Raw genomic sequence first — 53,067 nt, forward strand, 5'->3', positions numbered from 1 at the left:
CCCCCTAAATAATTCCGTTCTCTTACTAATCATAGCATAAACATTATTAACATTACAAGTAATATATTTATTGTTAACTTAACTATTTATACTAATAATAATGCTATTGTTTTCGTTAGTATAAATGTTATTGTTAACTTTAATATAATTACTTATATTAACAACATTAACGCGCCCCGCCGGGTACCCGGTGCCCCGCAGGGGCCGAGGGTCAGGAACGTAGAGCCTCTTGCTTCGGCCTGCCTTGCAGGACGGAGTTAGAGGCTCTAGTTATCGACCCGCAGCGGGTGGCGGTTAAGGCGCCCAAAATAAAAAAATAAACCGCTCCAGCAAAAAAGTGGAGCGGGGGAGAGGGGGCAAACTACCTTTCAGCCCTCAAACGTAAAAGCTCTTCAAATATCTTGTTTTTTTCCGTCTCAAGTTCATGGATCCTGGCCTTCAGAGCATCCATTTCCGCATCCATTTTTCTTTTCTGCTCATCCGCAGCCGCTGTCAAAGCCCTTTCCAGCTGAAACTTCTCCTTGTCATGCTCAAGCTTCAGCTTCTCAATTTCAGCCTGGTAAGCCAAAACCCTGGCTGCCAGCGTCTCATTTTCCTGCAACAACCTGGTTTTTTCCTCGCCCAGCTGTTCCAGCTCCTGCAGGCGTTGTCGAAGAACGTTATTTTCTTCATCCAGCCGGGCATTGGCCTTCTCAATCAGCTCAATTGTGCGCCTGGCTTCATTGGCCGTCCGCTCATATTCCTCAGCTTTGTTCCTTTGCTCATAGTACAAACTGCGCAAAGACTGTAACTCTTGTTTCAACAAATCAATTTCTTCATTCTTCTGGCGTTGCAGCATCTGTATTGACCGCTGAGCTTCCTCCCGGCAGTCACCCAGTTCATTCACCACCGCAACAAATATCTCTTCCACTCGTTTCAAATGCCTGGTCAGATCCTGAATCTCCTTGGCCTTATTAACCCCGGCCACTGCGTTATTAGCTTTATACAGGTCAATCATGGCCGCAAATAAATCCTTCTGAGACAGTCCGGCACTCTCAGCCAGCCTTTTAAACTCTTCCGCCGTTGCCTCCGTAGTGCTGACCGCAAACTTCTTGGTCCGATCATCTTCCGGCAAAAAACCCCGTTCCTCACTCATCGTTTACCCAGCTCCCTCCTAATCTGAATAGGTTAACCATGGTTTACCGGTTCACTTAATCTAATAATACCCTATTTTCCTTATTTCTAAAACAATTTTTCATAGTTTACTTATGTATATAATGGTAAACCAATAGGGGAGTGGGGGCAGCTCTAACTTCTGGCCTCAGCCTCCATTTTCTCAATCACTTGCTTAATAAGCAGATAGCTTGTAAAAATATTTTCCCTTTCTTCCTGGTCCAGCTTTCCTTTCAACCTGCTGTAAAGCCTGCGCCTTAGCCGCTTCAAATCCTTCAGCTGGCGTTCCTCCTCGGTCTCGCCGCTAAAATAACCCTTGATTTCCTGATACAACTGTTCCACCAACCCGTCATTCAGCTCCAGCTCCACATATTCCCCTTTATCATTCCTGCCCTTAATACAAAAACCTCCATCTGCAGCGATACATCTTTCCAGTTCCACCAGCCTCACCTCAACAACCTCCCATCTAAATCAATGATCACCGTATAAAGCCCGTTCCTGAACTTCCTTTTGGTGTCCGCCCATCTATCCAATCTGCCTTTGTATCTGATGAAATAGGAGGCACAATATAACAACCTCAAAAATAAACCCCTTTCTACCGGATCCAGACCAAGTTTCCTGGCATACTCCGGCCTGATCAACAGGGAGGTAACCCTGAGCCTTTTCTGCCGCAAAACCCCGTTTCGTCTCATTTCAGAGACTTTCTGCAAAAACAAACGAAAATCCTTTGCCGGAACATAATTGCCTCGTATCTTTTCAACCCTCAAATGAACCGCTAATTCCTTATCGCTGACCATCTCCAGGTAAAAATACCGTGTAACCGGCCGCAAAACAAACCTCCCATATATAAACCATCCCGCCGGCAACAAAACAAGTGCAACCAGGGGAGTAATGCCATTAAGAATAGCAATAACGCCCACTGCCAAAACCCCGGACCCAACCAGCAACAACAACTTTCTGTAAGTCACAGCCATCCCTCTACTTTGATAATAATACAATAATAATAATAATAATATTGTTATTACTATTATTTTTGCTATTGTTTTTATTTTTGTTAATAATATTACTTAATGTATTCGCATTATTAAACAATTCCTGATTGATAACATTCTTGAATTTGCTTTAATATTCCTTCAAGCAATACACTTTCCACTTTCCGGGCTATATATTTTAATTCGAGGTGAATTTTTTAAGAATTGGGGAAAATTTTGAAAAACGATAAGAAAATTTATAGAAATTACCCAAAACCCGCTTATGTCTTGGATTTACAGGTTGACATTGTACCGGACAATCTTTTATAATTGTTTCTGGAAGTAGAAGGTTCGGACTTCAACTTCTAGAGATTAATGAAGGGCATCGCTCGGAGATGCTTCTTATTAAGGAAATTACGCAATCGAATATTCGGAATTCGATTGCTTAGAGAATTATAAAAAGCGCTAGCATTGGGAGCTAGCGCTTTTAGTCATTATTAGGAGGAGAAAAACGTGAAGAGAATTATGGTTTTTATTGATGGAAACAATTTTGAAAGTGCTGTTACAAGTCTTTTTAATGGTATTCAACAGAGAATTGACTATGGAAAGTTGGCGAATTATATTGCTAACATAAGAAATGGTCAATTGCAAAGATTATATTACTATACAGCAATAAGCAGCCACGACAAAGCTAAAGCAGCTACCACAAAAAAATTTATCGATACATTAAACAAACATGTTCCATATTGTATTGCGAAAGCCGGTTATCTTAAATATGTTGGGCAGAACACAAATGGAAAGGATATTTATATTGAAAAAGGTACTGACGTAAATATAGCTGTTGATTTAGTTTCTTTAGCTTATCATAATGCTTACGATGAGGCAGTCCTGTTAAGTGCAGATACTGACTACGAACCAGCAATTCGTTTAGTACGGCAATTGGGTAAAAATATAGTAGTTGGAATCGTGGATCAACAAAAGGCCGGTTATTTAAAAGATCTATGTGATGATCATTTCGTTCTAAAACAAAGTGACTTTAGTCAAGTTCAACGAGAATAAACGGGCTGCTGATGTCCGGATCACCTAGCAGCCCGTTCTCTATGGCTGTATAGTCCCAACCTATACAGCCTCATATCCATACTATGCCCCAATTTTAGAATCATTACACCTATTTCTCGTCAAAAAGGACTGCCAGGCACCTGCCTAGCAGTCCGCCTCGTGCCCCAAAATATAGTCAACCGCCTTCTGAGCGGAAGCCGCCGCCTGCACAATCAGCCTTTTATCATTCTTGAGTTTTCTTAACCAACTGGCAATATAGCTGGCTGAATTATCAATAGTGCTGTTATCTATCCTGGCCATTGCGCATAACATCGCCGCCCCTAATTCAGCTATTAATTCTTCCTTGCTGTAAGTTTCCGAAGCGAAGGCCGCAATCTCAGCAAAACCAGGGCGATTCAGCCTTTTTAAATGCCCGGTGCTGTGGACCAGCTCATGAAACAACGTGCAGTAATATTCTTCAGCTTTTCTGTAATCCTGTAACGGCGGCACTTTTATGCTATCACTATGCGGGTTATAGCTGGCCTGGCCCGACTGATACTCAATCCTGGGCGCATCCTTATAACCAGCCAGAATTTTTTCCGCTTCTTCTATAGGGTCATGCTCAAAAATTTCATCCTTGCGTCTGCTCTCCAAACCTTCACACTGCCGGTTAATCTCATACACCTTGTAATAGCGGAGGAGAGGGACCCTGTCAATCTCGCCGGTTTCCCCATCTTCCTTCTCAAGCCACTTCCAGAACACCACAATCTGAAATTTCTTTGCTTCTTCCGGCCTGACTTTGCCGCCTGCCTCCATGATTTGATTCCAGGTAGCATATTCTCCCGGCTCCAGCAAAAAGCAGTTAATTCCCCGGTAAGGTTTTTGGGTTTTCCAGTTCACAGCTATGGCATTGCGCCACGGCTGTCGCCAGGGGACCGTACCCTGTTCCAGCTTCTTAATGATCCGCTCCGTTACAATCTCGTACACCTTGCTCATAACATCAGCCTCCATTCCAGCCATCCCGGAACCGGAGGTCGCCCGCCGGAGGCGCCTTTGGCTTCCCCTTGATCCCGAGCGGCTATAATTTTTGTCGGCCGGCGGTACCGGTGCCTTGGGTACATCCCGTGTACCGTCGGCCGCAAGGCCTGATGCAGCCGCTCGGGTCAAGGGGTCAAGCCCCGAAGCAAAAAATCCCCCGTAGAGGGGGATTTTTTGCGGAGCCCCTGGCGGCCCGATAGGGCCGGGGCTTGATTAAGACTGACCCGGACGGCGAACGGTGCCGGTTACATCCGGCACGGTTCGCTGATAAAAGGGAGCAAGACTATTTCGCCGACAGGCGGAATTGTCTTGCGGCGGGAATGCCCGGGAGAGTGTTCAAAACTAAATAACCTTAAGCTATTTAAATAAACTATATAACTTATTGATCTACAGCATCTATTTAAATAAAGCGTTTATGCCTTTTTGCATTTATCTAATAATCAATATGCGTTTTTGCATAATTTAATATTGATTATTTGGTTTATTATGTTAAAATATGAAATAGATAGCTTGTATAAAAGGAGTTGATATTATGACACTTGATTTTAATCTTTTCGAATTCAACCTTAAGGATTTTCGGCAAAACAAATTAAAAATGACACAAGAAGAATTAGCTAATCATCTTGGCGTACGACAGGATTATATTTCAAGACTAGAACAATCTTCGGATCAAATTCCTCTCAATCTATTAGCTAAAATTGCTAAACTTGCAGGAACAACTATCGATGAACTAGTCAGTTATAAACGCCCCACTCCAAGACCATTGAATCCAGTAAATACATGGAAGAATTGTGATCTTACAAAACGCACAATTATAGACTATATTAATAAGCACTGCAATCACTTGGAAAAAATTTATAACAAACATATAAGCGATCTAAAAGAAAAAGTAGAAATTATGCTTTCAAAACCAAAGGTTGCAATTGTAGGTCATTCTGATGTGGGCAAAAGTAGGTTAATAAACACATTAATTGGATCAGAAAAAATGCCCGCACAATGGACACCTACAACTTCGATTGCTGTTTATATAAAACATATCAATGATAGGCCTCAATATATTAAAGAAGAAGTCTGGGTTTTTAAAGCTCCTCCAGAGGGCGAATTAGGTTGGGATGAAAGAAGATTATATGATGAAAATTATTGCAATTCTTGGAAACTAGCAAGCGGAAGCGCCGATATCCTTAAAGAATACGGAACAAGACAAGGTAAATTTTTTGAAAAGGAACAAGCAGGGGCTGCCGTAATTTTTGTTGATAGTGAGATCTTAAATAATTGTGATATTATTGACCTTCCAGGTTTCGGAGTAGGCGATCGGCCCGAAGATGATGTGTTAGCTTTAAAAGCAAAGGATGTTGCAGATATTTTAATTTTCATGTCACATGCTGGCCAATTCATGCAAAACACTAGTATTGAATATCTCAAACAAACTATTTACCCTTTAACAGTAATTGAAAACAAAAGTGCAAATAACCTTAAACCGTTAGCAAATCTATTTATCCTTGCATCCCATGCTCATACTGTTAATTATGAAGAGTTACCAAACATACTTGATAGCGGATGTAAAAGATTTCTTACAGTATTACCAGAATCTTTTTGGGATGATAGAAAAGAAGTATCAGGATATGATTATAACTTTAATGATATAAGAGGTCGCTTTTTTACTTATACTACCGACAATGAACTTTTGAGAAAAGATTTCGAAGATGAATTTAAATCCCTAATAGAAACGCTGCCACTCATAATTTATGAAAAATCCATTAATTTCATAAAACAGTATATCAAAAATACTGGAAGTAATATTGATAAAGAAATAGAAGAATACAAAAATATTATCAACAAGCGCAATGAATATGAAGCATTATTAAAAAAAATAAAAAATAATGAACCTAATAGAGAATTAGACAATCAAAGAAAAAGGCAAGAAATGATTGATTATATCAATAGTTTATCCACTTCTTCTGTTAAATCTTTTGAAGAAAAATACAACCAAATTATGTCCGTAGATAATATTGTATCAATAATCGAGAAAAAAAGATTTAAGAAAAATAAAAATGATTTTCAGTTACTTGTAAGCCACATTATTTCGTTATTAGAAAATGAAATGAATAAAATAATTAAAAGGAATAATGTTGACATTAAAAATAAGATCGATATGTATCTTGAAGAATTCGGAAAAGACTACTCTGTTGATTTAAATTTCTCAACTAATTTTTCATTTGATGCAAAAAGAGCCTTTACTGCTGGTTTAGCAGGTGTGGCAACTCTCGGTGGACTAGCATTTTGGGCCTCTGCAATGGGAAATTTAGGCGGTTATATTCTGGTTGCTAAAGGAGTTAGCCTTTTATCAGCAATCGGAATATCAGTCTCAGGTGGTACAGCAGGTGCAATAACGGCCGTATCATCAATTGGCGGACCAGCTGTATTAGCCATAGCTTTAGCTATTCTCGCAGCAGTTTCAGTATATTCACTTCTATCATTAAACTGGGAAAAGAGGTTGGCTAAACATATCATTAATGAATTTGACAAAAGGAAGGTTTTGTATACATTTGTTTCTGTCATAAAAAAATATTGGGAAGATACTATAAAAGCTTTTAATCGTGCAACTGATAACTTGGAACATGAATGGAAAAAATATTTGGCTAATCTTGAAGAAATGGTAAACTCAAATGATATTGATGATATAAATCGCAAGATTGAAGCTGCTGAGGAGTTTAAAAATTTTATTTTAGGCATCCCTCTATCAAAAGATGGCTATAATTTAATTTAAATAAGAGGGATGCCTAAAATCACAAAATCAAGAAAGGGGTATAAAAAATGGGCATTATAAACGTTCCTTTTGAAATACCAAGCTGGGTTGAAAAAGGATTAAATGATGGGACTCTAATAAGAATAGGTGGGTTAGTGAGAAATGTTAATGGTGAGATTATATATCATCTAAAAGAAGCAAACAAAGCAACAGCCAAATCTATTAATCCAAAAAAAACTGTAGCAGCACTTGTTATTGCTGGCAGTGCTATTGCTGTTACTGCTATCGTATATAGTCGTAAGTTTAAAAAACTCAAAAAATTGGAAGAAGAAATTAATAATTTGTTTGAAACTTATATAAATAATGTAAAACAAAACAATTTAAATGTTAATAAAATAGAACAACTAGAACAAAAATGTGATGAAATATTGAGTTTAATAAATGAAATTAATTCTAATAATATAAAAATCAATCAACAAGATTTTGAAAAAATAAATACTATTATCGATTTGATAAGAAATTATATTGAACAATTAAATGAGGCTAATAATACAAACAAGCTGATCCCAACCCCTATAAATAATGCATCAATAAAAGATAATATAATCGTTTTTAGAAAATATTTAAGCATTCAAAAAGAGATATTTAAACAAAAAGGATCTTAAGTACAAGAACACATCTTATCAAATATATTAAGATATAAAAAGTAACCGCTTACAAAAACGGTGCCGGCAACATTCGGCATCGTTTTTTATAAGCCTTAGAATTTGGTTATTGTTAACAGGAGAATGTTTAGGGTTTTGTGCAAATGGTTAATAATACCATAAAGATGAGGCATTGAAATCACTTTTTGCAGACACAATCCAACAAATGCTTGAAGCCGAATTGGAGCAACACTTAGGTTATGAGAAACATTCTCCTGCTAGGATTAATTCCGGAAACAGTCGTAATGGTTATAGCAAAAGACCCTTAAAACCAGAATGGGAAACACAGAAATTTTAGTCCCCAGAGACCGTAACGGGGAGTTTGTACCCCAAGTTATCGGCAAGTATCAAACTACTGCAAATGAGATCGAATCACAGGTTATTGCAATGTACGCAAGCGGTACCGGTACCTTGGGTACATCCCGTGTACCGTCAGCCGCAAGGCCTGATGCAGCCGCTCGGGTCAAGGGGACAAGCCCCGAAGCAAAAAATCCCCCGTAGAGGGGGATTTTTTGCGAAGCCCCTGGCGGCCCGATAGGGCCGGGGCTTGATTAAGACTGACCCGGACGGCGAACGGTGCCGGTTACATCCGGCACGGTTCGCTGATAAAAGGGGAGCAAGACTATTTCGCCCGCTTTCCCTGGATTTTACTTGCCGGGCGGAATTGTCTTGCGGCGGGAATGCTTTTAAATCCTTAAACCAAAAAAACAATGCGAAAGGATATTGTTTATATGTGTAGAATATGGTTATTAATGGTTGTTTAATCCAAAAAATGTTTCATTAGGAGGTGTACTATGAAAAATCTTAAGCAAACCCGCAGGTATTTTGCCGCCTTTTTAATGGTCTTGTTTATGTTAATTCCAATTCTTAATGGATGCAGTACACAGTCAAATCAGCCAGTATCTTCGCCCCAGCAAAAAGCAACATATCAGTTTGTAGGATCAGTAAAAAGCAATAAATACCATTATCCAACTTGTGAATGGGCACTAAAAATTAAACCAGATAATGAGATTTGGTTCACAGACCCTAAAGATGCCCAAAGCAAAGGATATGTACCCTGCAAAGTCTGTGATCCTCCATATTAATATTTAAGGGATGGGATAAGTTATGTATAAGAAATTAATTGCAATAGCTGTAATTTGTTGCACTCTACTTATCAATATCGGTTGCAGCAATACTTCTCAAACAGAAGAAAAATCTTCTAATCAAATAAAGCAGCAAATTCAAACAGAGCCACAGGTAAAAAAAGAACAGCCACCTACAAACCAAAACCCTATAAATGCAAAAAAACAAAACAGCTTTGCTGCTCCAGTTAAGGTGTTATCAGTAATTGACGGCGATACAATACAAGTCAATTTAAACGGTGTTGAAGAAAAGGTAAGGCTTATCGGAGTAAATACTCCAGAAACTCATCATCCCAGCAAGCCGGTAGAACCTTATGGACCAGAAGCAGAAAAGTTTACCCGCTCTCAACTGACTGGAAAGCAGGTTTACCTGGAAAAAGATGTCCAGGAAAGGGACAAATACGGTCGTTTATTGGCATATGTCTGGCTGGAAAAACCGGTAAACAAGTCTGAAAAAGAGATACGCGCTAAGTTATTTAATGCAAAGCTGTTAATTGACGGATATGCTCAAGTAATGACTATTCCGCCTAATGTTAAATACTCTGACCTTTTTGTAAAACTGCAGCGTGAAGCCCGTGAAAACAATAGAGGTCTATGGGGAATAGAAATAAATAATTCAAGCTCGGCTGCCCAAAAAATTGCGGAAGATTATTTTGTAGGCTCAATTAAGAGCAATAAATATCATTACCCCGATTGCCGCTGGGCTAAAAAGATATTGCCTGGCAATTTAATTAAATTTGATAGCCCAAAAGATGCAAGAAAAAAAGGTTATGAGCCGTGTGGTGTATGTAACCCGCCTTTAGATTAGAAAAAATAAGTGAGGTTTATGAGATGAAAAAGCCTTGGATTATTCCAGCATTAATATCTTTGCTCTTATTATTAGCATGGCCTTTTCGATGGGAAAAGGGGCCTACTCAAACAACACCTCAATATGCGATAGTTTATCTAAAAGATCGGTGGACCGGGCAAGAATGGATAAAAATATATAGCCCAACAAAAAAAATTCGCGAAATCCCTAATATAGAAAAAAAAGAAGTTGAGGCTAGAGTAAATGAAATTTTATTAAAAAGCCCAGATATGGCGAATATCCGAAGCAAGATTGAGCAGATGAGTAAAGACCCAAGGTACACACCTGGACCAAGTAAATTTTCTTTAAGTCTTTTATGGAGCTTATCAGAGTACGGTTTCGATACATCAAAATATTATAATCAAGCTAAAGAAAAAGCATTAAACGAAATAATTAACGAAACTATGTTATATCGCAATATAGCTACATGGGTTTGGAGCAGTTTATTGTTAATATCTCTAATAACTTTATTTTATATAAAATTTAAAGAGACCAGAAAAAAGGGTTATGAGCCGTGCGGTGTATGTAACCCGCCTTTAGACTAACCCCCCGCAAAGGGGGATTTTTTGTGCCCTGCGGCCCGATAGGGCCGGGGCTTGATTAAGACTGACCCGGACGGCAAAAGGTGCCGGATAAACTGGCACCTTTTGCTGAAAAGAGAACAAGAACGGTCTAAGTTATAATGGAGTCTGCCGATATTGAACATAATACTATTTCCTCTACTTCTCATTTTTCATTTACCGTCCTTATTATCTTGTCTTTTTTTCTCCATAATAAATATCTATCGTTTCCCCATCATCACCAGGAGAAGGAAGACCTTAGGATGATAAACTTAGAACCCCCTCGACTGATATTTTCTTTATGTTTAAACTATCAAGACCATTTATATATACATATAAAAACTAATAACAGAGTACCTTTTTAATTATCTACTGAAAAACTATGAATTTGTTGGCCTTTCTTTCTTACGATAACCAAAACAGCAACAATTACAATCAGGATAACAGCAGCAACGGCGATCCCTGTATTTCTTGTATTAAGTACTTTGGCTTCCAGAATTATTTCGTTATTTTTTCCTGGTATAAGGTTCCACACATAAGTTCTACCATCGTCAATTACCATGGAAGCATTGTGGTATTCGGCTTTTACCGGCAAAGTCATAGCTAAATCAAATTTGATCTGGTTTAACATAGCCCGTTGCATGGCCTTTTCTTCTTCCGTTGCGTTCTGATCAACAGCTAATGATGTCATATCCATAAATGTCTTAATATTGTATGTATCAAAAAACAATCCCTTTTTTATGCTAAAATTACCTTTATCTGCTCTGATTTTGTTGTTTAGTAAAGCCCCCTGGTCAAAGCTATCCTTAATATTCTCAAAATGTTTCTTAGCTTGAAAGCCCATTAGTTCGCCTTCATTAAATCTGGATACCGTATAACCTTCCTTTTCAGCATTTTTTATCATTTCATCAAAGGGATCACCCCCTTCTCCTGCTAGTGCAACAAGCGTCGAATTCATACCCATTCTAATTGCTACATCTCCACTTCCATCTTCGTTAACCGTAATATGGATTTTACCTTGTACACATCCAGACAGAGCCAAAACCAGGGTAATCAAAAAAAATGCTATAATGCTTTTTTTCATTAATATAACCTCCCTCAATAAGATTTAAATTTCTCCTTTTTTCTCGCTTAATCTCAGAATTTCACTTTAACAATAATTTAGCTGATTATAACGGCAGTGCATAATTTGGGATGAATATGGGTAACTACAACCAGACCGCTTATTTTTTACAATACCTGGTCGGTAGGATTCCATATATTCTCCAGTGGCAACTTTCCCATGTCTACATGGTCTTAGCCCGAGCTGCATGTCTTCTAATCTTTAAATTATTTTTTATTCGACATAATGGTTCTATTTCCCTTTTTTATGCAAAAATAACCAAAGTTAATTTTTAGGCTTGGGCTTATATTCGTTAGGCACGTTTTCCTTTGCTTAAGGTTAAACCTTAATCCCAGGCAATCTTTTCAACTGCTGCTAACAAATCAGCTTCCCCTGGCTGGGTATAGATTATCGTAGACTTTAGATTAGGCATTCCTCCAGAAGTAAAATGGCCGGCTAATATGGCCACCTGATCCAGGGGAACACCTGCATCTATCAGGTTTTTACAAAATGTATGTCTTAACCTGTGGCAGGTTAAATCCTGAATTCTGGCCTTATAACCAAGGTCCGCAATTACATGCTGAATAGCCCGGGTGCTTAATTTCTCCGATCTTTGACTGACAAAGAACCACTTGCTCTCTGAGTCCCTTACTTTCAAGTACGCCAACATTGCCTCCCGCAAATCTTTATTCAATGGAATTACACGGCCTTTATCAAATTTGCTGTATTGTACCTCTATGGTGCCTTTTCTTTCAGAGATAGAAACATCGCTTAAGCGCAGATCACTTACTTCCTGCACCCGCAAACCGGCATGAAGCATGACCATAACTAAGGCATAATTTCTGGGTGAATCTTTTTCAGCAACCCGGATAAGCCGGTATTGTTCTTTGCGGTCCAGCCATTTAGGCAGTCCTCGTTGCACCGGCACAAAACCTATCCTCTCCCCTGGATTGCTTTCTATATAACCCTGAGCTACAGCCCACTTGCAGAAATTCTTCAGGGAAGCCACCGCTTTGTTAACTGTGGTGGGCTTTTTTGTTTGCATCAGGTGTTCCCGGTACTGTTTTAAATCAATTGGGGTTATTTCCTGGGGGTGAAATTTGCGTTCAGCATTCTCTTCAAACCAGGCTGCAAATTTCAGCAATTCATTGTAATAGGTTTTGATAGATTTTTCCTTGAAACCCAATTTTCGATCCTGTATAAATTCTTCAATCCAGTTTCGTTCCAAAGCTATCACCGCCAAAAATATTCTACGACAAGTTTTTTGGGAGATAATGAAACGGTCTTTCAAAGTTTTCCCCTTTTCATTATACCTGTTTTCGTCGTAGAACGGTATATTCTGTGACAATTTTCATTTATTATATTATCTTAAAATTATATCTTTAAAAACCTCTGATTTTGTATTATTGCACCAAATCTCTTTGAGATGATGATTAGTTTCATAAGTATTACCCTTTTGAGTATAACGACCACTTTCTGAAATCAAATAAATATTTCTTTTTGCACGAGAACAAATAACATATAATAATTTTTTTGATATACATTCAGAGTATTCATTAGAACAATTAATTATATCATCCCAGTGAGGAATAAACCCCCATAAAAGACCAAATGCAATTACAGTATCATATTCTAACCCCTTACAGCTATGGACTGTTGTAAATACCACCCCTTGATTATTTCTAAATGCTTGCCGAAAATAATGAATAGAAGATTCAATATTTCTTTCTTTTATGCGCGCTCGACACCCATCCATAAAAGAATTTAATGATTGTTCAAGTTGTTTATAATCCGAATATTGGATACCAAGTACAGATTCTATATACTTAAAACCTTGTTCAAGATAGTTCAATCCATCTATCTCATCACAAGAAAATTTATTTATTATCCTTAGTAACACTTTTCCATTTGGAACAATATTAATAATATTTGGAATTACTGTTTCTAGTTTTTTAAGCAAAGAATTTGCCCACTTTATTCGCAAAGTAATTAAATCAGGCGATGGTGTAACCAAAAAAAGTCGAGCAAAATGAAAAAAAATATTATTCTCATCTTTTACAATAGGTAATAAACCTGGTACATCTAATGGAATACTAGGAAAATTTTGGTGAATTGCTCTAGCTACTTCAATAAGATTATTCCATTTCGAGGCAATAACACAAATCTCATTATAAGGAATATTATTTTTGTGTAATTCATTAATTAAGTTACCTATATATACTGGAAGTTTATCTTTCGAAATTGTTTGATCTTCAAATTTAATAATAGAATTACTTTCACTATACTTCCCTATAGCTTCTGTGTTTTTCCCAATAATTTGAAAAAACTTAAAAAAATTGACAATATTTTTTGAAGAACGATAATTACCAGTAAGAAACTTTTCCTCTACTTCGTATCCTCCAATACAATCCTTAATTTCATCTTTTTGTTTAGCTACACCTCCTAAAGAGCCAAAAATAGCTTGATTAGGGTCCCCCACAAACATAATCTTAGTTGTATTTTCACGAGATTTAATTATTTCTCCAATAATTAAATACTGCAATTCCTTAGTATCTTGATACTCATCAACTAGTATCCATTGAAATATAGTTGAAATGTTTTTTGCTATATGTAGATTTTTTTTTAATATTTCCAAAGAATAAACTAATATTAATTCAAAATCAACATATCGAAGTTCTCTTAATCGTTTTTTATACTCCCTATTTATTTCATTTTCAACTTTAATATTTTTACTTATTTCATCTTTAATTTTTTTACTTTTTTCATCATCAATAATTACATACCCATAACGAGTTTCCTCAAGTAAGCCAGCAAAAGGATGTAAAATCCACTGCAAGCAAAATGAATGTATTGTTCCTGCCCAATAACTGTTTTCATCTACACCTAACTCTTCTAAGCGCGAAGATATCTCGTTTGCAGCATTGTTTGTATATGTAATAGCTGCAATCTTAGTGTTAAATGGAATTCTATTAGCTTCATAAGCAATCTTTGCAACCAGGGTTCTTGTCTTTCCACTTCCAGGACAAGCAATAACTAAACAATTACCATTAAATTCAACTATTTCTTTTTGCTCCTGTGAAAGATCTCTTAGCACTATAACAACCCCTTTAGAAAATTAATTTTTCTGGGTGTTGCTGATAATATACTTTTACTAATTCTTCTATTGTATAGTCATTACCGTATATATCCTCTGTACTTTTTTTGAGTTTTTCAAATTTCTCGTTACCCAAACGGTATTTTATTATTTCAATCTTTTGTAATTCATTTAGATCTGAAACAAATCTTAGTGCATTTAATATATATTCAGGAATTTTTGTATCTTTAGTAACATGATCTGAAATCATTAATGCTAACCAACCTTTTCCTACCTTTTCAGCAAGACGTAAAATCTCTTTTCCAGATACCGTAAGATTAGCGTCCATAATCTTATTTATAGAATCATTTATATATGAATCCTGAGAATAAATTTCTTTACAAACTTCAGTAATTATTTGTTGATTTCCTGCACGAAGAAACTCAACCTCAAAAGTATAATCAGCATAAAAAACTTTAATAAAATCATTATTTTGGACATAAAGATCTAGTTTCTCTTTTCTTGACTTACCCGATTCTTCTACTCTCTTACATCTTTTTTGAAATTCCTCGTCATCATAAGTATCCTGCTTTAATGGAACTATAGATAAATCATTGTCAGTAATAATAGCACATTTTCGATGTAACCGGTTAGGACCAAATACATTTGCAATATTTTGAAACTGTGTGCCACCAATATTAATAAGACTTATTCCTATTTCATCTAAAGATACACCAAACACTTTTTTTACTAATAAAGGAATAAGAATCATTTCAGCGTCGCCTTCAACAAGAATAATAGATTTTGCAAAAAGAAGAGTTGCTCTAGTTGCATCAAGATAACGCTCTAATCTTTTTACTTCAATCGAGTCAATGCCTTCAGCAGGTTGGCTAACCACAGTCTCGTTGCCTTCTTGATATAGAACGTTTATTTGATTAAGTGAACATGAAGACGAAATGTGACTCGAATGGGTAGAAAGAATTATTTGGGTATTATTATCATAATCGTGGTACTTCTGAAATAAAGTTTTTTGAACATGAGGGTGAAGATGAGCTTCTGGCTCTTCAATAAGCAAAAAATGCATAATTTTGTTTTTATTGTGATCTATCCTTTTATACTCTTCAATTTTTAATGCTAAGTAAATTAAATTAGCTCCACCAAGACTAAGCTCTCGAAGATCTCCACGATAATTTTTATCATTAAGTTCTCCAGCCTGTAAACTTAAAGATTTTAATGCTTGTCGTACGTCCTCAGATAAGTTTGAATTAATCTCTATATATGGAGCATAAGTAAATCCTGCTGTTTTTTGTAATGAATTACTAATACCTTGAGATATATCGTTAATCTCTGGTAGATTTTTAATTTTACTATTTAAATTACGGATCATTTCTGATATTTCTATAGAATCATCATTTCTAATTTCAACATTATTTAATAATCTTAATAAAGGAGAATAGCGACTATTTTTCATTTCGCCAACAACATCTCTCAGAGCTTTTGCAAAAGTACAAGCAAAATCATTTTTGAAACTTATATTTGTTTGAACACCTATAATTTTTTTATCCTCTTCTTCCGGATTTGGGAACAGATAATTTTGAAAATCTCCAACGACTGTTTTATAAACATTATCGTCATAAAAGTTAGCAGTTCCTTTCCCAACAATAACAGGTTCATAATCATTAATTGTAATCTGATTTAGTCGATCTATTATCTCTTCTTTTCTTCTTTCAAAATCATTTATCCTTGATAATTCAAATAATTCTTTCCTGACAGTTTTATTAGGACGAAAATATAAACTTAAACTACCCTGCCCTGGCCCAGAATTACTATTATGATAAAACAATGCCTGAGCTGGTTCATCTTCTTTAAGCTCATTAAAATGTAGAGAAATAATAATCCAATGCCCCTTCCAATTTCCTAACGAACGATTAAAATCAGATTCTAAAAGGAAAATAGCATTTCGAGGTAAATCATCATCCAATAATAAACGTAAAGCTTGAAAAGCATTGGTTTTTCCTGTTCCGTTCGCACCTATTAAAACATTTACGCCTTTATTAAAAATAAATTTCACATTACGGAAATTGCGAAAATTACGTATATACAATTCCTTAAGATACATTAATAAATCACCTCTTTACAATGAAGAATGTAGTTTCTCGGAAACTCCCAAACCAGTTGTTTCAACTGGTTTTTCTTTTGGGTAGGACTGGTTCACCCCCAACCTAAACCCCAAACTTCACATAGCAAAAATAGCCATTATAACAAATTGATCATATTTATTACCATATTGCTCCGATTATCTCTTATTATCTACCATAATTTAAACTTGACTTTTTCAAAATCGCCCCATAATCGCGTTGGAGGCATTTTTCCCCTCTAATTCGATTGATGGAGGCGATTTCTTTGTTAGGTTTCTGGCGTTCTCATGCAGATTATCAGGTCTGGTTAAAATCTAAACTTCAGTCTCTAGTTCCTGAGCATGAACCCCAAATCCGCTACTATCATTCTCTCATCGAAAAACTCTATGTCCTTGACCTTGACCCACTGAAAGAGGTTATTGCCCCTTTATATCCTCCGCTTGGACGACCGGCCCAGAATCAGCCTGAGCTTTTTAGGATACTTGTTGCTATGGTTCATTGCAAAATTGAAGACCCAACCAAATTTGTCCATCTCCTGAAATCTAATCCTGTTCTCGCCACTATCTGCGGTTTTGATCTGCACACTCCAGGGGTTGGTACTATTTATGATTTCCTCAACCGTTTATGGCTGGAATATGCTCCGCAAAAGGCTGTTCAAAAACCAAAACCCAAAGGCCGCAAACGTCCCAAATCCGGAGAAAAATTGGTTCCAAAACATCCTGGAATTGTGAAAAAACTTGTTAACCAAGTGTTAAATGGCAGGGTCCTTAATAAACAACCGCAGAGAATTTTGAAGATGATATTAAAAGAGTGTGCCGTCAAACCATCGTCCAAACTAGGCCTGCTTGGCGACCCAGATAATGTAGCTGTGGCCGCCGACGGAGCCCCACTCCTAACCGGTGCCAGTCCCTATGGTAAAAAGCTGTGCGAATGCCACTCCAAAGGCATTTTTCGCTGCAACTGCAAACGCTCTTTTACCGACCCCAACGCTAACTGGGGATGGGACAGCTATCATGAACAATGGTTTTATGGACACACCCTATACTCTATTACTTCGGCAAATAGCCCAAATGACCTGCCTCTACTTTTAAATTTAGTACAGGGTTCTCGTCATGATAGCGTTACTTTCGTTTTCGCCTGGGCAGAATTACTGGACTTATATCCTGAATTTAGGTTTACAAAAGCCATTTTAGATTCTGCTCATGACGTTTACGATATTTACCGGTTACTTGCTGCCAATAATACTGAGGCTTTTATTGATCTTAATAAGCGGGCTAAAGGCAAATCTTCCTATCCCTGTGCAGTGTCTGTTAACGACAATGGAGTACCTATCTGTCCAGCAGGCTTGCCTATGGTTAACTGGGGCTTTCAACAGGACAGATGCCGGATTAAATGGCGCTGCCCTAATTACATGAAACTTGATCTATGCCCTAATCATGACAACTGCTCTCCCAGTAAATATGGCCGTGTAATTTATACTAAACCCAACTGGGATCTCCGCCTCTTTACCCCCACTCCCCGTGGTTCTCAAGAGTGGAAAAAAACCTATGCCCGCAGAACCAGCGTGGAACGAACTCTCAAGAGAATTCTCGTTGATTACAAAATTGAACAGGCCAGAGCTCGTAGCAAGAAACGTTGGTTTTGGCAAGCGTTACTAGCTGCTATCAACCAGCACCTTGATGCTCAGATTTCTGTAATAAAACCCAATATTCTACCCGAGATTGGTTTATCTGATTTTCAACAAGTTGCCTAATTAGCTAAGCTCTTTTATTAAACAGGCTTAACTTCCGGTTGTTGTTAAAACTTCTGCTAACTACCGGTCTCTTTCCTATATCCTTTTTTAGGAAAGCGATGCTTTCTTTATGGCTACCTTTGCTATGTGAAGTTGTCAAGGTTCGATTTGGAAGTAATTATCCAGCATTACCCATTTCAATCATCGACTTTCCGAGATGCTACTGAAGAATATTACCAATCCACTTATCTTCATAAAGTCCCTTAGTATGATCCGATATAATTACAAGACAATTTGTTTTCTTTGAAAACCTCATTCCACCACTATTACCACATTTAAAAATATTCATCAGCTCTTCATTATTAATAACATCTCCTATTTTCAATCCTGGATCAAAACTCATAACAACTCCCCTTTCTGCTTTCTAACCGCTAATAAAGACCTATCAAATCTCTACCCACCTGACCCTTATATTCACCACACTAAACTCCGGCGTTTTCTTAATCAGAATAGCCCTGCCGGTGCTGAGCCGCTTAATCTTATCTGGATGAACTACAAAGCTTTTATCCTTTTTCACTGTTCCCACACCAGTTTCCCTAACCCCATCAACCTGCATGGTAGCTGTATAGCTGTCAACGGTGCCGGCTGATTCAGCAATAAAGGCGGCTGAATCAGGTACATCCTGACGGTGAATTATCTTGACGTTGGTATTGCCAAAGACTTGCTCCATCAGAACAGTGCTGCCATTCACTCTGAGGTCAGCCAGCTCCTGGGTGCTTAGAATGTTATGAAAACCGGCTTCCCTGGATTTGTTTATCAGATCTGTTACCTGAGGACCGGCAAACACTCCAAACTCGTCCAAAATGTTATATACCTTCTTATTCTCCTCCAACATCCTGGATGCTACTGTCTTAAGGTCATTGACGATCATTTTGCCTAAAGCCCGTGAAAACTCAGAAAACCTGAGGCTATCCATGGACATGACCACTACCGCATGCTCACTGATGGCTTTATAGAGGTCAATAACTACCGGTGACTTGCTGGTAAGTTTATGGCCAATATCCGATTCGGCGAAAATTGCCAGGCGGTTTATTAGCCCTTTGACTCCTTTTTCATCCAGTTCATCTATAATTGCGGCGTATCTTTCTTGTTTCTGTTCGGGAAGTTTTTTCAGAAGAGCACTCAATGCGGTTGGTGTCAGCCACTCCGTAACATTCACTACATCGACTTTATGGCCAACTTCTCTGAAAATCTGGAAGGCTGTTTGCAGGTATCTTTCACATATCGCCTTATAATGCGGCTCGGTCCATTCACTGATTGAGATGAGCTTGTCCTTCAGTTCAGTGGGGTCACCGTTAACCATAGGGTTGTAATTATGGCTCTGCCCTGTCATGGAGAAATAATAGAACTTGCGCCCGTACTTCTGAGCCAGTTTCATGCACCTGGCAGCCTGTTTTTTGGAACCTTTGCCATCTACAAAAATAACCGGTATTCCTCTCTGACAACAGCTCTCGATTATGTTGTTGATAGTGGTGGTTTTGCCGCCGCCGGTAGCTCCTAAGATCAAGCCACCGCTGTTGAATTCCTCATCCGTAATTACTACCGGTTTGGCCTGTTCATTAACTCCAAGCAGAACACCATCTTCCGGGTGAGCCGTTGAAGTCAATTTCGTGAGAACCCTTTCATACCTCGGTCCTCTGAAATCCACTTCCCTTTCCGGCTCTTTCTGCTTTACCCAGGCAGGTCTGGTTTGATACCAGATCTCCAATCCAGCCCCTAAGACCGGACCAATAACCAACCCCAGCAGGAGCATTGATAACCAATCAAAATCGGCATAGGTCTGGTACTTGATTAAAGCCTTTATGCTGTCAAAATAGCCGATAAAGCTTTTGTGGATTATAACCGCCAGTAATCCCAAACCGATGACAACAGCGGCATGAACCCGGATTTTCAGATTTAATCGCCTCGTTACGTTACTATAAACCAGGCCAACAATAATCGCAGGCAAAGCGGCTACGGTTGCTGCTGCAATCAATAAAGCCAAGTAAAACCTTGAGGTTACATCTCTGTCTTTTTTGTAGCCATAGTTCAAAGGCTTTCCACCTCTTTCAGATCAAAGATTTTCACTATCGACTTGACTCTCTGATCCATGTTCCGCAAGAGGTGTTGCCGTATATTTTCATCCCCCACCAAATACCAAACCTGGCTGTAATCCGTTGATCGCAGATGCTGCATGAAGATCTTCTTCAACCGCTCTTTCCCTTTCCTGGTCAGTTCCACCTCTATGCCGACATACTCATCCCCTATCCTGGTTATGCCGTCAGGGATATGTAGTTGAACCCCAAACCCGGTTATGCCCTTCTCACTCCGGATCTCTCTCTCACTTTTCCAGTAACCATACTTCTTCTCGAAGTGAAGAGCTACATCCACCACTTTCAGGTCATGCTCATACTCTACCAGATTAACCCTGGCCGGAGACAGAACATCCCCTGCAGCACTTACTCCTTTATGGGTCGGGTAATAAACACCCGGTTGTGCATAGAAGATCTGCTCATGCACCAGGTAACCGTTGTCCACCAGCCTTTTCAGGCGACGATAGACGTTCTGATGGCATACTCCCAGGTATTGGGCCATCTGGTAAGCCGTAGCCCGCTTATACTTGTTGATCCAGCGGATCAGCATCAAATCTGCCGCAGTAAGACGCAAGCGCAACCACCTTCCCCCACCCCAAAATTTACACTTGCTTCGCTAAGACCCAGGAGAAAGACTAATCATAGGACCCAGAAGAAAAGCTAATCCAGGACCCAAGAGAGAAGCTCAGATAAGGACCCCAGAGGAATACCCGGAGAGGAATACTGGGAGAAAAGCAACTGCTGTTAAGGCCCCGCCGCGCCCAAAGCGGAGACAGCGCCCCGGTTCCTGACCTCGGCCTTGCTCTGCGATGATGCAAGGGCGAGGTCAGGAAATTTTGGAGGCTTTGCCGACAAAATAGGGGCGCGTGTCATAGGGGAAATAAGGCGCGGCGGGGCCATTTTTCCCCAATACCAAGCAGATTTTATAGCTACAACCTTTTCTACAAGTTTTACAATACAGTTAAATTATATCTTATATACCATGTAATAGCAATGCCAGACCAGATATCTCCATTATAGGCAAGAAAAGAATAAAGACAAGAGAAAAGAGATACCCTAGTTATTAAAACAGGGTAGCATTACCCCGACACCGCTCACGGCGACGGCTATAGGGTGTTTGCGATTTTGCACCATTAGTTAGCCTGTGTCTGGCCCACGATTATGGGGTGGCGATTTACTGCTGTAAAATATCCATTCTCCGTTTACGACCTCTAAAGTCAGTTGATATGGCGTTGTTAACTTCTGCTGGGCCTGGTGGCTATTCCTCTTCTTGGCGGTTACGACTTTATTGCGGGCGGCTGCAGTCAATCTGTATTCAGTTTTAGCGGCTCTGCCTTGGCCGGTTGTTTTTTGTTCTATTACCCCCTCTTCTTTTAATGCTTGCAGAGCTTTTTTGACGCTCCTGAGCGGTGCCTTTATTTTTTCAGCCAGTTTGGCCTGGGAGATCTGAATAATGCCGCCGTTTCCTCTGAGCAGGTTAAGGATATCCTGTTTGATCTCATCCAAATGCAGATACTTTCTTTCTTCCCGGGTTTTCTTTTTGCTGACTAACCGGTAGTGAAACGGAATGCCGGTAAGCTTCTGGACCCACTTGGCTGATGGTCCTCTGTATTTGTCTTTATAGGCACTCCGGATTTTGGTCTTGAGGTCAGCTATGGTTAAGGGGTCCTCTTGGGTGTTGCGTTTATTCCAGTCCATCAGGATTTCCAGGGCTTGTTCTTCGGAATATCCTTCTACTTTCATAGCCAGTGCGAGGGTAAAGGCGGCATGATCCCTGTACCCGACAAAATCATAGCCCTGCAGCATCTTCTTGAAGGCAGGATGCTTTAGTATTCCTTTGGGCAAAATGCAGACAGCGGCCCCAGGCTTGTCCTCTATGACTTCAGTCTGGTTGATGTCCCGCCAGTCCAGGAAAAGGCTCAGGTTGTAGATATTGGGTTCAAAGAACAGTACATTCTTGGGGATGCGAAGATATCTCTCTGCACCCACTGCATTAGTGTCGGCGTTAATGGCCTGGGCAACGGCTTCGGTGAGGGCGTTATATAAGCCGATGGCTTTCGGGGTAGCCCATACCGGCTCAATTTTCCAGTAAACATGGTAGCCATTGGGGCTTTTATTGATGATGGTGGGGACCGGCAGGCCGGCAGCATCAACCGCTTCCAGGATGTCAATAAGGGTTGTTTCCGGGTCATCAATGTCTACAAAGATTGCATTAAGCCAGCGGAGTGCCTGCCGGTCCCGGCGGTCATTGCGGTAAAAGGCGTTGGGGGTGAAATAGGTCGCCCTTTCTATTTGCTTGTAGAGACTGTTAAAGGTCTTGTAAGACCGATGGTAAACCAGGGTGTTGTTCATCAGGTCGGCAAGAAAGATATGGCCGGGTTTCCAGTTTTCTTTGCCCGTATCGATAAGGCTTTCCTTGAGGAGGAAGTGAAGAGCTTCCTGCGCAGATATTTCGGATCTGTATTGAGCTGGCAGATTCACTCTTTACCCCTCCTTTCGGCAAAGTTAAAGCCAAAATTTTTTTAGATTCGTCAAAATTTGTTTTTTTTAACCTCTTGCACAGTCAGAGAAAATTGTTATAATAAAAGGTGAACAACCAAAAAAGGCAATAGGAAAGCAGGGTTAATGGCTTTATTTTTTTGAACCATTAACCGTTGTTTTGGGCAATAGGAAACCAGGGGGTAATGGCTTCTTAATTTTTCCAAAACCCTGCCCTTATGCCTGGTGGTTATAAATTGTTGGCAGCAATTTATAACCCGATATTTGGTTGTTGTTTTCCCTTGAAAATTTTCCTGCGATTTAGCAGGAAATTTTATTTTTGCGTAGAATAGGTATTACAAAAGCGTATACTGCTCCCCTTGTAAATGAGGGGTTGGAGAGAGAAAACCTTCCGCGGCGGCCAAACCAGGGGAGGTTTTCTCTCTTTTATGAGCAGTTCTTCATCCATTCGTTTAATGTGATTTGATCGAATTGCCGGGCTTCGTCCAGTTTGATATATTGCTCGATCAGGTCAGGACGATCTTTTGCCAGCCTTAAGGCTGCTCTTAAGATTACTGATTGATCTTCACAGCTTTCTAGAAAATCAATAATATCCTGATGAAAAAGGGGCTGTAAACGGACAGTCTTAATCCAAGGTTCAGGCAGTTTTTTCCTCGCCATTCTCAACCCCCCTTTTTTTCAGTGTTTAAATTCATATTATGATATTCGTTGTTGAATGAAATTTTCCTGCTGATTGGTAAAAAAAATTCATGTAATTCTGCAGGTCCGCATATAATGGTTTGATGTGGTACTGCAAGAGAAAACCCGGCTATATGAAAACATAGCCGGGTTATGTTTCGCCTGGGGGGGAGGTAATAATTAATTTATTCTTCTTAAAACCGATAATGCTTCTACTATCTCACGGCCCTTAGCTTCAATAATATCTAGCAGTTCCTCAGGTGTACGTGTGTCCTCTTCAGTTTTAGCATGTGGATTCACGGCTTTTAAGTCATAGTTTTTTTCCTCAATTGCTTTCCTTGTCACTGTCCAGCTGCGTTCACTGTCGGCACGTTCAGGCAGCAATCGGAAAAACTCTTCAAAGTGTTCTTCTGTTAATGGATTCTTTTTGGTTACTTTAATATCAGATAAGTCATAGTACCAGATTTTTTCTGTTGGTTTTCCTTTAGTAAAGAAAAGCAGGTTAGTTTTTACACCAGCTCCTGCTGTAACAAATACTCCAGGCGGAAGACTAACAATACACCAAACATCACAGTCATCCAACAATTTTTGTTTAGTCTGAACAAAAGCGTTCTCATTGGTGCGGAAAAGAACCCCTTCGTCAAGTACTATTCCACATTTGCCACCAGGCTTCAAGCTTTTTATAACATGTTGCAGGAAAAGTACCTGCGTTGAACTGGTCTTGAAATCAAACTGGGTTTGAGCATCTTTCCCTTCTTTGCCACCAAAAGGCGGGTTGGTTAAGATTATGTCGTAAAGGCCTGGAGCATCCTGAAAAAGACCGCCGTAAATTTCACCGCCTGTTAGCGTATTGCCATGCCATAAGTTAGGCTGGTCAATGCCGTGAAGTACCAAATTTGCTAAAGCAATAGGGTATATCAGATTTTCTTTTTCCCGACCATAAAAGGTCTTTGTTTTAAGGGTTTCTATCTGTTCAGGAGTTATATCTTCTCCTAATTTTCCCATTATATATTCATATGCTTGAGCTAAAAAACCTCCAGTACCACAACAGGGATCATACACCGTCTGGCCAGGTTGTGGATCTATTATCTTAACCATTGTTTTGATGACCTGACGCGGTGTAAAGAACTGCCCTCCGTCATTTCCCTTTTCTCCCATCTTCAAAAGTAAACCTTCATATACCTGGGATAAGGTAAACATATGAGTAGTATCAACATTATCTAATCTAATTTCATGTACTTTATCCAGGACATCGAGCATATTTCGTTCAGTATCAATACGCACTCGCTCTACACCAGACATTATCTCACTTATTACTTTTTGCCTTGGAGTAGCATTTGGTTGTTCCTTAAGGCTTTTAAGGTAAGGCAACAGCTCCCCGTTAACAAAGTTGAAGAATGCCCCTAATGCTCCCTCCTGCAGTTCCTTGCGCTTGGCACCATTCGGAGCTGCCCAGTCCTGCCACCTATATGGTGGCTTTAAGGAAGGGGTAAACTCCAGGCCCACTGCTTCAGCTTCTTCTGCCTCAATCATTTCCCGTTGGTCAAGGATGCGTAAAAATAAAATCCAGGTTAGTTCCGGAACGTACTGCAACGCACCTGCACAATTGGACCGGCGCATAATATCGCATATGTTTTTAATGGCTGTGTTTAAAGCCTGTTGAGAATTGAAGTTTTTGCCGTTACCATTGCCGTTTCCGTTTTTCTTTCTAGCCATTTTTATCCTCCGTTTATGTTATTTGTTTATTATAACTCTCCACTAAAAGCTTTCTGCAGCAATGCCGCCGGGAGTTTATTGATTGTTTCAAGTTGCTCTTCCAAGGATTTACGCAGCTTTTCTGCTTCTGCCATTTGTTCTTTGAGAATAGCTGTAATGCGTTTTTGTTCAGGGAGTGGAGGGAGAGGGATTTGTAAGTTTTCAAATTGCGATAACCGTAGGTTTTGTATGTTGGCTCCTCGCGCTTGATTATCCCTCCATTGAATAAAAAAAGGTGAACGCAACCATAAAGCAATATAATTTGCCTGTTCTTTAATCTTTGGCCGAATTATACCACAAAAAGCACCAACAGAAGCATTAACCGTTTTCATTACCTGAGCAGACTTACCTACAACGTTTGCACTCCCTGAAGACATACTAATAACAATATCGCCCAATCTTAAAAACTGTTCTGGCCTAATTTTTTCCCTAGAAACCCATATTAAGTCATCTTCAAAATCAAGCTCATATTTTATATTTCCTGCTCTAAGTATGCAAACGAGTTCGTCCCCAGGGACAGTACTAACTTCTGAAGCGCTGAAACTTACGCCTCTAATAAATTCACATATTTCCCCCAGCCTCACCCATTTCCAACCTTCAGGCAGTTTTTTTCCTTTATCTTGTGGAAATACTTCCCGCAAATAAGCTGCCGGTAAAGCCTTAGCAGCCTCTAACTGTGCTTCCGCTGCAGCCTTTGCTTTTTCTACTGTTGCCATTTGTTCTTTGAGAATAGCTGTAATGCGTTTTTGTTCAGGGAGTGGAGGGAGAGGGATTTGTAAGTTTTCTAAAAAACTTGCGGGAACTCTTTGCTGGCCAACAGCACCCGTGAAATAGGCCATAGCTTCTTTTAAAACAGAAGGTTGTCTTATAAATGCATGTATCCAATCAGAAATAACTTTATTTGTAGGCCGAATAACATGAAACTCTGTAGAACCAAATCCTATTTTATCAATAAGATTTCGTGCTACAGCATGTTTTCCATTTTGCATACAAGGCGTAATCTTAGCAAACAAAACATCATTTTCTCTAAAAAAGGTATACCCCTTTTTGACTTCGGAATAAGGTTTTATCTCCGATCTACTAATAACTCCTTTTTGCTCGTCAATAGCTTGCATTGGAATAAATGTCGTTGGAGTATTTTCGTTTCTTGTATTAAAATCCCGCTTTGGATTTATTTCACAAACTTCCCCTAACCTCACCCATTTCCAACCTTCAGGTAGTTTTCTTTCCTCTTTTGCTATCATCATTTATGCTACAAACATCCTTTCCTTAGTTTCACGTAATATATCTGCTGGTTTACCTAATGCCTTAAGAGCGTCTAAACCGCCAGCTTTTTTAACCTCAGGAGTCCTAAATATATGAGGATTCTCCAAAGCTTCTGTACCCGCTTTGGCAAACTGAGCCGCCAAAGCCTTTACTGTTTCAGCAGCAGCTTCTGGCATACTTGATAGCCAGCTGCGATTCTTATATGTAAAGGCCCCGGCACGCTCCATCCTTGTTTTTGGCGCCAGACCGTAACCTAATTCAGCTAATACATCATATAAGTCGTATTCGTTCATATCTTCCAGGGAGCGTATCAATATTGCAGATTTTCCTGCTTCAGGTAAGCTAAGTAACAATTGTTGCCGCTGAACTGGATCAACCCAGCGAATGCGAAATTCTTCTAAAGTCGGCGCTTCTTCTACTAACTTGGCTGCCAATATTTGTTTGTATTCTTCCACAGTGACAGGCATTGCTTTACCATCTACCATAGTTAAAATATACCGTCCTGCATCGGTAACCCGCACATCAAAACCTTCAACCTGAATTATTGGTTCTTGCGGCCTTGGCCCTTTATCTCCTTCTTCGCCTGTCTCTTTTTTCGGAGTAAACTTGGTTATAAATTCTTTTCCAAAAAGTCTGGTAGCATCAGTGTAATCATAAATCCTAAACATTAACTTCCCTGTTGCAGGGTCCAGCCTGGTTCCCCGGCCAACCATCTGATAGAAGGAAATTGGTGAACGAACATACTTAAAGAATACCACATTTCGCAAAACTGGTACATCTACTCCAGTAGTAAGCAGGTCTACAGTCGTTGCAATAAAATAGTTCCGGTTGTTTCCTTTGAAGTTTGAAAGATAATTAGAACCTCCACTAGCAGCAGTACACTTAAAGGCATAGTTTTGTACCGGTTGTTTACCGTTTTCCCGGCACCAATTGGCATACAGGTTGTTCATTGCTGCTGCGACATCATCAGCATGACGGTCACGAACACAGAAGATGATAGTCTTTTGTTCCGGCCCGCCTGTTTCCAAAAGGTAATTAAACAGGTCCTGCGTCATAGCCATGACCCGGTCAGGTAGCAGTATTCTGCTTTCATAATCAGTTTTCTCATACAGTTCCTTAAGTTGTTCTTCCGTAATCGGTTCACCGGTATTAGCGTCTATTGGGTTTCTGGCCAGGATATCATCGATTGTTATACCGGTATCATCAATATTAACACGGCCTTTTTGAATTTCACAAGCGGCCAGATACCCGTCTTCAATTCCCTGGCCCATGTCATATTCGTATACCGGTTCGCCAAAATATTTAATGTTATCGGCACTTATCTTTTGGTCTAACTCCGCCTCTTTGCTATCCTCAGGGAATTCAAGCTGTCTAGGTGTTGCTGTAAGTCCAATCTGTACGGCTTCGTAGTTTCTTGTCAGTACTATTGACCATTTGCCCCAGGCAGATCTGTGGCATTCATCTATAATAATGTGGCTGAAATAGTTTTCCGGGTAATTTTTTATTAGGAAGTTAGCATCATCGTCGTCTTTATCTACATTAAGGGTTTGGTATGTAGCAACAAGGACCCTAGCATTCTTCTGAGGATTATTCCCTGTAACTTCTGCAGCATCAGCTCCAAAGACATTTTGGAAAGCGGCTATACCCTGGTTCCTTAGTTCATCACGGTCACAGATAAACAGCGCCCTGCGTAACTGTCCAGCATCAGCAATACGCTTCAAGAGGTTAACGGCAATAAAGGTTTTTCCAGCCCCTGTTGCCAAAGATAATAAAGCGCGCTTTTCTCCCCTGGCAAGTTTTTCGAGAACAGCACGAATCGCCGCATCCTGGTAGTAACGTCGGGTAGCTTCACCACCTGCATATCGCGTAAGTAACGGTTTTGCCTTCTCGTCTTCCAAACTGAATCCCAGGCCTTGTTCGTAACGTTTTTTTAACTCCTGGGGTGTCGGAAACTGAGATAAGGGCTTTGGTTCTGAAGTGATACCAGTGAAACGATCAAATTCTACGTAAAGATGGCCGTTGGTAGAAAATACAAAGGGTACATTCAGCCTTCTACAGTCGGCATAAAGTTTAGCTTGTTCCAGACCATGATTTGGAGGCAAGTGCTCTGCCTTTGCCTCTATTAATGCGACCGCTACTGGCTGGGTATCTTTATTTACTTTTATTCGCAAAGTATAATCTGTACGGCCTTTTGAACGTCTACGGGCTTTACCTGCTATAATTTCTATTGCTCCTGCAGTTTCCTCACGTTTAATCATGTCTTCTGTCCAGCCCCGGGCATAAAGAGCTGGATCTATTAATTTTGCACGGGTATCAGCTTCAGAGAGAGACATTTTTCCCATCCCCTTACCTTACTAAGTAGTTGCTATAAAATGTAATAATTGATATATTTTCTACTTCAACCCGTTTTTATCCTTCAAATTTTTTGTTTTTTATAACTATTTATTTAGTTGTTTTAGCAATGCATCTATCTTCGTTGCATATTTATCAGCTACAGTCTGCCACTCAGATAATTTTTCAAACACAGCTCCAAAATCAATTTTTTCGTCTTTCTCTTCTTTCTCAATATATAAAGATACATTCAGCGGTTTACTGCTTACTACAATATCTCTTACATCAACTACATTGGAAAAACCACTTTCTTTGCGGAATTCCTTATAAACTTTAACTATCTTGTTTCTTCCTTCCTTTGTTAAGTACATACGGCGCTTGCGTTTCTCAAAACATTCGCTTGCATCAATGAACAACGCCTTATAACGCCTATTTTCCGGTTTGTTTTTATTAAACACAACAATTGCTGTCGCCAGACTTATATTATTAAACACGTTATTGGGTAACCCTATTACCGCTTCAACCAAATCATCCTGAAGTATTCTATTCCGGATCTTTTCTTCAACACCACCTCGGATTAACGGACCATAAGTTAACACCATCGCCGCTTTTCCTTCATCATTTAAACTAGCCAATACATGCTGGATTACTAAAAAATCCATGTTATTAAGCGATTTCCCATAAATAAACCGGCCATACTCATCACTTTCTATAAAACTTGATTTCCACCCCCAGGGCGGAACAGTAGCTATCCTATCAAACCTGGCCAATCGCCCTTCTTCGAGCAAGGGGGTCTTAATTGGATTTGTATTTATAATCTCTGCCTCCTTTGTTCCAGTAAGGAGTAAATAAATATGACACAAGCTCCAAAGTAACCGACTCATTTCATTCCCATATAACTTGCAATAACTCCTCTGGGCAAACTCTCTCAGAATATATCCAATTCTAGCAAACGGTTCATAAACAGACATATTTTCTTCAGGTTCCACTAAGTCAATAATCAGTTTTCTGAGATTTAACTCTGTAAATAGATATCCACTTTCATTTCGCAGAGGACCTTCAGACATAATTTCTAATAGTTCCTCCAAAAACGCATTAAACTCTTCTTGTCCCCCTAATGTCTTATTACTTAAGTCTAATTCACTTATTTGGAAAATTAACCTTCTCAACCGCACATCGCTTTTATCTTCAGCGATTAAGCGATTAAAATCTATCTCAGAAAAAATCCCTTCAGGTAAAAAGTCGTTAGCTACCTCCAATTCTTTAAAACAACTATTAAGTTTCTCACCGAGATCTTGGCTTGTTTTTTTTATTTCAACCCACCTTAAAGACTCCGGTACAACTAGCATTACCTTATGTCCATTTTCTCTAGCCTCATCATATAGGTCAGATATCCTTTTTAAGAAGAGCAACATCAATATATACTGGAATTGTTCAGAAGCCGGTAGTACACCTCTAATCTCATCAATACATTGCCAAATTACTTGAATATATTTCTCCTTGAAATCACGTTTCATCACGATTCAACCTCCTACACAAACAATTTATTAATTGTTTCTTGAATAAGCATTTGCCTTAAGTTCATTGCTTCTTTCGCAGCCTTGAAATACTCGTTGCGCAATTTAGTTAGCTTTACCAGATTATCATGGTCATCTTTGTTCGGAATCGGAATTTCTAACTCCATTACCGATGACTTAGTAAGAGATAGCATGAACGCAGATGACCTTGAAATACTTTGAATGTTCTTCTGGCCAAGTTTACTTTCAAAGTAAGCTTGGAGGACATGAGGGTGAATTTCTGCACCAGGCCTTAATCTTATAGCGATAAGATTGCCGCTAATCAAACACCCCTCGCATTCTTTGGTTGCCACTGCTGATTTGATCACAGTTCCTCTGGCCGTAATAATCACATCTCCCTCTTTTACCATAAACTGATTAACCTTATCCAAACTTTCAACTACTTCTTCTGCTAAATTGGCGGTATCAACCACTCCGTCTACTAAATCCTTAATATTGATAACCTTAACCTTATACTCCCCTTTTCCCAGCGGTGTTCTTCCAGCCGATGGTACCCCGGCAAAAACCTTTTCTGCCAATTCAGATATTCTCTTGCGCATTCTAACCAGCTCCTTCCTTTGAGTTTTACCATCATTACCATTTCTTTCTTTGATTATTATTCTATACTTAATACGTTACTTTATCAATACTAACATTGTTATTATTTTGTAATGTTTTTATATGTATCCGTTAATAGCACAAAGAAATACATCCAAGGGCTAAAAGTCTCAAAAGCTCATTCCTCTTCACTGACCAGAACCCAGATAGGTTTTAGTGGCAATTCTGCCTGAAGTTCCTCTGGTAATTTGTTATAGTTATTAAGTATGGCTTTTACAAGATCACTGGCATCTCAGATATCCGCCCCAGGCCACAAGCAGTCCATTTTCAGCCCGGAAGTTTTTATATATTGTGTTATCTCCAAATTTGACCTGAACCACCAGCCGAGGTAGGGAGTATTTTCATGGGGATGTAGAGAGATATCATATGCTTGATTTAGGTACTATACATATAATGGTTCGCCGTGGAGACGGGTTCATTTTAGAGGAATGCTAGTTTATGCTATAGTTGCTGGGGAGGAGCATAAACGATCGCATATTGAAGGCAGCCCTTTTAATATAGTAAATGCTTGTCGCCATATGGCATTAGTTATTTGTGGCTATGAAAAAGAGGTTTTTGTGAATGCTATGATAGAAGAACTCCTAAAAGAAAATGGGGATTATTTTGCACGTTTGTTAGAATCTAACATTGGAAAAATACTTCCTAAAGTTACAGATGAGCAAAAATCATATATTATTGAGAATGCTCGCAAGATTGATTTTGGCCCTGAACTTGTAATAGGAAATATAATCGAAAACACTTACGGTCCCGCAGAAGCAGCGCGTTATGTAGTCGCTGTTCTTACTCGTCAAGCGCATTAAAAACTTGACTTGGTAGATGAGCCATAATTTCGGTTCGAACATTAAGTTCCTAAAGGTGTTATTCCGAGGGATTTCTTTAAGTCCAAATGATAGGGGCAGTACGCATAGTGAATGAAAGAAAAGCAAGGGAAATATGATTTGGATACCTTGAGGTATATGGGAGTATTTAGAGTGATTAGTGATAAAGAAAACCATTGCCAGCACCCCTCAAAAACTGTACCCTTTAGTTGACAAAGTGCATACCCAAAAAACAATACCCGGCTATATAAAAACATAGCCGGGTAATCTATGCTATCCAAAGGGAAGTTACCTTAACTAATCTCCTAACCTTTTTATCAAAAATAATGCTATAATAAAATACTGAAAAAGCTAGCTACTTGCATCTACCTTCAGGAAGGTGATCCAATGTATTTTTTTATTGACGAATCCGGATATAATGGAGACTATATCTTTACGGCAGTATGTGTTAAAGACCCTGCCATAGCCAAAAGTATTATTAAAAAATGGCGGGACTGGATGAAAAAACGTAAAAAAGGATTCTGCCAAAATGAATATCATGATACAAAAGCCAATGATGATGAAAGAAGAAAAATCTTAAATACCATTGCTGAATACACACCGGAAGAGCTAAGGTATTGGGCTGTGCTAAGGGTTGGCTATAATGGCAAGCACAAAGAACTATATGTGCCTACTATTATCGAGCTGCTACAACATTGCGGAATCACTGAGAATGATGTAGTTATAGCTGTAGATAACGTGGAAAAAAATCAAAAACATATGGACAAGCATATAAGGAATATCAAAAAAGGTCTTGGAATGCCCAGATTAAATATTTGCGGTTCTAATTCGGAAAAAGAAAAAGGGCTTCAGGTGGCAGATGCTATCGCAGGTTCCCTTTGCAGAGAATATGTCCCGCGTCCGAGTACACCCTCCTACCTGGAGAAAATAATTCACCTGATGGCCGATGATATCAAAATAATCCGCTGATTTTTTGTGACCAAAAAATATAAAATAACTATGAAAAACGGTTAAAAAAATCAAAACAGCATGGCCGTTGTGTCACAGGCGCCAAATCGTGTTTGGACTTACCCTGCACCTCTGCCCGGTTCCACCAGGCTGGCCATGCTGTCTACTTTAGTTTATTTCATTATAACCGTATCTATACCATGTTTGCAAACTCTATATTAGAGTTATATATAAAGAAAATCCTTCTCTACAAAGGAATTTTTGTGCTTTTTATTCATCTAATAATTATTTTCTCCTTATTAAAAAGTTTTAAACATTAATTTCTTTCTACCAGCAAATAATTTCTCTATCTGGTTCAAAAAAGGCAAAGGGTCAATCCACCTGCCACCCTCTTTAATCCCAAAATGCAGATGCGGTCCGGTAGATCTTCCGGTGTTGCCGCTGTAACCTATCACCTGACCACTGCTAACCATCATCCCTTCTTTAATGCCTGGCGCATATTCGTTGAGATGAGCGTAATAATACCAGCGGCCATCATCTCCCATAATCCCAATAGCAATCCCGCCGTTCCCTTCAGTGCTCAAGTAGTTTATTACCCCATCCTTTACCGCATACAACGGGCTTCCAATCGGTACCGCCATATCTACCCCTTCATGAAAGTTATCGCCCCTGTCCTCGCCAAATAGGCTTGTATATCGAAACGGCACTCCCAGGGGAAAGGAGTATCCTCCGGCAAATACCGGATTCCGGGGATTAGTTACATCATAATTGCCAAAGATAATCGAAATCCCATAAGCCATCATAGCTACGGACAAGATCAGAAAAACCAATAACCAGAGAACCAGCTTAATAATAGCTCTGAAGTTGCGCAACACAAAAAGTATAACCTGAGCCGTTTCCATTAGCCTTCAACTCCCAGTTCCCGCAAGCGGTTGGGGTCAGTGACTATCAACCTTTCCAGCTCAGGTGCGGCTATTACCTCCACTTTGGCATACTTTCCGCCGGATTTAATCAGCCCTTCTCCCCGGCCGCTGCTGGTAAGGTAATCTTTAGCCTTGGCAGATAAGCTCACTATCTCTTTATCAATGGTTTCTATGTTTCTCTTTTTCTGTTCAAACAGCAAAATGCTGTTCGGAATTGTAATCAGCGCCTTGGCAATGGCGTTATCCAAAGCATCATCAATGTCCTGGGTAATCGGAATAACCGCCGTGTTATAATGCCTGAAAGACTTAATCATGGCTTGTAGAAACAAGGCAAACGGCTCATACTCCTTCTTTCCCTGGAAATAGCGGTAGTACTCGTCTACCACAAAAATGGCAGGGTTTTTGTCCTTTGTTAAGATCCCCTCAACTTTAGCCATAATGTTAAATAAAAATAGCGGAGCAATAGCTTCCTCCAGATTCCTGGTGCTTATCCCTACCAGCTTTGAAGAGAAATTAATATTGGTCTGGCCATTGAAAAGCACTGAATAAGTCCCTCTCGTCAGCCTTTCCAGGCTGTCTGCCAGGTCTTTCGACTTTAGCCTGTATAACTCATCCTGCACCTCTGCCGGTAACGGCGGCTCGTTATGCATGGTCTTGGGATCATCAGTAATGCCTCTTTTTTCAAATGCCCTGTATAAAGCTTTATCCAGGTCATTGGCTTCTTTGGGAGTCAACGGCCTGCCAGCTGCCATGGAGTAGAAAGAATGCAGTCTCAATACCGTGGATCGAAGTGAACCAGGCAATTTTATTAATGGCAGGTCATTAGGGTTAATGCAAAAATCCGAACTTACAGTAGCATCAATATATTGGCCCCCCATCGCCTCGCAATACCTTTTATGAGCATGTAAAGGCTCCACTATAATCGCCGGAACTCCTTTAAGCAAATAGCGGTGAATAATAGTGTCTACCGCAAAGGTTTTGCCCGCTCCTGATTCGGCAAGAACAGATAAATGCGGGTTGGTTTGAGAAAACAAATCTATGGTAACTAAAGCTTTGGTATCCGGATCCACGCCCAGAATTACTCCTTTTTCATCAGCCATGGCCGATGATCTGAACGGAAACATCCTGGCCACTACCTGGGTCGGCAAAATCCGTTCCTGACCCCTGGGTTTTAGATAGCAGTCCCTGCCAATTGGCAAAATGCTTTTAAACCCTTCTTCGGGATAAAAAGTGGCAGGGTATGCCTCCATCATTAGTCCGTTTAACTTGGTAGTAACCAGTTTTGTAACCCTGTCCAGCTCTTTTAATGTTCTTGCCCTGATACCGATATAGACAGATACGCCAAATAACTTAAAGCGGCCTGAACCCCTGCCCATGGCCAGAGCATCTTCCCTTTGGTCTAACTGCTCCTCATCAGCTTCACCTTTCATGTATGTGTGCCAGCCCAGCTCCCGTTTAAGCTTTTGAGCCGCTTTCCTGACATGTTTTTCATAGTGCCCATCCCTGGACGGATGAATATGAAACGAAAAGCAGACCGTTTCTTGTATATCAAAAAGGCTGTCTATCCAATCAAATCCCACCATATCGGGATAGCCGCTTTCTTCATCCAAATACAAAGTCCTGAAGTAGGTATCATCACACTTGATATAATCCCGGCCAATCTCAATTACGCCAGGGGTGCACCGGTCCAGAAAAGTCCGGCCTTTGCCATTCCCCTGGTGCATCTCGATTAAAAGCTTCTCCAGCTTTGCTCCGGTTAAGCGTTTAGCCTGCAAGCCGTTCTTTTCTAACTCCTTGATCTGATGCTCTGTTTTAGTTTTCAGTTCTGCTCTGGCAATATCAATGGCATCGTTCTTATGGCCAACAATAACGTAAAACTTTTGGTCCAGGGTATTCTGGGATTCCAGCAACTCCTTGGTAAACTTCAGCTCCGCCAATGCCAGAGGGTTATTTATCATGCCGCTTTTGGTATAGGACTCATGCTGAGCAACCAGATATTTGTTAACATTAATCTTTGAAAAGACAACCAACACCTGTGAGTAATAATAAAGGGAATTTAAGAGCCTGCTGTACCGGCTGATAACACTGGCCTGCTCATCCTCATTCAAAAGCGGAAAATTCAGTGGCGTTACCTCAAGAATTGCCCTGGTTTCCCCATTTCTGAGCACAAAATAGTCCTCTTTACAATCCACTGCCTCCACAAACTCCTGCGCAGGTTTAACTTTCTTGCCCAACAGACTCATTAAACTCCCCCTCCATCCTCTCTAATAACCGGCTGCCGCTGCTGCCCCCAGCGTAAAACCAGGAGTATTCACCGGCTTATAATCCCTGGGATTTACTGCAACAAAAATTTTGCCGACTTCCGAATATAAAGCGATCTTCTCAGCCTGATCGGGCTTAACCGCAACCACAATAGCGCCAGGCACCTTCTTTTGATTGGTGGCAATAATCTTGCCTTCTTCATCCTTCTTGACAGCCCCCAGTTGGTTTGCATCCGGGTCCCGTACGTCTATGACAGGAATATGCTGCAGAAAAAGCTTGGCTGAGCTTGGTCCATTGTTTGACTTCAAAATAACGATTAAATCCACATAATCGCCCTTTTTTACAGTCCCGCCGGCAGATTTGGTCAAATCCGTGGGAATAGCCACTATCCGATCTTCCGGCTTTATCGTATATAAATAACCCTGGGGAACCTCGTTAATATCGCTGATCTTGCCTGGCAGAATCAGGTCCCCCGGGATCAGTTTAGTGGTAGTGTATTTGCCTATTAGCTGTTTGCTGTCCTTGATTACATTAGCATCCAGGCCATTAGCACCCACCGTTTTTGTGGTAAGCATATCCTGAGTAATTTGAGTATAGGCCGGTATCTCCTGTTTAACGGTGACAACCTCAACCTCTTTTAAGTTGGCTTTTACGTATCTATTGGCACCGAAAACCCCTATTAATGCCAACAACAATCCCCCTAAGGCAACCAATATCCTTTTATTCAAGGTTTCGCCCCCCTACTGCGTAATTCTGCTGCCTACATCATCGTAAATACCGCCCTCAACTATCACCACCACAGAAGTCTTAGCCGTAAATTCCCCGTTATCTCCGGCACCCTCGGCCACAATCTTGGTTATAAATTCACCATCGGGAGTGTCTTTGGGTATATATTTCTTGCGGAGCTTCTGCGGTGACCTGGGGTTAGGCGGCAACTGCCAGGTATTAGAGGCCGGTCTTCCTGGAGTGCTTCTTTCCAGCTCCACGGAATTGCCATCGGCAAAATAAGCTATTACCCTTTGCGGACCTGGGCAGGGTCGGCTTTTTCTAACTCCATCCTCATACCAGACATAATCATCCGTCCAGGTATTGACCGTAAGGCTAAACCCCCATCCTGCCCTGGTTTTAGCAGGACTAACCGAAGCCGATATATGCAACTGGCCTCCTTCCTGCCTTTCCATGCTGTCATTGATATACACCGGTTCCGATACATAGTTGTTGTTATAATTAGTTTCCGGAATAGTTCTGTCAGGATTGACCGCTGCGGCTATCGTAATTCTTCCTTTTGCGGCAGGAGCTTTCCAGGAGAAATGTACCGTAGTCGAGGCATTAGGACCGAGGCTTGCAATGACGCGCCTGGTGCCGGGAATTTCCGCCTTGCCCTTATAGAATTTGACCACCACGTTATTTACAGTTACAGCCAGGTTGTTTTTAACTACAACCGAACCGTTGTAGGTGTTATTGACAAAGAAAGGCGTTGTACCCGGATTTAGATTGGTAACAGTTAAGTCAGTCGATTGATAGAGTTCAACCCGCTTGGTGTTGTTTGCCCAGTTCAAGTCCTTATTGAGAATCGGTTTTTGCGGCCAGATTTTAGCGATTAAAGTGCTTTTTCCGTCCTGGCCATACCAGACAAACGGCAAAGTCATGGTTTCCCCGGGATTAAGGGTAATTGTTTTTCCATCTACCCCTGAAACTGGCCAACCGTTATGGGTCAAGCCTAATTTAACTTCTGCTGGTTCCGGAAAATTCTCTGCCAGCCCGTAAGTTACCGTTCCATGATACTCCTTGCCCTTCTCCGGGTTATTGGTACCGGGGTTAAGACTTTGCACATAGGCATCAGGGATAGGCTTTACCTTAATCGTTGCGCTGGCAACATTATCGGCATATTCAAGCCCTGTTTCCCCTTCGTAAAGATAGCCGTAACCAGGCCAGGCATTTATCCCGGCCATTAAACTTTTGGATTCCGGCTGGGCAGTCCAGCGGAACGTTGCCACTATTTCTGCCTTATTTGCATTAAACTTAACTGTCTGATACTTATACCCCGCTGGCGCTCCCCAGGGATAGGCACTGATTAGGCCGCCAATTGCCCCGGGTCCTGACTTGTAAGCCAGATTGGCCTTATAATAACTCTCTTTCACTTGATGAGCTGCACCGATAAAGATGGGAATATCTGCGGGAGGTCTGGTAATCCAGGCATTATCAGCATTGATTCCGAAGGTTACAGTGGCAGTGTAAGTGGTAAAGGGCTCAGCGACGAAAACTCTCTTTCCGGTCTCAGGGTCCTGTTCTGCCGGAGTGCCGGGATCGAAGTCTTTTACGTACAAATTGGGAACCCATTTAACAAATACCGATTCTGGAGCAATGGGAATGCTTCTGTAAAGAATGGTGCCATTTTCTTTATGCCAGGCCCGTCCCCACCCCCAGCCCCAGAAGGTAGGGGGTTGCAGGACATGCACATATCTCTCCCATTCTACGTTCTCATCCCCGCGAAATTCAGTGGAATGCATCAGTTTTAAGCCCCACCAGATGTTGCGTCTCAGCTCTGGTTTGCCATCCAGTTTTTCATTCCAGACCATCGTTTCGCCTCTATTTTTCATCCATTTAGCAATATCTTCTCTTTGCCATGGAGCTGGAAGCCAGTTATTCTGTTCCAGGTATTGATGGACAGGCTCGACATCATTGGGAAACCGGATATTAGGCAGGTTTTCCCCCACATCATTAACTCCTGTATATCGGTACTCGCCGTTATCGCCTTTATCCCCGTGCGGTCCCCCGTAAAATAAGAGATGGGTATTATTGAACTCCGGATATTGCTCCATATTGATGGCAAGTTTCAAAGCAGGGTTATAACTGACAAAATAGTCCTTGCCAAATTTCTTCATTTCCAGATATCTGTTATCATCAGCCATAGCTGCATCTTTGCTCAAAGGCGGGGTTTTGGGCGGGACATAATCTTTTGTAAGCTCAGCCCCTGAATACCCTGTAAAACCAGAAAATAAGGCTAATACAATGAGAAATACCGTTATTCTCTTCCGCAACTACTTCACCCCCGGCAACCATACTATAACCTGGACCGTATAGCCGCCAGCATTAGATGCGACCCTTATTTTCTGGTTGTTAATTATCCAGTATTTTTCAGGAACCTCTGACCAACGATCTTTCTTTAAACGAACATGGTCGGTTATTTCCCTGGCCGCTTTCTCACCAAACTTGCTGGCCAGGATGTTATATAAGTCCGTGAATTGTTTTTCCAAATCATCCTCTACAGAAATAGCAATATTGATATCCACGTTGTTAACGTTATTAGGCGGATAGAGTTCAACTGTTAAATCCGTTTTTTCCGGAAGAGTATAGCCATTATCCATGCTAACCTTTACGGTATAGGTTTTGTTATCCCACGTAACCCGTGCCCCTAACGCCTCGGTAATAAACCTCAACGGCACCATTGTTCTTTTGTTTTTCAGTATGGCTTTGGTGTCAAAAGTCTTGGCCTTGCCATTAACCATGGCTTTGCTCTCGCCTATTTTCAGCTTAATGGTATTTGCCCGATGCTTTATTGTCACTGTCTGGGTACGGCCATCCCAGTCCACCGTTGCTCCCAAAGCTTCACTGACAAACCGGACCGGCACCAGGGTGCGGGCTTTATTATCCAGAAACGGCTTCTGGTCCGGAAAGCTTATTTTCCTCCCATTGACGTAAACCATAATCTCAGGCTGTGCCAGCGCACTTGTGGTTATAAAAAACGAAAGCACCACAGCCATAACGCTTATAAACCTTGTCATCTCCTAACCCCCACTTCAAATTGCCAATATAACCGCTCCCAGCGCTAACGCTACCCCATAGGGTATGCCGGGATTGGCCTCGCTTTCTTGAGCTATATCAGCCCACCGCCTCCGTCCGGTTAAGTAATAGAGCATCTGCTTCAGGGTTTCCCAGAAAAGCTTTTTCTTGATTAAAACAGTTACTGCCATAACTCCGCCGATTAAAGCACCCAGCACTGCAGTCCCTAAAACAAATTCCGGACCGGCCACCGCTCCTATTGCGGCCATTAATTTCAGGTCACCGGCACCAAGCCCGCCTAAAAGAAAGGGCACTAAAAATATCCCTGCACCTGTAATAAAGCCATATAAAGAGTGCCAGAAACCAGCCTGGCCATTATAAACACTGTTGAGCGCAAATCCGGCCAGCATAGCTGGAAAAACAAACCTGTTACGGATTTTTCGGTACTTCAAATCCGTGTAAATAGTAGTTGCCGCCAAAAAAATCAGGGTTAACTTAAATAACAGGACTTACCCTCTCCTTCCTAAAACCCGGGATGTAAAAACATTCCGGGTTCATTTCTCACCTGCGGGGAAAATCAGCGGAAAACTTCCTCAACCGCTTCCCCTTTTACGATCATGTCTTCATCACCAAGAAAGTGCATGATAGTGGTTTTGATCGGCACTCTGACCACCACATACATGGCCGGCGGCCCCGATTCCCTAATATCCAAAGTCTCAATCCGGATAGGACCGTTAATAGTGGAATCAGCATTGCCTGGAGCCAGATTGTCATTAAGGCCCATATTTTCTTTGAACAGCCGGTAAAAATTATCCCTGGCCGTATTGACGTCAATTTTTATTTCAGTGCTTTCGTCCAGCAAACTTTCTTCAATTACCGCTGAATCTATGGCCGAAGTAGCCGCAGCATCCAGGCTGGTTTGAACCGCCCGATTGACTATATACATTGCTCCCAGGTCTGTAATTAATCCTAAAATCAAAAAAAATACCGGCAATAACAAGGCTGTCCAGATGAGGACATCACCCTTCTGCTCTTTTAGCATTCAAAAACCCCCTTACGGCCGGAAGTATTTTTCACTCATAGCTACCCCCTTGGCCGTGAGGTTAATATTAAACCCTATATTCGACCCCTTGGCGCCAAACAGGACAAAACGGTAAGGATATGTGAATTCCACCTCCACCATTTCGTTTCTTTGCACCGGCTCCCAGGTGGCGCGAATAGTTACCTCAGCCGGGTCTATACCAGCAGTCCTCAGCTGATCCTGAACCCAGGCCAGGATGGTATCATTCATGCCGCCATTTTTGGCCATTGCCCTGATGGTGGTGCCCTTAATATCATGGAGGGCATCCCAGTATGAGTTAACTATCCCCAGCTCAAAGATTCCGGTTATTAACGCTAAAAGAACCGGCATTACTAATGCCATCTGGATCAGACTTACTCCCTTTTGCTCTTTTACCAGTCTATTTAATACCCGTTTCAAGGACAGTCACACCCTTACGGCGTAGGTCTGGTCCCGTTAAACTTGGCGCGAATCACTTCATAATAGGCGGTAATATCCGTTCCTAAGGCGCTCAGCACCGCAATAGAGGCTAGGACAATCAGGGCAGTTATAATGGCCATTTGAATGAGTTCTGTCCCTTTTTCCTCTTTGCCAATGCGGCTGACCAGATTTTGTCCTTTCACATACAAACTTAACAATCTTTTCATTTTTTTCTCCTCCCACTTCAAAATAACTTACATAACCGAAGTCCTCTATTTCAGGAAACCTCCCCTTACTGCAAACATGGCGTACAGAGGCGGTGTCCCGAGAATCAAGAGAATGTTGATAAATAACATCACCCCCACTAAAGCCAGGTAAACCGGCCTTTTCTTTATTTCCCGTTTCAGGGTATTCTTTGTTCTCTCCCGGAGCAGAGCGCTCTGGGTTATAAAGATCTGTTTGAAATCAATGCCTGACTTAATCCCCTGCTCCAGCATGGTAACGATGTATTTAACATCAGCCAGGCCGCATCTGTCGGCAAATCTCCTTAGAGCCTTTATTTCATCATTGAACACTTCCAAATCGGTTTTGAGTTTCTGGACATTTTCTCTTAAGCCAGGACCTGTAATGGGGATGATCTGGGTAACGGCCTGCCTCAGGGTCAAACCCGCTGAAAGGTAAGTCCTGATGGCATCTATGAAATCCGGAAGTTCGGCGCTCATCAGCAACTGCCTGCTCTTTGCCCTGGCCTTAACAATCTCCCCGGGGCTGAAATAAGCGATAAATAAAGCCAGGATAAAAGTAATGAAGGTTGTGTTTGTCGGCCGGAGCAGATACAGAAATCCAAAAAAACCCCCTATTGCTAAAACAGCTAAATACTTAATGGCAATAAACTGGACCGGTGTCATCACCTGGTTAGGGATTAACCTTAAATCGGCCTGTTCCAGCAGCAGTTCCAGCTTTCGCCTGCTTCCCTCCTTCAGGCTTACTTTGGAGACTATAAACACATACAAGGGAGCGACTAACCTAATCAGTAACGGCAATTCCTCCAGCTCCCTTTCAGCTTTAGTTCGTCCTATGTTCTGCACCAGCTGTATCTGTCTTAACGCATGATTGCTGGGCGGTTTAAGCAGCAGGGATAAGATACTGGTGGCCAATATTAATAGCCCCGTAAAAAGCATTAAGTTATAAAACACCATCTGCTCCATCCCCTCAGACTGGCTTGCTAATTTTCTCTATCAGCCACAAACTGCCTATGCAGATTACAGCTACAATGGTGGTTACAACCTTGCCGGTCATGGTGTCTGTAAGAATCATGGCAAAATCAGGCCGCATGAGCTTGTAAAGCAAAAAGATCAGCGGCGTGCCGGAGAAAAGTATCCAGCCCTGAAATTTAAGGCCCGAAAGCTCGGTAAACAGTTCATCTCTAAGGGATTTCCTCTCCCTGATGGTATCAGGTATCTGCAACATTAGTTCCCTGGTTTCTCCGCCAATTTCTGTGGCCAACAGGGCTATCTTTACCCAGAAATCAAAGTCTTTGTTATTGAGCCTGACAGATAAGCTCATTAGAGCCTCTGCCAGGGTCATCCCGGCCACTTTCATGTCTGCTAAAGTCTTTTGGAACTCCTCTTTGAGAGGTGAAGGCATACTGGGTATCGCTTCCTCAATGGCCTTCTCCAGACTGCCTATTGTCCCGTACACATTCCCGATCTGGGTAAGCACCGCCTCCATGTGCTCGTCAATTTCCTCCTGCTTTCTCTTGGCCATGTATTCCAGAATAATAAAGGGCAACTTATATCCGATGTACAAAGCTACCAGGGTTATCAAAGGATTCTTGAAGGTAGCCTGAGCAATATACCCGGCCCCCATAATCGCAAGGATGTTGAGGAAAATGAACTCATTAAAGCGAATATTAACCCCCGTTCGCAATAAAAGCCGCTCTGCAGTAAGCCTGTAATTCTTGCTGTAGTCTTTCGCTGCAAATTCCTCTACAAATTTCAGTTTGGCCAGTTTGTCCAGGTCATTTAGATAATCGGGCCGGACAGCCTGCCTAAGCCTCAGCCAATCGCTTTTTTCAATCTTCAAGAAGGCGGCTGTAAACAGTAACATCCCCAAAAAGATGGGTAAATAGATCTGGATCATCCCGCCACCCCTTCTTCCCTGACAAACCTGTCAATTTTCTCCTTAGGGGCACCGGCAAGCATCAACTTTTCAATTTTCCTGGGCGAAAGTCCGCCCACTTGTTTGAAGAATCCCTGGATTTTGCCATCAATCACTCCTGTAACAATAAACTCAAATATCGGCTTTATAATCGGCTGTTTTCTCTCATGGTCATAACCATCCACCTGGGCAATCTCAACTATCTTGCGGCTGCCGTCAATCATCCGCCTCTGATTGATGATATAATCCACTGTGTTGCTGATAACTTCCCTGGCAATCTGATACTCCAAACCGCCGCGCTGGAGCATGATCGCCAGCCTGGTTATGGCATCATCGGTCCCATTGGCGTGGAAGGTTGAGCCCGATCCTTCATGGCCTGTATTCATGGCCTGTATTCATGGCCTCAATCATCTCCAGTGCTTCCGGTCCCCGCACTTCTCCCACTATGATCCGGTCCGGTCTTTGTCTTAAGGCATTTTTCAGCAGGTCATAGAGAGTAACCGGATTTTGCCTGGATTTTCTGGCTTCATGGCTGATCACATGCCGGTTCGGATTGGCCGCCTTTAATCGAAGTTCTTCCACATCCTCAATAGTTACCAGCCGTTCATTGGCCGGGATATAATTAGTCAAAAATTTCAGCGTGCTGGTTTTGCCGGAACCGGTGCCCCCAATGACAAAAAAGTTCCCCTTGTACCGGACAATCAGTTCAAGAAACTCCAGCATCTCTTCCGAACAAGTCCCCAGGTCAAGCAATTCCTGGGCGGTAAAATCTATCTTCACGAATTTCCGGATCGTCAGATTCGTCCCTTGCAAGGCAATCGGCTGCAGCACAGCATTTACCCGGCTGCCTCCCGGCAGTTTAGCGTCAACGTAAGGTTCTGAGAGGTCAATATTCCGCCCAATGGGAGCCAGGATTTTTCTGATGATATTGACCAGCTGCTCATCTGACTGAAACTTAATATCCGTAAGCTCCAGTTTGCCGTTCTTCTCCACATACACTTCCTGATAACTATTCACCATTATCTCGCTGACTTCAGGGTCCTTTAACGGCGGATCCAGGGGACCGAATCCGCAAATCTCTGTCTGGCAGTATTCAATCAGCTCATCTAAGGCCATGCTGGGAAGGGAAATCTGGTTTTCATTGATATACCCCTGTATAATCCCCTTAACCCGGTCCTTGACCTCCGCATCCAGCACCGACTGCCCAAAAACATTGCCGTGATAATCCGCCAGATAAACCTTGATCTCTTCTACAATCCGCCTGGCCTCCTGATCCACAACTCCGGCGGCTGTATCCTCTTGCTTTAAGCCGTAGGAAACCGTCTGTTTGGACCTCTCCTGTTGCGACTGGTAAATCAGCTCATTCAGGTCAACCCTGCTCAACTGGCTCTCCCCCTCAACCATTTCTTGAGAAAAGCAAAAAAGGTCTCTTTTTCCGGCGGTTTGGGGCCTGCTATATAGGGGTAAATATCAGCCGCAAGTTTCACCAGGGCATCTCTTATCTGCTGGGTAGCCGGAGTGTTGTACAGCATAATTGGTTTTGAATCAAAAATGCTCTCCGTGACCTTTTCGTAGGCATTGGGAATTACGTTATCTATCATGATGCCAAGGGATTTCTCCACTATTTCCTTGTTAACCTTATTGCTGGGAAAATCTTTGTTAAGGACATAGCAAAACTTGTTCTCGGCAATATTGATCTTTTTCAGCAGGTCCAGGTATTTTTTCGTGTTGAAGGTAACGGTATGGTCAAGGGAGGTTACTACTAACACCTTGTTAGCTGTTTTCAGTGCCTCGTAGGTGGTCAAAAAGGTGGGATCTGTTGCCGTATCGATGAGAATTACATCGTAATGTTCCCGCAAGGTGTTTATTATCCTGGCCATGGACCCGGCAGCAAAACCGGTGTAGTTCTCAGGCCGGCATATCTCCGACCCTGAAATTACATATAGGTTTGGTATTTTAGGATGCTGCAGCAAATAGTCCTTGATCTTCAGGGGGTTAGTCTCCTTGAGGGCCTTTTCCAGGGTCTGATTCATGTCCATCAGGTTTAAGTGAATCCCTACCGAAAGGTTTAATATATCCCCGTCAATAATGACCGTTTTAAAGCCAGCCTGGGCATATATAACGCCTAAATTTACCGTGATAAAGGTTTTGCCAATGCCCGGTTTGGCAGACCAGACCGCAGCCACCAGTTGCCGGGCAATTTTAACCCTGGTTTCTGCTGGTTGTTTTTCCTGTTCATCTTGTTTTGCTTTATCTGCTCCCAGGCTTTCTTCTTTGATCTGCGACAATACTTCAGCCTTAATTCGCGAAATTAGTTCTTCTTCATCCTGCAGCTCTGGCCGCTTGATGTTTTGCTCAATCCATTTCTCGGCTTCTGCTCTGGCATTATTGCTCTGTTCCAAAGTTTCCTTGCTCTTTCCGTTCTCAACATTCCAGATTTGTTCTAATTCTGCCAGCATTTCATTGTGCACTTCTTCGGTTATCGGGATTAAATCATCCTGAATTACTGCAGAATTGTCACTTTCCTGCTCCTCCGGTTCCTGTTTTTTAATGGGTTCCTTTTTCTTTCTGGTTTTGCTGATTGACGGCTTCTCAGGGGGTGTTGCCAGTTTATCTTTTACCGCCTCCTTGACAGCTTCTTCAGTCACAGGCTTTACCAGATCTTCACCAATCTTGATTAGCGGCATTTTCCGCCTGTTGACCAGCTTTACTACTGAATCTGCATCTTTTAAGTCAATATCAATTGCCACCAGGTCGAAAGCATTTTCTTTATCCTGGAGCAAAGTCTTGGCCGCCAGTGCCGAGCTTATTTTCATCGGCTCAATTCCCAGAGCTTCCTGAAAAATTTTGAAGATGCTTCTGTCCTGGGTTATCACCACATACTTTTCCACTGCTCTCACCCCCTTAGCTCTTTTTGCTTAAAGCTTTTTTCGATGAAACTCTCCAGGGTTAATAACAACCTGGAAGCGTCTGCATACTCTAAGCTTTTATCCCGTTTCACTTCCTCTTGCCACTCATAAAAAAAATGAACGTTAAGTATCCCTTTTATCTGTTCCTCAATCTCATCCAGCTCAAAATCCGCCTCAAAAGTGGAAAAAACCTCATCCTCAGTTTCCTCTTCCGGCTGGAGCGGTTCAGCTTTTTGGGAGAAATATTTCTCAAATAAACCGCCGAAAAACGGAATTGTGCACAGCAACTGCTCCCACCAAACCCGGTTTTGCTTGGAAGGCTTTTGCGGCAAGGTAAATTTATAGTCTTTCGCCAAAACCAGTTTGTTGCAGTTCCAGGTTTTGAGCTTGAACAGAAGGAAATCGAAAAACCAGCGGTCAAAGTTCCTGCCCTTAAACCTGTGAAAGGTGAAAATAAACCCGATAAACAGAATCACACCGAAAACAAAGGTATTGAAAATCAGACCCAGAGGCAGTCTCGTGCTCAAGAGAGATAAGCCCAGGAATATGCTCAAATATAAAGTTTCTCTTTTGGTAAACAGCCCTACAAAACTTTCCCGTATTTTCGGCTGTTTCGGCACATCTACCACATCATCAAACAGTTCCATTATGGTTCACCTTCTTAGGCGCACTGAAGAATTTTTTCACGTTGGTAACCATGCTGACGGTATTCCTGACTCTGCCTGATGCGCCGCTCATCAGTGCCAGATTGATCAGCATCCCGGGGATGACATACATCAGGACAACCATAGCCAGAGACATAAACATCTCATAAGTTCCGCCTTCTATCTGCATCTTGAAAAAAGCCTTGATAATACCAGCATGGATGAATTTCAGGAGCAACAAACCCAGCAATATATTAAAAGCAACCCTGGCTATTTTTTCGGTTTGAGGTATAACCCAGGCCACGATAAAAAAGGGGGAATAGGCTATCAAGTACCACAGAGCGGCATCCCGGATGGCATAGATGACTCCCAGTATCAGTGTTAAAATGCCAATGAGCAAAAACATCAGTGCCAGGCCAATGCCGGAGGTTCCGGAATCCGTTAAACCCGTTCCCGGCAGAAAAGCTGACCAGACATTGAAATCCTTAACCGTTACCCCCTGCCCCATAATCCACCGGGTTATTCCGCTGGAAAACTCCAGCATCCATTCGGCAATTTCCAGGGATAAAGAAGCGGCAACAAAAGCGGCCACAGTTCTGGTAGCGATCTCCCTCAAGCTGAATAGGTCCAAATCCAGCAATTCACGCAAAGGTGCTGAAGCTGTCCCGATCAAGAAGAAGATCAGCAACACTCCATAACTGACTTTAAGGTTATCGCTCCAGGTCGCCTTTAATCCCTGCTGTTTGGTGAAATCAGTATCGGAAAACAGGGTTTCGCCTAACACATCCATAGTTTTGTTAATCAGGTCGCTGGCCAGGTTGTTAAAAAAACCTTGTATGCCTTCTGTAAAAAGCTGTTTGACTGTGCCTGCAGGGTCACTTATTACATCAGCAACACCACTGCTGTTTTCCGGCTGTACAGCAGAATCCTGTGGCCCAGCCTGCTCTGCCAGCACCGGGGTAACTGAAGCTGATAGCCAAAATAACACTACTGCCAATAACCAAAACCTTTTCATCTCGAATCCCCTATTGCAAAAACCACTGATAGATCTGCACGCCTACGGCAAGCACCAGGCCGGAAACTACCGCCATGGTTGCTCCTTTTTTGCCTTTGGCAATAACACTTTCGTCGCCCAGCGACAGGGAAGATATAACCCAGCTGGCCAGGAACCCCAGCATTGCAATCCCTATTCCCAATCCCTTAATTTTGCTGGCAGTCTTATTGATAATCCCGCCTGGGTCATCCCAGGTTGCCGCCAGGGCAATGCTTTCAAAGCCAAAAACAAGCAAAAAAGCAATTCCTAATATCAGCAATACTTTTTTCACTTCGACTCCCCCTTTTTCCCCAGGATATAGGTGTTATACAAAAACTCTATCACTTCAAGACCCAACGGCCCTTCCATCCTGATGCCATTTTTGCGAAACCCTTCAAAGCTTTCAGTGGTCACATAGTATCTCAGGTCCAGAATCAGCTCATTTTTTCTGTTGATGCCTTCCTGGATAACAATGTCTACTGAGTTCGATTTTTTGAATCTCTTTACCTCAGTAACAACCTGCACAATTCCCGGCCTCCTCCCCATACGGTTTGTATATGCTTTTTATATGCTTTATATATACATTGTATATATTATGGTAATCAATGTCAACACCTCCTGTATGGTCCATTTATAAAAATTAAGTTATAATAGACTTGATTAGGGGGTATGACAATGCCGAAAAAATTGATGAATTTCAACGATGAACTATGGGAAGTAATCCAGCAATATAAAAAGGACTTCAAATTCAGCGATGATGCGGAAGCAATCCGGGACCTGATCCGCAAGGCCCTTATTGCAGAAAAATATTTGCAGAATAGTAATCCGGTCAAGGAAAACAAATGACGAAGAGCTGTCTTCGTGCACAATTTTATATATAATATTTTAGAATATTTTGTATATTTTCGTTGTTTTTTCCTTTTACCCTGCTGCTTGTACATAAATTTTTTCCAACAAATACCGACAAATTATTCGAAATTACTACATGTAAAAAGTAAAACCGGCTAACCGTAAAAACGGTTGCCGGTTATTTTCTTCTGGCCAAAAGTATTATCCCATTTATTCCCATGGTAATTTATAACTTTTTATATAAACTATGTAAAATTATTAATTTTATTCTCAATTTGTTTTCTCATAGTTGGATCGATTGTCCCCTTATGATTTTCAATAAAATGTAGTAATACATCGGATTTTATAACCGGAATTGTTGAATGTTCACTTCCTTCAATAATAGCCCCTTTGTTTGCAATCACAACTACGTCTACTATAGGCACATGCCCTCCTAATAATTCTTCTAATACTCTTCTATGCCTTAATACCTGAAAAGAAGGATTTTCTAACCCCTCAGTTTTACCTTCCTTTTCTCTAACCCAATTGCCATTTGGATAAATCACTATCTTTCCACTATAATTCTTTGTTTCTATATGGAATACTCCGTTATCTCCTACAACGATATGATCAAATTGTTGAGTCTCGTAACCATTTACTTTTAATGCTATGTCATTGTAGACTTTATACTTATCCCCAGGTAACCACTTAAGAACGTAAGAAACTTCAGCTTCGCCCTGTTCTCCTGCCCTAATAATCGCCTCTTCTGAGTCATTATAAATATATTCTCTACGTCTTTTTCTCTTGCCTAATAATTCAAATATTATCTCATCACCTTCTGCTGTTAATACACGATAGAGATTTACTAACGCAACTCCTAATAAACCTAACCCAAAAATTAATAAAAAGAAGACACCAATTGGATCCAGAGGACCTTCTTTTATTATATGTGCAATTAAAATTAATATAAAACCCCCAAAAAATGCAAGTAAACCAAAGACCAATGAAAAAATTAATTTAATAATTAAAGCAAATAGTCTCTTCATTGCTTCCTCCTGTGAAAATCAGATTTTGTTTTGTATAATAAACAATTCCCCTAAATTTTTTAATTAGTTACTATTTATAGTAACCGTTCTGGTTCTTTCATCCCATTGAACCTGGCAATTTAATGCTTCACTAATAAAACGCAATGGCACCAGAGTTCTACCCTTAATAATTTGCGGTTCAACATCAAGAGATATTTCAATGTCGTTTATGTAAGCTTTTTTCTGCCCGATTACCAGTTTAATTATTATATCTCCTCTATTCCCAGTAACCATTCTCGATTCTGGATCCCACGTTACTGTTGCTCCCAAAGCTTCAAAAATAGCTCGCACTGGTACCAGAGTACGACCATTTTTGATTATCGGTTCGCTATCAAAATTAATGGTTTTACCATTAACAATTACTTTGATTGCACTATTGTTTGATATGTTATTACTTGTATCGTTTTTCAATTCGTTTAATATATCTACATAGTCTTTTTTCTTCATTTCGTTTATTAAAAGTTGAGATTTTGAACTTGAATAATATTCTTTTAAACTTATGCCTTTATTGCCTATCCATAAACCCCCATTACGCTCATAAATGTTTTTATACTTATAAAGAATTACTTTTTTCTTTACATCAATGTTACTTATTAAGTCAAAATATAATTTATCAATTTTATTAAAAGCCAGCTTAAATTCCTTATTGTTGATAATATCATTATAAATGTTTGGATAATATTTTTTTGCATAAAGTAAATATTTTAATATAAAAAACTTAAATTCCGCGTAAGCAGTATATGTACCATACACACCTTTAAAATAATCAAATGTTTTGTTATCAATATATTTGGAAAAATAATAGTTGTAGAGTTCGTAGGCTGCTTTTGTCCCTTGATAATAGGCATTAAACTCATCTAACAAACCATAAATACCCTCAATTTGAGAACCTAAATTAGGAGTATTATCATTATTGAGTATGTATAATCCAAATCTATAAGTTCTAAGATTTTGTGGAATATCTTTAGCTATTTCCAAACTATTAAAAACAGGTGTGTGTTTAACTAAAATAATTTCTTTATTACTAATATAAAAAGCACTGTATCGATTATAATATGACTCTTTTCCTAAAAGCTTATATGGCATTTTATATGTAAATCCATGATTTAACTCATGTACAATTGTATTTATACTTCCAGCAACATTCCCAGGTTCAATATAATTTTTAAATTGACTCTTATCATTTACTGCTTTCTCATATTCATTAACAATATAATTGCCATCAGGACAATATTTTTGCAGGATCATTCGAAGATTTGCTTCACTTGTTTCATCGTTATTAGCTGCATAAGCAAAAGATTCAAATAAAAAATTAAATAACATCATAACCAGTAATATTTGTGCTAATCTTTTCTGCAAAATTAACTCCCTCCCACCGATTGTTTATAATTATATCTAAATTTAGAATTAAATAACTACTAACTTTATTTTTACCATAATAATAAATTTTTTGTCAATTATTTTACAAAATATAATTTGATTTTTTAGCAAAAAATTGAATTAAAAGAAAACTCGTCCTCCTTCCTGTAGATCCTGGACATACAACAAGTATTCAACCTTTCCTAAAACTTGAAAATCGAGTAGAATCTGATTCCTACTCCTCTCGGCAGCCTTCGGTAGCAAGGACTTCGCTTTGTATTGCAAGCTCATCCAACTGCCGCTAGCCTCTTATGTGGTTTCTGTTCGTCGGGCCGGAGGTTTGCCGCCGACTTCCTTCAGATTCCACCTCACGGTGGACACCCTTGTCTTAAGCTACGGCTACTGCTACCTTCGCCGTTCGGGACTTCCACCCTATAGACAACGCCCATGCCGGGCGCACACAAAAACCGGCTAACCGTAAAAACGGTTGCCGGTTGTCTTATTTCTAACCAAGAGGAATAATATTTACTTCCCCTGGTCCTTATACTTCTTCACTGCAAACCACAATGCCGCGTTGTAGAACTGGGTCTTAAACCCTTTGGGTTTGCCTTCAAAGATCTTATCCAGCTCAGCTTTCAGCTCATTTTCCAGCCAGATATTTTCCTGGCTGTGGGTTTCAACAAACTTGGCCCGTTTTGGCACTACGAAAAACCCGTCATTCTGTTCCGTTTGCTCCTGGACTTGTTCAACCTTTACCTCTGCTTCTTTCTTCTCCTGCTTCTGATTCTTTGCCTTTTTCTCTGCCTGTTCTTTTGGTGCCGGTTTTGGGGTTGCAGTTTTTTCTTGCTCTTTTTTCTTGGGCGGCTCTTGCTGTTTTAGTTCTTGCTTTTTGCTGTCTTCCTTTGGCTTTTTATCCTCAATCTCCTTGGGAGCCGTTGGAAACATCAGATCCAGATCATCCAAACCTTGTATCTTACTCAAGGTCGAAAACCTCCTTTGCCAGGGTTCTGTACTGCTGCACCAGCTCGTTTTTCTCAAACACCAGCACCGATGGCAGGCCCCTTCCCGGCGCCTCAGCATGCTTAACGCATTTGCTTATGGTGGTGTTATACACCTTAATTCCGGCCCTTTCCCCTATCTGCCTTACTTTCTGCATTACTTCAGCCGACAGGTTGGTCCTGGCGTCAAACAGGGTACCAAAGATACCTTTTACTTTAAGCCCGGGGTTACCCTTTTTGGTCCGCTCGATGTTTTCCAGCAACAGCCTTAGTCCGGTAAGGGAGAATATATCGCAACCCAGAGGTATCAGTACCGAATCCGACGCTATAAAAGCATTTATAGTGAGCATTCCCAGCGACGGCGGACAGTCTATAAATATATAATCATAATCATCCCGAATCGGTTGCAGTTTTTCTTTAAGTTTGAAGGTCAAGTCAGCGATAGTATAACCTTCGCTCATCAGCCGGTAAAACTTCATTTCTGCGGCATACAGATTCTCATGGCTGAAAATAATGTCTATTCCCGATTTGGTCTCTTTTATCAGATCTGAGTAATCAATCTCATCCTCGAACAAGAAGTTATATACGGACTTCCCTTCTGCAGTTATCGGGTTTATGCCCAATGCATAAGAAAGATTCGCCTGGGGATCAATGTCAATTACAAGTACTTTCTTGCCGTACTGGACCAGTACAGCGGCTAAATTAGCCGTTGATGTTGATTTGGCCACCCCGCCCTTTTGCATGGCCACACTGATTACCTCGGCCACAGCCTAATCC

50 protein-coding genes and 1 pseudogene are annotated in these 53,067 nt (G+C 40.9%); 11 read left to right on the forward strand and 40 right to left on the reverse strand.

What is annotated here, in order from left to right:
• Positions 1-361: 361 nt before the first annotated feature.
• The 3 genes from CTH_RS13790 to CTH_RS13800 form a co-directional block, all read right to left on the reverse strand.
• On the reverse strand, positions 362-1,135 hold the full coding sequence (locus CTH_RS13790) for a hypothetical protein (protein ID WP_107754362.1): 774 nt from the start codon (positions 1,133-1,135) through the stop codon (positions 362-364).
• Between the two features lie 152 nt (positions 1,136-1,287).
• Positions 1,288-1,602 carry a hypothetical protein gene (locus tag CTH_RS13795; RefSeq protein WP_107754364.1) on the reverse strand — a complete coding sequence of 105 codons (315 nt, stop codon included), beginning with the start codon at positions 1,600-1,602 and terminating at the stop codon, positions 1,288-1,290.
• Positions 1,599-2,120: a hypothetical protein gene (locus tag CTH_RS13800; protein WP_107754366.1), complete on the reverse strand. Its 522-nt coding sequence runs from the start codon at positions 2,118-2,120 to the stop codon at positions 1,599-1,601. The genes CTH_RS13795 and CTH_RS13800 overlap by 4 nt, the downstream gene beginning before the upstream one ends.
• 516 nt (positions 2,121-2,636) lie before the next feature.
• Between CTH_RS13800 and CTH_RS13805 the strand changes: the two genes are divergently transcribed.
• Positions 2,637-3,182 carry a LabA-like NYN domain-containing protein gene (locus CTH_RS13805; RefSeq protein ID WP_107754368.1) on the forward strand — a complete coding sequence of 182 codons (546 nt, stop codon included), beginning with the start codon at positions 2,637-2,639 and terminating at the stop codon, positions 3,180-3,182.
• A gap of 144 nt (positions 3,183-3,326) precedes the next feature.
• On the opposite strand, the gene CTH_RS13810 is transcribed toward CTH_RS13805, so the two are convergent.
• Positions 3,327-4,157 carry an ArdC family protein gene (locus CTH_RS13810; protein ID WP_107754370.1) on the reverse strand — a complete coding sequence of 277 codons (831 nt, stop codon included), beginning with the start codon at positions 4,155-4,157 and terminating at the stop codon, positions 3,327-3,329.
• Between the two features lie 574 nt (positions 4,158-4,731).
• On the opposite strand from CTH_RS13810, the gene CTH_RS13815 reads away from it, so the two are divergent.
• The 6 genes and pseudogenes from CTH_RS13815 to CTH_RS13840 all read left to right on the forward strand — a co-directional run bounded on the left by CTH_RS13815 (position 4,732) and on the right by CTH_RS13840 (position 10,165).
• Positions 4,732-6,966: a helix-turn-helix domain-containing protein gene (locus tag CTH_RS13815; RefSeq protein ID WP_107754372.1), complete on the forward strand. Its 2,235-nt coding sequence runs from the start codon at positions 4,732-4,734 to the stop codon at positions 6,964-6,966.
• Between the two features lie 47 nt (positions 6,967-7,013).
• The gene (locus CTH_RS13820; RefSeq protein WP_107754374.1) at positions 7,014-7,610 is read left to right on the forward strand and encodes a hypothetical protein; all 597 of its coding nucleotides are present in this window, start codon (positions 7,014-7,016) and stop codon (positions 7,608-7,610) included.
• Between the two features lie 166 nt (positions 7,611-7,776).
• Positions 7,777-8,060: pseudogene (locus CTH_RS13825) on the forward strand (transposase); the annotation flags it as partial.
• Positions 8,061-8,443: 383 nt separating this feature from the next.
• On the forward strand, positions 8,444-8,734 hold the full coding sequence (locus CTH_RS13830; protein ID WP_107754376.1) for an Ada metal-binding domain-containing protein: 291 nt from the start codon (positions 8,444-8,446) through the stop codon (positions 8,732-8,734).
• A gap of 22 nt (positions 8,735-8,756) precedes the next feature.
• Entirely contained in the window at positions 8,757-9,581 is an 825-nt protein-coding gene (locus CTH_RS13835; protein WP_107754378.1) for a thermonuclease family protein, read from the forward strand.
• 23 nt (positions 9,582-9,604) lie between these two features.
• Positions 9,605-10,165, forward strand: a complete 561-nt coding sequence (locus CTH_RS13840) for a hypothetical protein (protein WP_107754380.1) — start codon at positions 9,605-9,607, stop codon at positions 10,163-10,165.
• A 376-nt stretch (positions 10,166-10,541) separates the two neighbouring features.
• Here CTH_RS13840 and CTH_RS13845 read toward each other — a convergent pair whose 3' ends face one another.
• The 4 genes from CTH_RS13845 to CTH_RS13860 form a co-directional block, all read right to left on the reverse strand.
• Complete coding sequence (locus tag CTH_RS13845) at positions 10,542-11,264, reverse strand: LppM family (lipo)protein (RefSeq protein ID WP_107754382.1); 723 nt, start codon at positions 11,262-11,264, stop codon at positions 10,542-10,544.
• 364 nt (positions 11,265-11,628) lie between these two features.
• Positions 11,629-12,510, reverse strand: a complete 882-nt coding sequence (locus CTH_RS13850; protein ID WP_159073903.1) for a tyrosine-type recombinase/integrase — start codon at positions 12,508-12,510, stop codon at positions 11,629-11,631.
• Between the two features lie 135 nt (positions 12,511-12,645).
• Positions 12,646-14,376 carry a UvrD-helicase domain-containing protein gene (locus tag CTH_RS13855; protein ID WP_107754386.1) on the reverse strand — a complete coding sequence of 577 codons (1,731 nt, stop codon included), beginning with the start codon at positions 14,374-14,376 and terminating at the stop codon, positions 12,646-12,648.
• Positions 14,377-14,389: 13 nt separating this feature from the next.
• On the reverse strand, positions 14,390-16,474 hold the full coding sequence (locus CTH_RS13860; protein ID WP_107754389.1) for an ATP-dependent nuclease: 2,085 nt from the start codon (positions 16,472-16,474) through the stop codon (positions 14,390-14,392).
• Positions 16,475-16,758: 284 nt separating this feature from the next.
• Here CTH_RS13860 and CTH_RS14485 point away from each other — a divergent pair, with 284 nt between their 5' ends.
• Positions 16,759-18,246 carry a transposase gene (locus CTH_RS14485; protein ID WP_318262843.1) on the forward strand — a complete coding sequence of 496 codons (1,488 nt, stop codon included), beginning with the start codon at positions 16,759-16,761 and terminating at the stop codon, positions 18,244-18,246.
• Positions 18,247-18,445: 199 nt separating this feature from the next.
• Here CTH_RS14485 and CTH_RS13870 read toward each other — a convergent pair whose 3' ends face one another.
• From CTH_RS13870 to CTH_RS13915, 10 genes are all read right to left on the reverse strand, one after another.
• On the reverse strand, positions 18,446-18,628 hold the full coding sequence (locus CTH_RS13870) for a hypothetical protein (RefSeq protein WP_175577340.1): 183 nt from the start codon (positions 18,626-18,628) through the stop codon (positions 18,446-18,448).
• A gap of 42 nt (positions 18,629-18,670) precedes the next feature.
• Positions 18,671-20,317 carry a type IV secretory system conjugative DNA transfer family protein gene (locus CTH_RS13875; protein WP_107754391.1) on the reverse strand — a complete coding sequence of 549 codons (1,647 nt, stop codon included), beginning with the start codon at positions 20,315-20,317 and terminating at the stop codon, positions 18,671-18,673.
• Entirely contained in the window at positions 20,314-20,937 is a 624-nt protein-coding gene (locus CTH_RS13880) for a hypothetical protein (RefSeq protein ID WP_107754393.1), read from the reverse strand. The genes CTH_RS13875 and CTH_RS13880 overlap by 4 nt, the downstream gene beginning before the upstream one ends.
• Positions 20,938-21,494: 557 nt before the next feature.
• Positions 21,495-22,838, reverse strand: coding sequence for a winged helix-turn-helix transcriptional regulator (locus CTH_RS13885; RefSeq protein ID WP_107754395.1), 1,344 nt, complete (start codon positions 22,836-22,838; stop codon positions 21,495-21,497).
• Between the two features lie 444 nt (positions 22,839-23,282).
• A complete protein-coding gene (locus CTH_RS13890; protein ID WP_107754397.1) occupies positions 23,283-23,516 on the reverse strand; it encodes a hypothetical protein in 234 nt (77 codons plus the stop codon).
• Between the two features lie 198 nt (positions 23,517-23,714).
• A complete protein-coding gene (locus tag CTH_RS13895) occupies positions 23,715-25,250 on the reverse strand; it encodes a class I SAM-dependent DNA methyltransferase (protein ID WP_107754399.1) in 1,536 nt (511 codons plus the stop codon).
• Positions 25,251-25,279: 29 nt separating this feature from the next.
• Positions 25,280-26,536 (reverse strand): restriction endonuclease subunit S, encoded by a 1,257-nt coding sequence (locus tag CTH_RS13900; protein ID WP_107754402.1) that lies wholly within the window; start codon positions 26,534-26,536, stop codon positions 25,280-25,282.
• Complete coding sequence (locus CTH_RS13905) at positions 26,537-28,888, reverse strand: DEAD/DEAH box helicase family protein (RefSeq protein ID WP_159073904.1); 2,352 nt, start codon at positions 28,886-28,888, stop codon at positions 26,537-26,539. It abuts the gene before it with no gap.
• A 105-nt stretch (positions 28,889-28,993) separates the two neighbouring features.
• Positions 28,994-30,403, reverse strand: a complete 1,410-nt coding sequence (locus CTH_RS13910; protein WP_107754406.1) for a type I restriction-modification system subunit M — start codon at positions 30,401-30,403, stop codon at positions 28,994-28,996.
• A gap of 14 nt (positions 30,404-30,417) precedes the next feature.
• Entirely contained in the window at positions 30,418-31,002 is a 585-nt protein-coding gene (locus tag CTH_RS13915; protein ID WP_107754408.1) for a restriction endonuclease subunit S, read from the reverse strand.
• Between the two features lie 486 nt (positions 31,003-31,488).
• Here CTH_RS13915 and CTH_RS13920 point away from each other — a divergent pair, with 486 nt between their 5' ends.
• Complete coding sequence (locus CTH_RS13920; RefSeq protein ID WP_107754410.1) at positions 31,489-31,860, forward strand: hypothetical protein; 372 nt, start codon at positions 31,489-31,491, stop codon at positions 31,858-31,860.
• Between the two features lie 405 nt (positions 31,861-32,265).
• Positions 32,266-32,847, forward strand: coding sequence for a DUF3800 domain-containing protein (locus CTH_RS13925; RefSeq protein WP_107754412.1), 582 nt, complete (start codon positions 32,266-32,268; stop codon positions 32,845-32,847).
• 278 nt (positions 32,848-33,125) lie between these two features.
• On the opposite strand, the gene CTH_RS13930 is transcribed toward CTH_RS13925, so the two are convergent.
• From CTH_RS13930 to CTH_RS14015, 18 genes are all read right to left on the reverse strand, one after another.
• Positions 33,126-33,728, reverse strand: a complete 603-nt coding sequence (locus CTH_RS13930; RefSeq protein ID WP_107754414.1) for a M23 family metallopeptidase — start codon at positions 33,726-33,728, stop codon at positions 33,126-33,128.
• Positions 33,728-35,992, reverse strand: a complete 2,265-nt coding sequence (locus tag CTH_RS13935; RefSeq protein WP_107754416.1) for a VirB4 family type IV secretion system protein — start codon at positions 35,990-35,992, stop codon at positions 33,728-33,730. The genes CTH_RS13930 and CTH_RS13935 overlap by 1 nt, the downstream gene beginning before the upstream one ends.
• 21 nt (positions 35,993-36,013) lie before the next feature.
• Positions 36,014-36,739: a Flp pilus assembly protein CpaB gene (gene cpaB / locus CTH_RS13940; RefSeq protein WP_107754418.1), complete on the reverse strand. Its 726-nt coding sequence runs from the start codon at positions 36,737-36,739 to the stop codon at positions 36,014-36,016.
• Between the two features lie 12 nt (positions 36,740-36,751).
• Positions 36,752-39,052: an Athe_2463 domain-containing protein gene (locus tag CTH_RS13945; protein WP_107754420.1), complete on the reverse strand. Its 2,301-nt coding sequence runs from the start codon at positions 39,050-39,052 to the stop codon at positions 36,752-36,754.
• A complete protein-coding gene (locus CTH_RS13950; protein ID WP_107754422.1) occupies positions 39,053-39,796 on the reverse strand; it encodes a copper amine oxidase N-terminal domain-containing protein in 744 nt (247 codons plus the stop codon).
• Positions 39,797-39,811: 15 nt separating this feature from the next.
• Positions 39,812-40,273, reverse strand: a complete 462-nt coding sequence (locus CTH_RS13955; protein WP_318262841.1) for an A24 family peptidase — start codon at positions 40,271-40,273, stop codon at positions 39,812-39,814.
• Between the two features lie 98 nt (positions 40,274-40,371).
• On the reverse strand, positions 40,372-40,836 hold the full coding sequence (locus CTH_RS13960) for a TadE/TadG family type IV pilus assembly protein (RefSeq protein WP_107754426.1): 465 nt from the start codon (positions 40,834-40,836) through the stop codon (positions 40,372-40,374).
• 12 nt (positions 40,837-40,848) lie between these two features.
• Positions 40,849-41,274, reverse strand: a complete 426-nt coding sequence (locus CTH_RS13965; RefSeq protein ID WP_107754428.1) for a DUF4320 family protein — start codon at positions 41,272-41,274, stop codon at positions 40,849-40,851.
• A gap of 14 nt (positions 41,275-41,288) precedes the next feature.
• Positions 41,289-41,501, reverse strand: coding sequence for a Flp family type IVb pilin (locus CTH_RS13970; protein ID WP_107754430.1), 213 nt, complete (start codon positions 41,499-41,501; stop codon positions 41,289-41,291).
• A 45-nt stretch (positions 41,502-41,546) separates the two neighbouring features.
• Complete coding sequence (locus CTH_RS13975) at positions 41,547-42,473, reverse strand: type II secretion system F family protein (protein ID WP_159073907.1); 927 nt, start codon at positions 42,471-42,473, stop codon at positions 41,547-41,549.
• A gap of 13 nt (positions 42,474-42,486) precedes the next feature.
• Positions 42,487-43,416, reverse strand: a complete 930-nt coding sequence (locus tag CTH_RS13980; protein ID WP_107754434.1) for a type II secretion system F family protein — start codon at positions 43,414-43,416, stop codon at positions 42,487-42,489.
• Positions 43,413-43,820 carry a P-loop NTPase family protein gene (locus tag CTH_RS13985; RefSeq protein WP_107754436.1) on the reverse strand — a complete coding sequence of 136 codons (408 nt, stop codon included), beginning with the start codon at positions 43,818-43,820 and terminating at the stop codon, positions 43,413-43,415. Before CTH_RS13985 ends, CTH_RS13980 begins: the two co-directional genes overlap by 4 nt.
• The gene (locus CTH_RS13990) at positions 43,804-44,817 is read right to left on the reverse strand and encodes a TadA family conjugal transfer-associated ATPase (protein WP_159073908.1); all 1,014 of its coding nucleotides are present in this window, start codon (positions 44,815-44,817) and stop codon (positions 43,804-43,806) included. The genes CTH_RS13985 and CTH_RS13990 overlap by 17 nt, the downstream gene beginning before the upstream one ends.
• Positions 44,814-46,325 (reverse strand): CpaE/TadZ family protein, encoded by a 1,512-nt coding sequence (locus CTH_RS13995; RefSeq protein ID WP_107754440.1) that lies wholly within the window; start codon positions 46,323-46,325, stop codon positions 44,814-44,816. The genes CTH_RS13990 and CTH_RS13995 overlap by 4 nt, the downstream gene beginning before the upstream one ends.
• A gap of 5 nt (positions 46,326-46,330) precedes the next feature.
• The gene (locus CTH_RS14000; RefSeq protein WP_107754442.1) at positions 46,331-46,990 is read right to left on the reverse strand and encodes a PrgI family protein; all 660 of its coding nucleotides are present in this window, start codon (positions 46,988-46,990) and stop codon (positions 46,331-46,333) included.
• Positions 46,977-48,002 carry a TrbL/VirB6 family protein gene (locus CTH_RS14005; protein ID WP_107754444.1) on the reverse strand — a complete coding sequence of 342 codons (1,026 nt, stop codon included), beginning with the start codon at positions 48,000-48,002 and terminating at the stop codon, positions 46,977-46,979. Before CTH_RS14005 ends, CTH_RS14000 begins: the two co-directional genes overlap by 14 nt.
• A 10-nt stretch (positions 48,003-48,012) precedes the next feature.
• The gene (locus CTH_RS14010; protein WP_107754446.1) at positions 48,013-48,312 is read right to left on the reverse strand and encodes a hypothetical protein; all 300 of its coding nucleotides are present in this window, start codon (positions 48,310-48,312) and stop codon (positions 48,013-48,015) included.
• On the reverse strand, positions 48,309-48,545 hold the full coding sequence (locus tag CTH_RS14015; RefSeq protein WP_107754448.1) for a hypothetical protein: 237 nt from the start codon (positions 48,543-48,545) through the stop codon (positions 48,309-48,311). The genes CTH_RS14010 and CTH_RS14015 overlap by 4 nt, the downstream gene beginning before the upstream one ends.
• A 150-nt stretch (positions 48,546-48,695) precedes the next feature.
• Here CTH_RS14015 and CTH_RS14225 point away from each other — a divergent pair, with 150 nt between their 5' ends.
• On the forward strand, positions 48,696-48,866 hold the full coding sequence (locus tag CTH_RS14225; RefSeq protein WP_159073909.1) for a hypothetical protein: 171 nt from the start codon (positions 48,696-48,698) through the stop codon (positions 48,864-48,866).
• Between the two features lie 248 nt (positions 48,867-49,114).
• On the opposite strand, the gene CTH_RS14020 is transcribed toward CTH_RS14225, so the two are convergent.
• The 4 genes from CTH_RS14020 to CTH_RS14040 form a co-directional block, all read right to left on the reverse strand.
• Positions 49,115-49,894: a nuclease-related domain-containing protein gene (locus CTH_RS14020; RefSeq protein WP_107754450.1), complete on the reverse strand. Its 780-nt coding sequence runs from the start codon at positions 49,892-49,894 to the stop codon at positions 49,115-49,117.
• Between the two features lie 63 nt (positions 49,895-49,957).
• Entirely contained in the window at positions 49,958-51,292 is a 1,335-nt protein-coding gene (locus tag CTH_RS14025; RefSeq protein WP_107754452.1) for a copper amine oxidase N-terminal domain-containing protein, read from the reverse strand.
• A gap of 525 nt (positions 51,293-51,817) precedes the next feature.
• Entirely contained in the window at positions 51,818-52,273 is a 456-nt protein-coding gene (locus CTH_RS14035) for a hypothetical protein (RefSeq protein WP_107754456.1), read from the reverse strand.
• Positions 52,266-53,057 (reverse strand): ParA family protein, encoded by a 792-nt coding sequence (locus CTH_RS14040; protein ID WP_107754458.1) that lies wholly within the window; start codon positions 53,055-53,057, stop codon positions 52,266-52,268. Before CTH_RS14040 ends, CTH_RS14035 begins: the two co-directional genes overlap by 8 nt.
• Between the last annotated feature and the right edge of the window lie 10 nt (positions 53,058-53,067).

Source organism: Carboxydocella thermautotrophica (genome assembly GCA_003054495.1).
Lineage (GTDB): Bacteria > Bacillota.

Bases quoted from the DNA above. Each gene is read 5' to 3' on its own strand.
- CTH_RS14000 (WP_107754442.1), bottom strand. From the start codon at position 46,990: ATGGAACTGTTTGATGATGTGGTAGATGTGCCGAAACAGCCGAAAATA.
- CTH_RS13890 (WP_107754397.1), bottom strand. From the start codon at position 23,516: ATGGCGAGGAAAAAACTGCCTGAACCTTGGATTAAGACTGTCCGTTTA.
- CTH_RS13895 (WP_107754399.1), bottom strand. From the start codon at position 25,250: ATGGCTAGAAAGAAAAACGGAAACGGCAATGGTAACGGCAAAAACTTC.
- CTH_RS13810 (WP_107754370.1), bottom strand. From the start codon at position 4,157: ATGAGCAAGGTGTACGAGATTGTAACGGAGCGGATCATTAAGAAGCTG.
- CTH_RS13935 (WP_107754416.1), bottom strand. From the start codon at position 35,992: ATGAGTCTGTTGGGCAAGAAAGTTAAACCTGCGCAGGAGTTTGTGGAG.
- CTH_RS13975 (WP_159073907.1), bottom strand. From the start codon at position 42,473: ATGGTGTTTTATAACTTAATGCTTTTTACGGGGCTATTAATATTGGCC.
- CTH_RS14020 (WP_107754450.1), bottom strand. From the start codon at position 49,894: ATGAAGAGACTATTTGCTTTAATTATTAAATTAATTTTTTCATTGGTC.
- CTH_RS13910 (WP_107754406.1), bottom strand. From the start codon at position 30,403: ATGAAACGTGATTTCAAGGAGAAATATATTCAAGTAATTTGGCAATGT.
- CTH_RS13915 (WP_107754408.1), bottom strand. From the start codon at position 31,002: ATGCGCAAGAGAATATCTGAATTGGCAGAAAAGGTTTTTGCCGGGGTA.
- CTH_RS13870 (WP_175577340.1), bottom strand. From the start codon at position 18,628: ATGAGTTTTGATCCAGGATTGAAAATAGGAGATGTTATTAATAATGAA.
- CTH_RS13835 (WP_107754378.1), top strand. From the start codon at position 8,757: ATGTATAAGAAATTAATTGCAATAGCTGTAATTTGTTGCACTCTACTT.
- CTH_RS13815 (WP_107754372.1), top strand. From the start codon at position 4,732: ATGACACTTGATTTTAATCTTTTCGAATTCAACCTTAAGGATTTTCGG.
- CTH_RS13950 (WP_107754422.1), bottom strand. From the start codon at position 39,796: ATGACAAGGTTTATAAGCGTTATGGCTGTGGTGCTTTCGTTTTTTATA.
- CTH_RS13900 (WP_107754402.1), bottom strand. From the start codon at position 26,536: ATGATGATAGCAAAAGAGGAAAGAAAACTACCTGAAGGTTGGAAATGG.
- CTH_RS13930 (WP_107754414.1), bottom strand. From the start codon at position 33,728: ATGGAAACGGCTCAGGTTATACTTTTTGTGTTGCGCAACTTCAGAGCT.
- CTH_RS13960 (WP_107754426.1), bottom strand. From the start codon at position 40,836: ATGCTAAAAGAGCAGAAGGGTGATGTCCTCATCTGGACAGCCTTGTTA.
- CTH_RS14005 (WP_107754444.1), bottom strand. From the start codon at position 48,002: ATGAAAAGGTTTTGGTTATTGGCAGTAGTGTTATTTTGGCTATCAGCT.
- CTH_RS13820 (WP_107754374.1), top strand. From the start codon at position 7,014: ATGGGCATTATAAACGTTCCTTTTGAAATACCAAGCTGGGTTGAAAAA.
- CTH_RS13790 (WP_107754362.1), bottom strand. From the start codon at position 1,135: ATGAGTGAGGAACGGGGTTTTTTGCCGGAAGATGATCGGACCAAGAAG.
- CTH_RS13920 (WP_107754410.1), top strand. From the start codon at position 31,489: ATGCTAGTTTATGCTATAGTTGCTGGGGAGGAGCATAAACGATCGCAT.
- CTH_RS13925 (WP_107754412.1), top strand. From the start codon at position 32,266: ATGTATTTTTTTATTGACGAATCCGGATATAATGGAGACTATATCTTT.
- CTH_RS13980 (WP_107754434.1), bottom strand. From the start codon at position 43,416: ATGATCCAGATCTATTTACCCATCTTTTTGGGGATGTTACTGTTTACA.
- CTH_RS13845 (WP_107754382.1), bottom strand. From the start codon at position 11,264: ATGAAAAAAAGCATTATAGCATTTTTTTTGATTACCCTGGTTTTGGCT.
- CTH_RS13860 (WP_107754389.1), bottom strand. From the start codon at position 16,474: ATGTATCTTAAGGAATTGTATATACGTAATTTTCGCAATTTCCGTAAT.
- CTH_RS14225 (WP_159073909.1), top strand. From the start codon at position 48,696: ATGCCGAAAAAATTGATGAATTTCAACGATGAACTATGGGAAGTAATC.
- CTH_RS13905 (WP_159073904.1), bottom strand. From the start codon at position 28,888: ATGTCTCTCTCTGAAGCTGATACCCGTGCAAAATTAATAGATCCAGCT.
- CTH_RS13985 (WP_107754436.1), bottom strand. From the start codon at position 43,820: ATGAATACAGGCCATGAAGGATCGGGCTCAACCTTCCACGCCAATGGG.
- CTH_RS13830 (WP_107754376.1), top strand. From the start codon at position 8,444: ATGAAAAATCTTAAGCAAACCCGCAGGTATTTTGCCGCCTTTTTAATG.
- CTH_RS13970 (WP_107754430.1), bottom strand. From the start codon at position 41,501: ATGAAAAGATTGTTAAGTTTGTATGTGAAAGGACAAAATCTGGTCAGC.
- CTH_RS13840 (WP_107754380.1), top strand. From the start codon at position 9,605: ATGAAAAAGCCTTGGATTATTCCAGCATTAATATCTTTGCTCTTATTA.